Origin of the sequence: Paenibacillus sp. NPDC056722 (assembly GCF_042790635.1) — a bacterium.
GTDB classification, from domain to species: domain Bacteria; phylum Bacillota; class Bacilli; order Paenibacillales; family Paenibacillaceae; genus Paenibacillus_AQ; species Paenibacillus_AQ agri.
On sequence record NZ_JBHTYV010000002.1, the window covers coordinates 630,155 to 687,825 of the forward strand.

52 protein-coding genes and 1 riboswitch (1 of these 53 cut by a window edge) are annotated in these 57,671 nt (G+C 48.8%); of the genes, 7 read left to right on the forward strand and 45 right to left on the reverse strand.

What is annotated here, in order from left to right; translation table 11 throughout:
• Window positions 1–1,847, reverse strand: the 5' portion of a protein-coding gene (locus ACFRAM_RS07145; RefSeq protein WP_379465203.1) for a YhgE/Pip domain-containing protein. The gene continues 829 nt to the left of window position 1, outside the view; only the first 1,847 of its 2,676 coding nucleotides appear in the window; its start codon is at window positions 1,845–1,847; its stop codon lies off the left edge, out of view.
• A 221-nt stretch (window positions 1,848–2,068) separates the two neighbouring features.
• Here ACFRAM_RS07145 and ACFRAM_RS07150 point away from each other — a divergent pair, with 221 nt between their 5' ends.
• Both ACFRAM_RS07150 and ACFRAM_RS07155 read left to right on the forward strand, forming a co-directional pair.
• A complete protein-coding gene (locus ACFRAM_RS07150; RefSeq protein WP_379465205.1) occupies window positions 2,069–2,599 on the forward strand; it encodes a hypothetical protein in 531 nt (176 codons plus the stop codon).
• Window positions 2,600–2,822: 223 nt separating this feature from the next.
• Window positions 2,823–2,981 (forward strand): asparagine synthase, encoded by a 159-nt coding sequence (locus ACFRAM_RS07155; RefSeq protein ID WP_066373475.1) that lies wholly within the window; start codon window positions 2,823–2,825, stop codon window positions 2,979–2,981.
• Between the two features lie 239 nt (window positions 2,982–3,220).
• On the opposite strand, the gene ACFRAM_RS07165 is transcribed toward ACFRAM_RS07155, so the two are convergent.
• The 17 genes from ACFRAM_RS07165 to spoVAC all read right to left on the reverse strand — a co-directional run bounded on the left by ACFRAM_RS07165 (window position 3,221) and on the right by spoVAC (window position 17,934).
• On the reverse strand, window positions 3,221–4,099 hold the full coding sequence (locus ACFRAM_RS07165; RefSeq protein WP_483875007.1) for an IS3 family transposase: 879 nt from the start codon (window positions 4,097–4,099) through the stop codon (window positions 3,221–3,223).
• A gap of 11 nt (window positions 4,100–4,110) precedes the next feature.
• Window positions 4,111–4,428, reverse strand: a complete 318-nt coding sequence (locus tag ACFRAM_RS07170) for a transposase (RefSeq protein WP_379465206.1) — start codon at window positions 4,426–4,428, stop codon at window positions 4,111–4,113.
• A gap of 707 nt (window positions 4,429–5,135) precedes the next feature.
• Window positions 5,136–5,906 carry a class I SAM-dependent DNA methyltransferase gene (locus ACFRAM_RS07175; RefSeq protein WP_379465536.1) on the reverse strand — a complete coding sequence of 257 codons (771 nt, stop codon included), beginning with the start codon at window positions 5,904–5,906 and terminating at the stop codon, window positions 5,136–5,138.
• Window positions 5,907–5,935: 29 nt separating this feature from the next.
• Window positions 5,936–6,883, reverse strand: coding sequence for a CvfB family protein (locus ACFRAM_RS07180; RefSeq protein ID WP_379465207.1), 948 nt, complete (start codon window positions 6,881–6,883; stop codon window positions 5,936–5,938).
• Window positions 6,880–7,227: a ribosome silencing factor gene (rsfS, locus tag ACFRAM_RS07185; RefSeq protein ID WP_175371114.1), complete on the reverse strand. Its 348-nt coding sequence runs from the start codon at window positions 7,225–7,227 to the stop codon at window positions 6,880–6,882. The genes ACFRAM_RS07180 and rsfS overlap by 4 nt, the downstream gene beginning before the upstream one ends.
• Window positions 7,224–7,802 (reverse strand): bis(5'-nucleosyl)-tetraphosphatase (symmetrical) YqeK, encoded by a 579-nt coding sequence (yqeK, locus tag ACFRAM_RS07190; RefSeq protein ID WP_379465210.1) that lies wholly within the window; start codon window positions 7,800–7,802, stop codon window positions 7,224–7,226. Before yqeK ends, rsfS begins: the two co-directional genes overlap by 4 nt.
• Window positions 7,786–8,376, reverse strand: a complete 591-nt coding sequence (locus ACFRAM_RS07195; RefSeq protein WP_379465211.1) for a nicotinate-nucleotide adenylyltransferase — start codon at window positions 8,374–8,376, stop codon at window positions 7,786–7,788. Before ACFRAM_RS07195 ends, yqeK begins: the two co-directional genes overlap by 17 nt.
• A gap of 50 nt (window positions 8,377–8,426) precedes the next feature.
• The gene (yhbY, locus tag ACFRAM_RS07200; protein WP_066373463.1) at window positions 8,427–8,720 is read right to left on the reverse strand and encodes a ribosome assembly RNA-binding protein YhbY; all 294 of its coding nucleotides are present in this window, start codon (window positions 8,718–8,720) and stop codon (window positions 8,427–8,429) included.
• A gap of 57 nt (window positions 8,721–8,777) precedes the next feature.
• Window positions 8,778–9,647: a shikimate dehydrogenase gene (aroE, locus tag ACFRAM_RS07205; protein WP_379465213.1), complete on the reverse strand. Its 870-nt coding sequence runs from the start codon at window positions 9,645–9,647 to the stop codon at window positions 8,778–8,780.
• A 19-nt stretch (window positions 9,648–9,666) separates the two neighbouring features.
• Window positions 9,667–10,794 carry a ribosome biogenesis GTPase YqeH gene (gene yqeH / locus ACFRAM_RS07210; RefSeq protein WP_379465215.1) on the reverse strand — a complete coding sequence of 376 codons (1,128 nt, stop codon included), beginning with the start codon at window positions 10,792–10,794 and terminating at the stop codon, window positions 9,667–9,669.
• Window positions 10,791–11,318, reverse strand: a complete 528-nt coding sequence (locus ACFRAM_RS07215) for a YqeG family HAD IIIA-type phosphatase (protein ID WP_066374320.1) — start codon at window positions 11,316–11,318, stop codon at window positions 10,791–10,793. Before ACFRAM_RS07215 ends, yqeH begins: the two co-directional genes overlap by 4 nt.
• 91 nt (window positions 11,319–11,409) lie before the next feature.
• A complete protein-coding gene (locus ACFRAM_RS07220; protein WP_379465217.1) occupies window positions 11,410–13,644 on the reverse strand; it encodes a DUF4129 domain-containing transglutaminase family protein in 2,235 nt (744 codons plus the stop codon).
• Window position 13,645: 1 nt separating this feature from the next.
• Window positions 13,646–14,890 carry a DUF58 domain-containing protein gene (locus ACFRAM_RS07225; protein WP_379465219.1) on the reverse strand — a complete coding sequence of 415 codons (1,245 nt, stop codon included), beginning with the start codon at window positions 14,888–14,890 and terminating at the stop codon, window positions 13,646–13,648.
• A gap of 1 nt (window position 14,891) precedes the next feature.
• Window positions 14,892–15,848, reverse strand: a complete 957-nt coding sequence (locus ACFRAM_RS07230) for an AAA family ATPase (protein ID WP_379465220.1) — start codon at window positions 15,846–15,848, stop codon at window positions 14,892–14,894.
• A gap of 204 nt (window positions 15,849–16,052) precedes the next feature.
• Complete coding sequence (gene spoVAE / locus ACFRAM_RS07235; RefSeq protein ID WP_066373454.1) at window positions 16,053–16,403, reverse strand: stage V sporulation protein AE; 351 nt, start codon at window positions 16,401–16,403, stop codon at window positions 16,053–16,055.
• Complete coding sequence (spoVAD, locus tag ACFRAM_RS07240; RefSeq protein WP_175371122.1) at window positions 16,400–17,434, reverse strand: stage V sporulation protein AD; 1,035 nt, start codon at window positions 17,432–17,434, stop codon at window positions 16,400–16,402. The genes spoVAE and spoVAD overlap by 4 nt, the downstream gene beginning before the upstream one ends.
• A 2-nt stretch (window positions 17,435–17,436) precedes the next feature.
• The gene (spoVAC, locus tag ACFRAM_RS07245; protein ID WP_175371123.1) at window positions 17,437–17,934 is read right to left on the reverse strand and encodes a stage V sporulation protein AC; all 498 of its coding nucleotides are present in this window, start codon (window positions 17,932–17,934) and stop codon (window positions 17,437–17,439) included.
• 456 nt (window positions 17,935–18,390) lie between these two features.
• On the opposite strand from spoVAC, the gene ACFRAM_RS07250 reads away from it, so the two are divergent.
• Window positions 18,391–19,464 carry a M42 family metallopeptidase gene (locus ACFRAM_RS07250; protein WP_066373448.1) on the forward strand — a complete coding sequence of 358 codons (1,074 nt, stop codon included), beginning with the start codon at window positions 18,391–18,393 and terminating at the stop codon, window positions 19,462–19,464.
• A 102-nt stretch (window positions 19,465–19,566) separates the two neighbouring features.
• On the opposite strand, the gene ACFRAM_RS07255 is transcribed toward ACFRAM_RS07250, so the two are convergent.
• The 7 genes from ACFRAM_RS07255 to ACFRAM_RS07285 all read right to left on the reverse strand — a co-directional run bounded on the left by ACFRAM_RS07255 (window position 19,567) and on the right by ACFRAM_RS07285 (window position 26,930).
• The gene (locus ACFRAM_RS07255) at window positions 19,567–20,718 is read right to left on the reverse strand and encodes a mannitol-1-phosphate 5-dehydrogenase (protein ID WP_379465223.1); all 1,152 of its coding nucleotides are present in this window, start codon (window positions 20,716–20,718) and stop codon (window positions 19,567–19,569) included.
• On the reverse strand, window positions 20,718–21,152 hold the full coding sequence (locus ACFRAM_RS07260; RefSeq protein ID WP_066373444.1) for a PTS mannitol transporter subunit IIA: 435 nt from the start codon (window positions 21,150–21,152) through the stop codon (window positions 20,718–20,720). The genes ACFRAM_RS07255 and ACFRAM_RS07260 overlap by 1 nt, the downstream gene beginning before the upstream one ends.
• 16 nt (window positions 21,153–21,168) lie before the next feature.
• The gene (locus ACFRAM_RS07265) at window positions 21,169–23,235 is read right to left on the reverse strand and encodes a BglG family transcription antiterminator (protein WP_379465225.1); all 2,067 of its coding nucleotides are present in this window, start codon (window positions 23,233–23,235) and stop codon (window positions 21,169–21,171) included.
• 108 nt (window positions 23,236–23,343) lie between these two features.
• Window positions 23,344–24,819, reverse strand: a complete 1,476-nt coding sequence (locus ACFRAM_RS07270) for a PTS mannitol transporter subunit IIBC (protein ID WP_379465227.1) — start codon at window positions 24,817–24,819, stop codon at window positions 23,344–23,346.
• A gap of 439 nt (window positions 24,820–25,258) precedes the next feature.
• Entirely contained in the window at window positions 25,259–26,161 is a 903-nt protein-coding gene (locus ACFRAM_RS07275) for an aldo/keto reductase (protein ID WP_379465228.1), read from the reverse strand.
• A gap of 109 nt (window positions 26,162–26,270) precedes the next feature.
• A complete protein-coding gene (locus ACFRAM_RS07280) occupies window positions 26,271–26,585 on the reverse strand; it encodes a DMT family transporter (RefSeq protein WP_175371129.1) in 315 nt (104 codons plus the stop codon).
• Window positions 26,586–26,930, reverse strand: a complete 345-nt coding sequence (locus ACFRAM_RS07285; RefSeq protein ID WP_379465229.1) for a DMT family transporter — start codon at window positions 26,928–26,930, stop codon at window positions 26,586–26,588.
• Window positions 26,931–27,014: 84 nt separating this feature from the next.
• Window positions 27,015–27,122: riboswitch (guanidine-I (ykkC/yxkD leader) on the reverse strand.
• Between the two features lie 196 nt (window positions 27,123–27,318).
• Between ACFRAM_RS07285 and ACFRAM_RS07290 the strand changes: the two genes are divergently transcribed.
• Complete coding sequence (locus tag ACFRAM_RS07290; protein ID WP_379465231.1) at window positions 27,319–27,642, forward strand: hypothetical protein; 324 nt, start codon at window positions 27,319–27,321, stop codon at window positions 27,640–27,642.
• Between the two features lie 336 nt (window positions 27,643–27,978).
• On the opposite strand, the gene ACFRAM_RS07295 is transcribed toward ACFRAM_RS07290, so the two are convergent.
• The 13 genes from ACFRAM_RS07295 to ACFRAM_RS07355 all read right to left on the reverse strand — a co-directional run bounded on the left by ACFRAM_RS07295 (window position 27,979) and on the right by ACFRAM_RS07355 (window position 42,109).
• Entirely contained in the window at window positions 27,979–28,329 is a 351-nt protein-coding gene (locus ACFRAM_RS07295; protein ID WP_379465232.1) for a hypothetical protein, read from the reverse strand.
• A 132-nt stretch (window positions 28,330–28,461) separates the two neighbouring features.
• On the reverse strand, window positions 28,462–28,995 hold the full coding sequence (locus ACFRAM_RS07300) for a GNAT family N-acetyltransferase (RefSeq protein ID WP_379465234.1): 534 nt from the start codon (window positions 28,993–28,995) through the stop codon (window positions 28,462–28,464).
• Between the two features lie 15 nt (window positions 28,996–29,010).
• On the reverse strand, window positions 29,011–29,631 hold the full coding sequence (locus tag ACFRAM_RS07305; RefSeq protein ID WP_379465236.1) for a GNAT family N-acetyltransferase: 621 nt from the start codon (window positions 29,629–29,631) through the stop codon (window positions 29,011–29,013).
• Window positions 29,632–29,759: 128 nt separating this feature from the next.
• Window positions 29,760–31,532 (reverse strand): ABC transporter ATP-binding protein, encoded by a 1,773-nt coding sequence (locus ACFRAM_RS07310; protein WP_379465238.1) that lies wholly within the window; start codon window positions 31,530–31,532, stop codon window positions 29,760–29,762.
• The gene (locus ACFRAM_RS07315; RefSeq protein WP_379465239.1) at window positions 31,529–33,298 is read right to left on the reverse strand and encodes an ABC transporter ATP-binding protein; all 1,770 of its coding nucleotides are present in this window, start codon (window positions 33,296–33,298) and stop codon (window positions 31,529–31,531) included. Before ACFRAM_RS07315 ends, ACFRAM_RS07310 begins: the two co-directional genes overlap by 4 nt.
• Window positions 33,288–33,746 (reverse strand): hypothetical protein, encoded by a 459-nt coding sequence (locus ACFRAM_RS07320; RefSeq protein WP_175371136.1) that lies wholly within the window; start codon window positions 33,744–33,746, stop codon window positions 33,288–33,290. The genes ACFRAM_RS07315 and ACFRAM_RS07320 overlap by 11 nt, the downstream gene beginning before the upstream one ends.
• A 249-nt stretch (window positions 33,747–33,995) precedes the next feature.
• Entirely contained in the window at window positions 33,996–35,015 is a 1,020-nt protein-coding gene (locus tag ACFRAM_RS07325) for an ABC transporter ATP-binding protein (RefSeq protein ID WP_379465241.1), read from the reverse strand.
• Window positions 34,918–36,033 (reverse strand): ABC transporter ATP-binding protein, encoded by a 1,116-nt coding sequence (locus ACFRAM_RS07330; RefSeq protein ID WP_379465243.1) that lies wholly within the window; start codon window positions 36,031–36,033, stop codon window positions 34,918–34,920. The genes ACFRAM_RS07325 and ACFRAM_RS07330 overlap by 98 nt, the downstream gene beginning before the upstream one ends.
• Window positions 36,034–36,037: 4 nt before the next feature.
• Window positions 36,038–36,856 (reverse strand): ABC transporter permease, encoded by an 819-nt coding sequence (locus ACFRAM_RS07335; RefSeq protein ID WP_379465245.1) that lies wholly within the window; start codon window positions 36,854–36,856, stop codon window positions 36,038–36,040.
• Window positions 36,857–36,869: 13 nt separating this feature from the next.
• Window positions 36,870–37,811 carry an ABC transporter permease gene (locus tag ACFRAM_RS07340; RefSeq protein ID WP_379465247.1) on the reverse strand — a complete coding sequence of 314 codons (942 nt, stop codon included), beginning with the start codon at window positions 37,809–37,811 and terminating at the stop codon, window positions 36,870–36,872.
• A gap of 20 nt (window positions 37,812–37,831) precedes the next feature.
• Window positions 37,832–39,454 carry an ABC transporter substrate-binding protein gene (locus ACFRAM_RS07345; protein ID WP_379465248.1) on the reverse strand — a complete coding sequence of 541 codons (1,623 nt, stop codon included), beginning with the start codon at window positions 39,452–39,454 and terminating at the stop codon, window positions 37,832–37,834.
• Window positions 39,455–39,535: 81 nt separating this feature from the next.
• Window positions 39,536–40,234: an HAD family hydrolase gene (locus tag ACFRAM_RS07350; RefSeq protein ID WP_379465249.1), complete on the reverse strand. Its 699-nt coding sequence runs from the start codon at window positions 40,232–40,234 to the stop codon at window positions 39,536–39,538.
• Window positions 40,235–40,255: 21 nt separating this feature from the next.
• A complete protein-coding gene (locus ACFRAM_RS07355; RefSeq protein ID WP_379465251.1) occupies window positions 40,256–42,109 on the reverse strand; it encodes a CocE/NonD family hydrolase in 1,854 nt (617 codons plus the stop codon).
• Between the two features lie 311 nt (window positions 42,110–42,420).
• Between ACFRAM_RS07355 and ACFRAM_RS07360 the strand changes: the two genes are divergently transcribed.
• Window positions 42,421–43,767: an LLM class flavin-dependent oxidoreductase gene (locus ACFRAM_RS07360; protein ID WP_379465253.1), complete on the forward strand. Its 1,347-nt coding sequence runs from the start codon at window positions 42,421–42,423 to the stop codon at window positions 43,765–43,767.
• A 256-nt stretch (window positions 43,768–44,023) separates the two neighbouring features.
• Here ACFRAM_RS07360 and ACFRAM_RS07365 read toward each other — a convergent pair whose 3' ends face one another.
• The 4 genes from ACFRAM_RS07365 to ACFRAM_RS07380 form a co-directional block, all read right to left on the reverse strand.
• A complete protein-coding gene (locus ACFRAM_RS07365; RefSeq protein WP_379465537.1) occupies window positions 44,024–45,370 on the reverse strand; it encodes an O-acetylhomoserine aminocarboxypropyltransferase/cysteine synthase family protein in 1,347 nt (448 codons plus the stop codon).
• A gap of 189 nt (window positions 45,371–45,559) precedes the next feature.
• A complete protein-coding gene (locus ACFRAM_RS07370) occupies window positions 45,560–46,600 on the reverse strand; it encodes an NADH:flavin oxidoreductase (RefSeq protein ID WP_379465255.1) in 1,041 nt (346 codons plus the stop codon).
• Window positions 46,601–46,811: 211 nt separating this feature from the next.
• Window positions 46,812–47,387: a TetR/AcrR family transcriptional regulator gene (locus tag ACFRAM_RS07375; protein WP_175371146.1), complete on the reverse strand. Its 576-nt coding sequence runs from the start codon at window positions 47,385–47,387 to the stop codon at window positions 46,812–46,814.
• A gap of 81 nt (window positions 47,388–47,468) precedes the next feature.
• The gene (locus ACFRAM_RS07380) at window positions 47,469–47,969 is read right to left on the reverse strand and encodes a hypothetical protein (protein ID WP_379465257.1); all 501 of its coding nucleotides are present in this window, start codon (window positions 47,967–47,969) and stop codon (window positions 47,469–47,471) included.
• A gap of 438 nt (window positions 47,970–48,407) precedes the next feature.
• Here ACFRAM_RS07380 and ACFRAM_RS07385 point away from each other — a divergent pair, with 438 nt between their 5' ends.
• Together ACFRAM_RS07385 and ACFRAM_RS07390 are read left to right on the forward strand one after the other, a co-directional pair.
• Window positions 48,408–50,282: an ATP-dependent DNA helicase gene (locus tag ACFRAM_RS07385; RefSeq protein ID WP_379465259.1), complete on the forward strand. Its 1,875-nt coding sequence runs from the start codon at window positions 48,408–48,410 to the stop codon at window positions 50,280–50,282.
• A 152-nt stretch (window positions 50,283–50,434) separates the two neighbouring features.
• A complete protein-coding gene (locus ACFRAM_RS07390; protein WP_379465261.1) occupies window positions 50,435–50,761 on the forward strand; it encodes a hypothetical protein in 327 nt (108 codons plus the stop codon).
• A gap of 397 nt (window positions 50,762–51,158) precedes the next feature.
• Here ACFRAM_RS07390 and ACFRAM_RS07395 read toward each other — a convergent pair whose 3' ends face one another.
• The 3 genes from ACFRAM_RS07395 to ACFRAM_RS07405 form a co-directional block, all read right to left on the reverse strand.
• Window positions 51,159–55,223, reverse strand: a complete 4,065-nt coding sequence (locus ACFRAM_RS07395) for an S-layer homology domain-containing protein (RefSeq protein ID WP_379465262.1) — start codon at window positions 55,221–55,223, stop codon at window positions 51,159–51,161.
• Window positions 55,224–55,798: 575 nt separating this feature from the next.
• Window positions 55,799–56,320 (reverse strand): GNAT family N-acetyltransferase, encoded by a 522-nt coding sequence (locus ACFRAM_RS07400; RefSeq protein ID WP_379465263.1) that lies wholly within the window; start codon window positions 56,318–56,320, stop codon window positions 55,799–55,801.
• Window positions 56,321–56,343: 23 nt separating this feature from the next.
• Window positions 56,344–57,084 carry a class I SAM-dependent methyltransferase gene (locus tag ACFRAM_RS07405; protein ID WP_379465265.1) on the reverse strand — a complete coding sequence of 247 codons (741 nt, stop codon included), beginning with the start codon at window positions 57,082–57,084 and terminating at the stop codon, window positions 56,344–56,346.
• Window positions 57,085–57,671: the final 587 nt, after the last annotated feature.

Below are 57,671 nucleotides of genomic sequence, written 5' to 3' on the forward strand. Positions count from 1 at the left end.
GCCTTCGGCAGCCCGGTACGGATCAGGTCCGCCGCCTTGCGGACCTTCTGCTCTACCGCCGGCAGATCGTGGCGGGCAAAATCCGCCGCTTCGTGGATTCGCTGCCCGGCGGCGGGAAGCCCCTGCTGAATCCGCGGCAGGACATCGCGGACAAAAGTGCTGAAGCGCTGCATCTTGTCCGCAATCCCCGCGGCCGAGGTATGGACGGCCGCCCGGATGGCGGGCAGATCCTTCTGCAGCGCCGCCAAGCCCTCCTGCCCGTACTGTATGGCCGCCGCTGCATCCTGCAGGATGGCGGCCAGCGCGGGCAGGTGATCCGGCACCTGCTGGAGCCGGGCCGCAGCGTCCTGTGCAGCCGCAGTCAGCGGCTGCAGTGCGTTTTGAATGCCTGGCAGTGTGTGCGACTCGAAGCGGGAGATCAGCCGGCCAAGCGCCGTTGATCCCTGTCCCGCTCCAGTGCTAAGCTGCTGCATCTTGCCGGCATCTGGTTCCCCGCCGGCTTCCAAAGCTGAGGCAAGACTTCCGGCTAGCGCGGATTGATCGGCGAATTGGTCCCGGATCCCATCCAGAGCCTGTATTTCGGCCGCAAGTACGTTTCCGGACGACAACTTATCCAGTGAATTCAAGAGCGAGATCGTGCGGTCCAGTACATTTTTCCCGGCAGCAAGCCGGGTCAAATTCGCATTAAGCGCGCTCAGTGCGGCCGCTGTCTCTATCGTACCAGCCTTCAATCCCTCTGCGAGCTGAGAGACAGCATTCTCCGTCTGCTCCAGCAAGTACAGATTCTGCTTGATTACAGGGGGAATCGCAGCGAGGGCCGCGTTGTTCTTCTCGATAAATTGCTGCAGTTGCTGACCAAAGGCACTTCCGGCTGCCGCAATCTTGTCGGCCTGTGGCAGGGCCTTAATCGCTGCATCCACGATCTTCCGCCCATTTTCCATATCCACACTTGCCTTGTCTAAGACCCCGGCCACGTCATCAAAATGCTCATCGAGCCCGCTCACAAGTTTCGCTGCCCGTTCCAGCTCCGGCAGCTTGGACTCTAGCTCCGTCAAATGCCCTGCCGCTTCATTGATCTGCGGCCAATGGTCATCCACCGTTTCGATCGCTGTCCCTGCCTTTTCGACCTCTGGCAGCTTCTGCTCCAGCGTCGCCAGCCGCTCTGCCGACTGGTGAATTTGCGGCCAATCCTGATGAATTTTCAGCACTGTTTTCCCGGCAGCTTCAATCTCTGGCAGGTTATCCTCCAATAGGAACAATCCCTTCTCCACTCTGCGGATCACGGGCAGCTCAGACTGAAACTGTCGGTCGATCCTGCCGAGAGCGGTCAGCACCGTCTCACTGAGGGTAGCGGTAAAATGCTCGCTAATCTGGGCCGTGATGGATGACGCACCCTTGGCCGTAATTTTAGGTGCAATCGCATTAATCTTCTCATTCACGGTGTATTCAACTTCCGGCTTATTCAGCCGACCTTCCAGAATACCGGCCATTTTGCTGGAAAAATCCTTAGAGATGACGACACTGGCATAATAATCCCCGCGTTGTACGCCATGCCTGGCCTGCTCTGCATCCACAAAGGTCCAGCCCAGACTCTTATTATGATGCAGGCTTTCCAGTACCTCCTCGCCGATGTTGAAGCTCTTGTTATCTACGGAAGCCCCCTCATCCAGACTGGCTACCGCAATCTTGATCCCTGAGGTGTTGCTGTAAGGGTCCCACACAGCCGCCACATTCACCCAATCATAGATGGAAGGCAGCACAACCAGCGCAGCTATCAGCAGAACTGCGGTCGGGACCTTGAATACATTGCGCCAATCGTTTCGGTAGATACGGATAATTCCAGCCATTTTCCGGTCACTCCCAGCCTCAAGTTTGGATATTTTAATATGCCCGGAGCAGCCTTCGTTTACTATGAATGGCGACTATTCAGTTTTTTTGCAGTAGTCCAAAAATATCTGCAACCTTTCCACCATTTCATCGTTATTAGTAGTACAATACTCGTTTGATTAACAACCCAAGGGGTAATTAATCTTATACTGTGTATCACAATGCCAAGGGGGAGATTTCATTGTTCAAGAAAAAGTCAGCTTATGTCCTGCCCGTTGTCGTCCTGTTATTCCTGTCCCTCATTACATCGGCAAGCACAGTCGGAACCCTGGCCCGCGCGGAAGGCCGCGGTGACACCGTTCAGCATGCAACCGTGTATATTCATTCTCTTCATTCAAATCAAGGTGTCTTATCGGCAAGCACTGATGAGATCGAATGGTATCAAGGTGCCGAAGCAGACAAAATTTTTGCCCAAAGAGAGCCGGAAGCCGCAGCAGAGCTGGGCGGAACGCCTGATGGATATTATATCGTGAACGACAGTCAGACACTTACTACCTACCGGGTAGCTCCTGATGCAACCGTGACTATGCAAATTTATGATCGTACCGGCAAGCTGGAGGATATTGACATTCACTGGAACGAGAAGATAAGCCTGGAGGAATTCACACATCAGTTTGCCAAGAATAACAATCTGGATCTGAGCCAGTTCCCTTACCATCTGACGATCAAAGACGGCGTAATCACATCGATCGTTCAGCAATACATCCCTTAACTCTAAAAAATTCAAATAGGCTGTGCTTGCTTGAAAGGTTGGTTTGATCCCCTTCAAGCAGGCACAGCCTTTTTAGATCCTTCTAATCCTTCTTATCTTTCTCATCTTTCTCATCTTTCTTATCTTTCTCGCTCCATTCATCCCCAGCCGAGTGCTGTATAATTGTCACCCCTTCTACCCACACTAATCATGTCTTTCAAACCACCGAGAAGGAGTGTTTCATATGCGTGAAGGTCTGATACCAACCGTTCTTGGAACCGTAGTTACTGCTTCTAGCGCCGCTTTTCTTGGCAGCAGGTATAAGATGGCTGCAACCGGCGTACTTGGATTTGGTCTGGCGCATATCGTGCTCGGCGCCATTGATCTGTTTGAGCATCGGTAATTGGTTGAAGGATACCGGACAACTCGTGCCACAGGCACGGTTGTCCGGTTTTTTTGTGCGCCGAGGGGCTTGTGGGGCTTGTGGGGCTTGTGGTTTTTACAGTAACTCTGGTCTCTCTGATATCTCCGTTATCTTTGGTTCTTTGGGTTGTGGAGTATTATGTATTTTATGGTAATTTATACTGATAACCAGACGAACCAGGGGAGTAACTTCTAGAAACAGATTGAACTGGACCTCTGTCAAGAAAGTAGACAGTCACGCAACGGATGTTTTAGTAAATTGCTGTGCAAAGCGAGCGGGAGAAAGATACCCCAGCGCGCCATGCATTCGTTTGCGGTTGTAATAAAATTCAATGTACTGAAAAATGGCATGGTATGCCTCTTCCTGGTTTTTGAAACGGGGTTACAGTAAATGAGCTCCTTCTTTAAAATACTGTGCCAGGACTCGATGCAGGCGTTATCGTAACAGTTTCCTTTGCGACTCATACTAGATTCCATTTCGTAGCTTTTCAATTGGTCAACATAATCCTTAGAAGTATATTGAGACCCACGGTCGGAGTGGTGCAAGAGCTCCTTACCTGGCCGTTTGGCTGCGTATGCAGCCTGCAGAGCGTCCAGAACCAGACTGGTTTCCATGTGATTGTACAAACGCCAGCCTACGATTTCACGTGTACATAAATCCATGACGCTGGCCAAGTACAACCGGGCTCCCCGGCAAGGGATGTATGTGATGTCCGTGACCCATACGGTATTGGGTTTGAGCACTTTAAATGCTTGATTCAGCGTGTTGGGGGCGATAGGGTTATTATGTTTAGAGTTCGTCGTCTGTACGCGGTAAGGTTTAGACACGACGGAGCGGAGCTTCATTTGCCGCATGTACACACTCACGGTGCGTTCAGTCACGGTATAGCCTTCTTGGTGTAGCAGACGGGTGATTTTCGGACTTCCATACCGCATCTTATGATCTGTAAAATGATACTGGATTCGCTCCATGACCGCTGCTTTGCGGCGTTTCTGTACGCTGGTTTTTCCCGTCCGCCACTTGTAGTAACCGCTCCTTGACACCTGCAAGGTGTCGCACATCTTCTCCAAGCGAAACTCGGAGCGATGATTCTCCATGAACCGGAATCTTAGTTCCTTGGTTTGCTGAAGATGTGCACCGCTTTTTTTACGATCGCCAGTTCTTCTTGAGCGTCGGTGAGTTGATGATCTTTCTCCTGAAGTTGACGACGCATCTCTTTCAATTCTGCTTCGAGTTCCCGTACGCGATCCACGCTCGCTGCCGGTTCATTTTTCAGCTCTCGAAACTGGCTCATCCACTGATGCAGCGTACTTTTCGGAATGTTAAGCTCTTCTGCTAAGTCACCTAAGCTCTTCGTCTGTTCTTGAATGAACTTTACGGTTTGCTTTTTAAACTCTTCGTTATATCGTTGTCTTTGTTCTCCCAAGTGAACACACCTCCACTGTTTTCATTATCGGTCTGTCCGTTAACAAGTGTCCACTATTTATTCTAATTGCAAACTGGAAGGATAACCTCTGGCCAATACTTAAAATAACGACATTTTTGTACCTTATATCCATCATTTTAGAGAAAAAAAGGAAATTAAGAGCATTTTTGCACCTTATTTCCCCACTTTCTCCTTAAAATACGTTCCATCGAAAGAATTAACATACAAAAATGCCCTTAATCTTCTTCCCGCCTTCTTTCTGGCCAAATTAAGATACAAAAATGCACTTATTTCAGCATTAGCGAGGCAGGCGAAAAGTAAGACGGGGGGGCGATGCGGAGAGCAATATAGGAGCAACGCGGTTAAACAGAGAACCCCTTCCATGCCACTCCTAGGAGGCACCATGGAAGGGGCCACAAACGGATTCAGTCAAAAAGGCAGCCGCCTGCGAAAATCGCATAGGCTGCTGCCACCCTAAGCTCAGGCTTGAGATTAGGGGCGGTGCTTTCCGCTCGAACAAGAGCGAAGGGCCGGAGGAATTCTGGAGAAACGATAGTGTTCGCCTTTAAAGTCCGATTTCACCCTATAATCTCTTATTACAATCAGAAATCGGACTTTAACAGCGATCGGAAGAACCCTCCGGCCCGTAGCGGCTCCAGTTCAGCGCCCCCCCGCCCCTAGTCTAAATCAGTGAGCCACCCAAACCATCATTTTACACAAATATAAAACAACCGCTGGGCATCATCATCCGCCTCAACCCATTCGAAATCAGCGAACGTCTCCACGCTGGAGAAACCCGCCTTAAGCAGCTCCGCCTTTAACCATTCCGGTTCGTAAGCGCGCTGGATGTGCGTCTCCTCGAAACGACGGTACAGACCGTTGCCTCTTTCTTCACGGGCAAATATGGACAGATGATGCTCAATCTCGCGTCGTGGCACGTCCAGCTCACAAGTCCAGATATAGGATACGGATTCCTCATCCAGAATAAAAGGCTGTTCTTCCTCATAGCGGATCAGCGTATTCGGATGATGGACGTCAAACAGGAATGTTCCTCCCGGCTTCAATCCAGCATAGGTACGGGCGAAGACTGCGCGGATATCTTCCTCTTCCACGACATAGTTCAAGCAATCGCAGAATGAAATTACAGAATCCACAGGCTCGGGAAGTTCCCAGGCTTTCATATTCTGATTGACCCAACGAACGCTTCCCTCTCTAAGAAAACGCCGTCCGTGCGGATGATCCTCCATCTTGCGCTGAGCAACCGCTAGCATGTCCTCCGAGAGGTCAATGCCCGTCATCCGGTAGCCGGCTCCTGCCAGCGGAATTGTGATCGTCCCTGTTCCGCAGCCTAGCTCCGCCACCGTCAGCGGCTTCCCGTATTTGCTCCAGGCCGTCTCGGCAAATGTAATCCAGTCTGGGTAGGGCATGTCCGCCATCAGCTCATCGTATACATAAGCAAATTTCCCGTAGGAAGGCACTGCGTTCACCGCACTTTCTATAATCAGGCTTATTGTCCGTCTTGGCTGGATTCGCCCTCAGGAGTACCGTTTCCTTCAGCGGAAGCATCCTCCTGCGAACTCGCCAGGTAGGTCCAGTTTTCCTTCTGGGTAACCAGGCCTTCCTTCATGAGTTTGCCAAGCGCCCGTTTGAAGGCTGATTTGCTGATGCCAAAGCGCTGCTTGATAATATCCGGAGGCGTCGCATCCGAATAAGGCATCGAGCCGCCAGGACGGGATTTCAGGAATTCCAACAGTGTCGTGGAATCCACATCACGGCCGATTTCCTTACGCTGGCTCATCGAAAGATTCACCCGGCCATCCTCGCGAACATGCGATATCCGCGCTCCAATCTGTTCGCCCAGGCGAAGCAGTCGACTGCGTTCAGAGGAATGGACCATGCCGATGATGCCAAAGCCCAGTACACCAGCGTCCACAAGGACGAATGTCCCCATTTGCAGCGGCTTGTACACTCTGGCGGAGACGGTCTGGCCCTTCCAGGACTCAGGCGCTGCTACCGCGAGTGGAGCTAGCTCCTGCTCACCGGCCAGCTTCGCACGCAGACGGCCTTGCTTGTCGTGTTCCATAAGAACAAACACTTTATCACCAATCTGAGGCTTAAGCTCGTTCAGATCAGGCAACTCACGGATGGGAAGCAGCAGTTGACGGCCAAGTCCCATTTCCAGAAAGCAGCCCAACCGGGGATGGATGTCCGCTACTTCCAGCAGCGCCAATTCACCAAGCTGCAGGTATGGCTTATTCAAAGTAGCAGCAAGGCGGTCTTCCGTGTCAAAGAAGATGAACACTTCCAGCTTGTCGCCCGCTTTAGGTTTGCTTTTGTTAGCCAGCTCCGTATAGTGAAGCATGACCTCTTCGTCACCGTTGGTCAAAAAATAACCGTAAGGAGATACTTCACGTGCTACCGTTAAGGTAACTGTAGTTCCAGCAATCAGGTTCATACCGTCTCCACAACCTTGGCATCGGACCACAGACGCTCAATATTGTAATATTCGCGCTCATCGCGGTGGAAGACATGGACAACCACATCTCCCAGGTCCATCAGCACCCAGCGTGCAGAATCCATCCCTTCAATACCGCGGATGACACCGCCTGCTTCATGCACGACTTTACGAACCTCGGTAGCAATGGCTTGCACCTGGATATCGGAATTACCGTGACAGATGACAAAGTAATCGCTGATCGGTGAAATATTGCGCAGATCCAGCGCTACAACATTCATTGCTTTTTTATCTTCAGCAGCTTTAAGCGCCAGCTGCAATAGCTTGCTTGATGGTAGACTCATTCTTTTTCCTCCAATATTCTGACTAAATCATTTCGGGCCAATACGGTCAGCGGAAACACAATCCGGCGTTTCTCGAGCAGCAGGCTGATGGTAGAATCGAAACCGGCCACCAGTCCGTCCTCAAGACTGACTTTCGCCTGCTTGCGGATGTGATTGACACCCGGAAAGTCACGTCCCGGCTCAATGTAATCGGCGAGGCAAACGACCTTCTCCAAGATTTCCATGCCTTCACGGCCTGAGGTATGATACCTTATGGCATCCAGCACCTCGGAATCGGTAATGCCATAGTCATGTTCTGCGACAAAAGCTCCCACTTCTGCATGCCAAAGCTGCTTGTCATGCGACAGCAGTTCTTTGGACAAACCATTCTGCTCAATAATGTCCCGCATGCGCTCCACAGGCCAATATTTTGCTACATCATGCAGAATGGCTGCAGTTTCCGCGCGAACAGGGTCAGCTCCGTACGTTTCCGCCAGCTTGACGGAGGACTCCATGACGCCCAGCGTATGCTTCCATCGCTTGTCGGGCATCTGCGCAGAGACTGCCTCAATCAGCGCCTCACGACTGTATGCCATATAGTCCACCCCTTTGCACATATTCATAAACACCATCCGGTACCATATACCGGATCGACCTGCCTTCAGCCGCCCGCTGCCGAAGCATCGTCGATGATATATCCACCTGCGGCATATCCGCAAGTGTAACCCGGCCGGCAATATGATCAGGCAGAGACCCCAGATCCAGCGGCGTCCCAGGTCTGCCCACACCAATAAAGGTCAGGCGCTGCACCAGCTCATCGATTGACTGCCACTTCGGCAGATACTCCACCATGTCGGCTCCAATGATGAAATAAAACTCCGAATACGGATGCTCGGTTTGCAGTTCTCTGATCGTATCAATGGTGTAGGAGACCCCGCCTCGCAGGACCTCAAGGTCCAGTGTACGGAAAGAGGGGTGTTGCTTCACCGCCTCCTGCACCATGGCCAGTCTGTCTTCACCTGATACCCCAGCTTCGTGCTTGTGCGGGGGAATATGTGAAGGCATGAACCAGACTTCATCGAGACCGTAGGTATCTCTTGCCGATTCCGCCGCCAACATATGACCGATATGGGGAGGATCGAAAGTTCCTCCCATGATTCCAATCTTCAAGAGGATCGCCTCCCCGTTTTCTTCTCAATTCCCGTTTGATTCCTGCTATGTTAACGCGGCAGTTCAATCGTCTTGTTGTCACGGGATTCTTTGTACAGAACGATGGTCTTCCCAATAACCTGTACAAGCTCCGAACCCGATTGTTCGGCCAGTGCAGCACCGATTTCCTTTGGATCTTCAATATTGTTATTCAACACACTAATCTTCATCAGTTCCCGTTTCTCGATAGCTTCCTCGATATGACGAACCAGATGATCGTTCACGCCGCCTTTGCCGACCTGAAATACAGAATCAAGATGATGTGCCAATGAGCGCAGGTAGCGTTTTTGTTTTCCAGTTAACATAAATGAACAAAACTCCTTAATTAACATATTATTACCCTAAACCAGTAAATTCATTGCTTATGCTTCGCCGCCGAGGCTTTCCTCAATGGTTTGGCGCATAATATCCACAGGAGCAGTCTGTCCTGTCCAGTATTCAAGAGCATAAGCACCTTGATAGACGAACATCCCCAGACCTCCGTGAATGATACAGCCTCTTTCCAGGCTCTCCGTAAGCAGCCGCGTGTGCAGCGGGTTATAGATTAAGTCGCTGACCACCATCCCGGGATGCAGCAGTGCCGGATTTACCGGCAGTCCGTCGATATGGGGATACATCCCGACAGAAGTGGTGTTAATCAGCACATCGATATCCTTCAAATGCTTCCCCATGTCATCCAGGGAGATTCCGGTCAAGCTGCCCGATCCGCTCCATTCTGCCGCCAGATCCTGAGCCTTGTCCGCAGTGCGGTTGGCAATGACGATGGAAGCAGGCGCTTCCTGAAGCAGGGCAGCCACAATTCCTCTGGCTGCTCCACCTGCCCCAATCACCATGATCCGGGCACCGGACAAATCAGAGATCGCTTCTGCCTTCAAAGAACGTACATACCCGATGCCATCTGTGTTGTAGCCTGTGAGCACACCATCATCATTGACAATGGTATTCACAGCACCGATAGCAAGTGCACTCTCATCCAGCCGATCCAGATATTCCATCACTGCTACCTTGTGTGGAATCGTGACATTGACCCCGCGAAAGCCCAGCGTCCGAATCGCGTGCACGGCCTCGCCGAGATCCTCAGGCTTCACATGCAGGGGCACGTAAGCCCCAGGAATGCCCATAGCTTTCAAAGCGGCACCGTGCATCAGCGGGGACTTGGAATGTCCGATAGGGTCTCCCATTACACCCAGCAGGATATCACCGTTCTTGTACTTCACGGCAGTAGATTCCATACCGGCCGTCCCCCTCTCTCTAAATCAGCGAAGGGCGGGTAAGCACCTTCACGCCGCGCGGAACGTGAACGGCCACAACCGCACCTTCCGTTCCATTGATTTTAATCCAGCCCAGACCCGAAATATATAGATCGCTGAGGCTGTTTCGGCCAATACGGAACTCGTGACGCTGCCACTGCGGCAGCTCATCCATAATATCCGCTGCCGGAGGTGACAGCATGACACCGCGATGATTCGCGTATAGCTCGTCTGCACGTTCAAGCTTCGTGCGGTGAATTTTCAGCGTTCCACTAATGAAACAGGTAAACGACTGGCGTTCCCCCTGCACAAAATCAAATCGTCCCAGTCCGCCAAAGAAAAGCGACTGCCCTGCATTCAGCTGATACACCGCAGGTTTCAACGGATTTACAGGCATAACCGCATCCAGATCACGACGGTGCACTAATTCACTGTAGCGCCAAGGATAGACAATCCCTGGAGTATCAATAATGTAATGACCGTCGTCCAGCGGAATCTTCACTGTATCCAAGGTTGTACCCGGATAGCGTGAAGTCGTCAATTCCTGATCCAGATCGCTATAGTCTGAGATCAGACGGTTAATCAGCGTGGATTTACCCACATTGGTCGCCCCTACGACGTAGACATCGCGTTGACCACGCAGTTCAGAGACTGCTTCCAATAGCCGGTCAAAGCCTTGATTGCGCTTCGCGCTGCAGAGTACAATCTCGGCTGTACGCAATCCATGCTCTTTGCAGCGTTGTTGCACCCAGTTGCGGACTTTGTTCCAGTTCGTAACCTTCGGCAGTAAATCGCTTTTGTTCACTGCGAGAATAACAGGGTTATTGCCAACAAAGCGCTGCAGACCCGAAATTAAACTGCCTTCAAAGTCGAACAAATCGACAATATGAATGACAAGGGCATTCTTCTCGCCTACTCCGCTCAGCAGACGCAGAAACTCATCCTGATCCACCGATACGGAAGAAGCTTCATTATAGTTCTTGATACGGAAACAGCGCTGACAGATCACAGGCTCCCGATTAAAAGCCGACTCAGGGATGAAACCTGGAAGCTCTCTGTCCTCAGTCTGAAGCTTAATGCCGCAGCCGCTGCATTTAACAGGGCGCTGTGTTTCACTGTGTTGATTCATTGGGGTTTTTCCTCCTCGTGCCACAATCCTTTTTTGCGGAGCCTGCTTTGGGCAATCCGCTCTACCCGACGGTTGAACCTTGTGCCGATCCCCTCATCCTTGATGGAAATGGGTAACACAAGCACCGTGTACAAACCAAGCCGGTTGCCTCCATACACATCGGTCAGCATCTGATCTCCCACCACAATCGTTTGATTAGGTGACAGATCCATCATCTTCATGGCCTTATGAAAGGGAGCATTGATTGGCTTGCGGGCCTGATGTACAAATTCAATATTGAGCGGTGTGGCAAAACGCGAGACCCGGTCCATATTATTATTGGATACAATAATCAGCTTGAAACCCAGTTCCTTCACCTTCTGGAACCATACCAGCAGTTCAGGAGTCGCTAACGGCGCCTTCGCGCCAACCAGCGTATTATCCAGATCCGTAATGATGCCCCGGTAGCCTTGCTGATACAGCTCTTCCAGAGCGATATCGAACACCGTATTCACCCGGAGCTTCGGGACCAACTTTTCAAACAATACGTTCACCTCGATTTCATACAAAAAACTATATCATACTCTATGGTCTTCGCAAACAAAGCCAAGGCAGAATTCCATCTGCCCCGGGGCTTCATCTGCCGGCTTTCATGCTTTTCCGCAGCCGCAAAGCTTCAGTATACACTGTGCGCCAGTCTTTGTCTTCTATAACATCCGGACTGTATTTCGCCTGTTCGAACATGCCTAGCAGAACCTTCAAATTTTCAGCTGCCGCGGGCCGTTCCTTGCTCCAACGAGCCACCGATTCACGCAGCGTTTCATGGCTTTCCTTCCTCATGCCTCTGCGCCGCATATATTTGACCCAACGACCGGTCTCAATCAGCACTTTCTGATCGGGGGTCAAAGGACCGCCGCCTTTCAGGCGCTGCAGCAGAAAACGCAGCTTGAGACGGTGGTTCCAAAGCTGGAACCCACCCCACAGCAACAGTACCGCTGCAGCTAATACCACTGCCCAAGTTCCCATACGGAATCCCTTTTGGCCTGCCGCTGCAGCTTTGGCTGCTTCTTCTTGGTCCTCCTCGTTCTGCTGATCTGTTTGAGTATCACGGTCCGGGGTCTCATTCTGTACTAACAACGGAACGTTGAAGCCTGGCGTCGCCTCTACAGGAACCCAGCCATATTCCCCAAAATACACCTCGGCCCAGGAATGGGCGTCCGCATCTGTAATCGTATAATTGTTATTGGCTGCTCCACCCGGCCGCATTCCCAGATTATCCGGCATCTCGGGCTGCTCTCCCGGCGCATAGCCCTTCACCCAGCGGGCAGGAATATTCAGGGAACGGGCCATAGTGACAAGTGCGGTAGAGTAATAATCGCAGTAACCTTCCTTAATTTCAAACAAGAAGCTATCCACAAAATCAGAACTCTTGGCACGCGAGAGATCTGGCTGATTGGTGTATGGAAAGTTCAGCTGTAAATATTGTTGCAATAGCGCTGTTTTTTCATACGGAGTGCTGGCATCGGCCGTAATCTCCTTAGCCAACTCCTTTACCCGTTCCGGGAAATCCCCCGGCAGTTTCAATAGCGCCGGATCAATTTCTTTACCGCCGTACAATTGATCAAAGCTTTTCTTGCTTAGCTCTTGAACAGGAATGACCGGAACTGCCGAAGTCACTTCATAAGTCTGGGGGTAAGGGAGTTTCTTCCCGTCTGCATCCCACAAAAGCTCACTGTCCCGGTTCCGCCAGAACAGGCCATCGCTCTGAGCTTCTTCGTTAACAGAATTTACGGTTGTAATGGAGTAGCCCCCGAAGATTACGGGGTACTCATAGCTGTTTAGCATCCTTACCGTTTGCTTTAACTCACGAGTTTGTATCTTTGAAGGGATAGCGTCCAGGGTTGCACCGACCTCTGCAGGCCGAAGCGGACCTCTTGTCAGCCGATCATCATCACTCCAGCCTTTCCCCGAATATACGTTTCTGGTCTCTCCACGCATATATGTGCGCAGATCGGATATGACGCTCATTACGGGCGCATAATCAAAATTAAACCCGCCCCCCAGCTTATTGTCATCCAGGCTGTACCCGGAGGAGGTCTTATTGGCTGAACTCTTCCCCCCGCTCGTGTCTGTTGAGCTTGATAACCCGCCACCAGCACCAGGACCATCGCCACTCCATTCTTTCCAAGCCGTATAAGGGTCAGTCAATGTAGGCCGAACCTCCGGCATGTTGATTCCTGTAAGAATGACCAATGAAAATATAATGGCGATATTCACAACAGCTTTTAAGGGATAGTCCAGCAAATAGGACCAGCCGTGCGGATAACGAACCTGGAAACTCCGCAGATGCTGACTGACCAGCCAGCCCATCCCTGCGAACACTGTCCACGCAACCTCCTGCCATAACACCGATGAAGTGAAGGAATCCAGTGCCCCGAAGGCAGCAATGTTCATTCCGATAAACATCAGAATACGCGCCTTTGTATTGACCCACCAGGAGGTTAACAGCAACAGCGCCCACGCTCCAAGGACAAAGGCCAGATACGGTGTAGATTGGGCTGCGATATCCGTTAGCCATTCTCCTTTGGTCTCATAAATCATATCTGTATCATAAATTCCAAAATGCAGAAGCGTCCGGTACAGGAGATACAGCACAGCACAGGCTTCGATTAGCAGGCGATATACCCGCTGAATGGGCAATAGTATTTCTATAATTGCTACAGCAACAAGAACAATCATTACGGAGGCCGTCGTCTCTCGCAGCCAGACCGGATCAGTATAAGAAAGCCATTGCAAGGCAATGATGGTCGCCCATAACAGGCTAAACGCATAATGCCAGTTTGATTTCAGCAGATTAAGCCAGCTTTTCATCTCAGGATTCCCCTCCCAATACAGCAGGAAGTTCTTGTAGTGAATCGATGCTATAACCTGTAACCCCGCGGGCCTTCAAAATTTCCAGCCAGCTCCCGTTGCGATTCACCCCTGCCGGGTTCTGTACATGCAGATGAGAAGGCGTCATGCCACGGCTTTCAGCCCAGCGCAAGGTCTCCAGCACAGGCTGACCACTCAACGGGCTGACCAGCACGAAATAAGCCCCCTTAGGGAACATTCGGTGCGCCTTCTCCAGCCGGGCCACAATCGAGCCCCGACCCTCGGCATTGATATCTATCAGGTAATGCAGCATCTTCTGCCGCTCCGCCCCGCTCTCAGCCGGAGAGAAGACCTTGGTAGTCTTATCCAGACAGCACAGGCCTATGCCAATCCGTTCACGGATACCAAAACCAAGCAGTGAAGCCGTTATCGAGATTGCCAGTTCCAACTGTGCAGCCGTATCATATGCTCCCGAGCCGCCGTCCAGGACTATCATCGTCTTGGGAATAGATTCGTGTTCGAATTCCTTAGACTTCCACGCTCCAGTCTTGGCAGTGGCATTCCAGTGAATACGAGTCAGACGGTCACCGTATGCATAATCGCGGACACCATTGATCTGTGTGGTCTCTCGTCTGGACTGAGCCAGGGAGACCTGCGGACCGGCCAGCCTTGATTTGCGCTCATACAGCTGCCAGCGTGGAACGAATATCGCCCGGGGAAGGACCCGGAACTGGCCTCCGGCCGCAAATGAACCTTTGTGCTCCACGAGTCCGAAAATGTCCTCGCTGAGAATATCCGTCTCCCCGAAAGTATAGCTGCCGCGTTCCATTGGCGGTGTCTGAAAACGTAGTTCCCCCTGACCCTTGAGATTCGTAATCAGGCTATCTTCGAATACCCAGCTCTCGCCGTTATGTCGTTTCATAACTTCGCGCACAACAACATAGGGCAGTGGAAGAAAGCCGGGGATCGTTACGTTAAGCCGCACTCGCAGGTGTCCGCCTGCGGACAGCAGATCAGGCTTCTCCTGCTCAGAATGGAAGCTGCGGGAGCCGGTAGCCCGGCGAACACCGCCGAGCCCTCCGATAATTAGATAAAGGATGAGAACAGAAACCATAATAAACAGCATAATCGATGTTTTTCCACCTTGAAACAATACATACAGCAATGTAATACCCCAAATTGCGAGGATGCCGGCGAACTTCGCCGGCTGAATGACAGCGGCCGCCGCAGACAGATAACGTCTCATGTTATTGCCTCATTGTGACAGGCACATGGATATTTTGCAGGAGCTTCTGCAGCAGGGAATCAACACTAATATTATCCAGGCGCGATTCTGGACGCAGCAGAATCCGGTGTGACAATGCATAAGGGGTAAGAATCTTGACATCATCAGGCAGCACATAATCACGCCCCTGCAAGAAGGCAAAGGCTTTGCAGGCCATCATGAAGGACAGAGAGGCACGCGGGCTTGCACCGAGCAGCACCAGTGGATGCTCACGGGTCATCCGCACCACATCCAGCAGATAGTTCAGCACAGGTTCGCTGATGTAGACCTCACGGATCTCTTCCTGGATCATAGCAATCTGCTCCATGCTGGTGACCGGCGTAAGCTTGTCTACCGGCTGGCCGTCTTGATGCGTAAGCAGCAGCGTCTTCTCTGTCTCCGCATCAGGATAACCCAGACTGATGCGCAGCATGAACCGGTCCAGCTGGGCTTCCGGCAATGTATACGTCCCCTCAAAATCAATCGGGTTCTGGGTCGCGCAGAGCATAAACGGATGTGGAAGCGTATACGTCTCGCCGTCTACGGTGACATTACGTTCCTCCATCACTTCAAGAAGCGCTGATTGTGTCTTGGTTGTGGCGCGGTTAATTTCATCTGCGAGTAGAATATTCGTCATGACCGGTCCCGGGCGGAAATGGAACATTTCGTCCTTAGGGTGATAGACGGACACACCGGTTATATCACTCGGCAGAATGTCAGGATTGCACTGGATACGGCGGTAATCGCCGGACATGGATCTGGACAGTGCACGAATCAGTTGGGTTTTACCCGTACCCGGCACATCCTCGATGAGGACGTGACCTCCGGCGAGCATTGCTGTCAGCAGGAGCTGTATTTCGAATGATTTTCCAAGGATGCAGGATTCAAGGTTGTGGCGTACAGTGTTCATGATATGCATAGATTCTTGACGTACGGGCATGAATGGTAAACCTCCTATGTCAGAATGAAGCAGTATTAATTTTATTTTACATGATTAGGGGACCCAAAGTACATTATGGAAGCAACTGAATTATAGATAATGCTATTTCTATGTATGTAAAAAAAATCACTAGCCAATCCCAATACTTCAGCGCATAGAAAAAGCAAGCCAGGAATGTCATCCCAGCCTGCTTGTAAGTATCCCTTATCCCTTCGGTCTGACCAGAAGTGCAGCCAGAAACGAGAACACAATAGCTGATGAAATCCCGGCGCTTGTGATGTCGAAAATCCCGGTCACTACGCCGATCCATCCATCCCGCTCCAGTTCCGTCAGCGCCCCGTGCACCAGGGAATTACCAAAGCTCGTTATAGGTACAGAAGCGCCCGCACCAGCGAATTTGACTAACGGATCATACAGACCGAAGGCATCGGCAATTGCGCCCGCTACGACGAGTGTACTCATGGTATGCGCAGGTGTCAGCTTCAGCACGTCGAACATTAGCTGTCCAATAACACAGATCGCTCCGCCAACCAGAAAAGCCCACAAATAAATCATGCTTCTTCACCTCCACTCTCCAGGGACACTGCATGTGCAACACAAGGAATGCTCTCACCCTGCTGATAGGATATCGGGGATAGTAATGCACCTGTAGCAACTACTAATACTCTTTTGAGCTCACCTTTTCTCAGGCGCTTCAAGATATGCCCATAAGTTACCACTGCGGAACAGCCGCAGCCGCTTCCTCCTGCAATGACGTACTTCTGCTTCTCCAGATCATAAATGAGCAGACCGCAATCATCGAACCGGGTCTGTTCCATTGGTATCCCTTCCTTAGCCAACAGTGTCTTGGCGATCGGCAGGCCTACGGAGGCCAAATCTCCGGTTACAATAAGATCATAATGTCCAGGGGAGAGGGTCGTGTCGCGAAAATGAGCCGTAATGGTATCTGCTGCAGCCGGGGCCATGGCATTCCCCATATTAAAGGGGTCAGTAACTCCCAAATCCATTACTCGTCCAATTGTGGCATGCGTCACTACCGGCCCTTTGACAGAACCATCATTACGGCCGACAATCGCACAGCCCGAGCCTGTGACGGTATACTGCGCGGTAGGCGGCTTCTGCGATCCGTACTCTGTTGGAAAACGGAACTGTTTCTCCACCGTACAGTTGTGACTGGCAGTTCCGGCCAGCGCAAGCTTGGCACCGCCTGTATCCACAATCATTGACGCAAGGGCCAAACTCTCCATAGACGTAGAACAGGCACCGAATACCCCAAGATAAGGAACTCCAAGCTTACGGGCTGCAAAAGAGCTGCTGATAATCTGATTCATCAGGTCGCCCCCAACAAAGAAATCCAGATCCTCCTGCTTCACGCCGGCATTTATAAGTGCCAGTTGTGAGGCTTTCTCGAACAGCACCCGTTCTGCCTTTTCCCAAGTCTTCTCGCCCATCTTCAGCGAGTCATAAATAAAGTCAAAATCCGAGGCCAGCGGCCCCTCTCCTTCCTCAGGACCGACAACGGAGGAAGACCCCAAAATGACAGGTCGTGAAGTGAATTCCCAGGTCTGGCTGCCAAGCTGCTTCATATTTAATGTCCACCTCCAAAGCCCATCAAGGCATAAATTACACCAATGATGAATGCTGCAACGGTTCCAAAAACGATAACTGAACCTGCCAGCTTAAACATATTGCCACCTACACCGAGCACAAGCCCTTCGGCCCGATGCTCCAGCGCAGCGGAGCACATGCTGTTAGCAAAGCCCGTAACCGGCACCGCCGTACCGGCACCAGCCCATTGCGCCATCTTGTCGTAGACGCCGAAACAGGTCAGGATAACGGAAATGAGAATCAGTGTAGCTACGGTTGGACTGGCCGCTACCCTAGAGCTCATTCCGAAGATCGCCATATATGCTTCCTGGATACCTTGTCCAATGAGACAGATCAGACCGCCAGCCAGAAAGGCACGGATACAGTTTTTTCCGACAGGACGGGCAGGAACATAAGGCTTGGACAATTTCTCATAGGACTCCGGGGTCAAGGAATCGAGCTTCAGCTTAACCCCTGAACGCTTTGTTTTAACCGGCAATGAGCACACCTCCTATGGTTTAGCGAAGAGGAGCCTGTAGCAGTCAGGTTCCCGCTTCTACAGGCTCCAGAACTGTCTTCGCTTAGAAGTTTTTCCTTATTGTTCGCTATCTGGTCCCTCCTTATGTCCTCCTGTGCTCAGGTAAAATACAGCAGGATTACAATAAGCAGCAAAAACAGTATTAAGATGAACACCGCTTCATTCGGCGGACCATACCGCGTGCTGTATCTGCGCCGGACACCATATCCATAGACAGCCCGGGTCTGCACCCTTCCTTGGGGCCTGCTTCTCATAACCCTCATCGTTATCAATCGCTTCCTTTCTTTCAGCCCCTGCGATCAGGGCTACTACTGCATAGTATTCGTGGAGACGACGCCCGGTGTCGTTTTATCCGCGAGACGTGGACAAGTGGTTCCAAAATGTTCATACTAGACGTTAGTAAAGGAGCGATTGCATATGAATCAAGAAACACTCGATTTGTTCAAAACACTTACCGAATTCCCTTCAGCCCCGGGCTTCGAGCGTGAGCTGCGCGCCTATGTCAAAGAGGCTATGTCCCCTTATACCGACGAATTCGTCCAGGACCGCCTCGGCAGCCTGTTCGGCGTGCTGCGCGGCGAAGAGAACGGTCCTAAGATCATGGTGGCGGGACATTTCGACGAAGTCGGCTTTATGGTTACCGGCATCACTGACAATGGAATGATCAAGTTTCAGCCACTAGGCGGATGGCTCTCCTCAGCGGTGTCTTCACAGCGGCTGCACATCATTACACCGAAGGGTCCGCTGACAGGTGTTGTAGGAAGCACCCCTATCCACCTGCTGAGCAATGAAGAGCGCACCAAGACAAGTGAGATCGGCAAAATGTACATCGACATCGGTGCAGATAGCCGTGAGGAAGCTCAAAGCTTCGGCGTATCTCTAGGTCAGCAGATCGTGCCAATCTGCCCGTTCACTCCACTAGCCAATCCCAAGAAGATCCTGGCTAAAGCCTGGGATAATCGCTACGGTGTAGGTCTGGCCCTGGAGCTTGTCAAAGAGCTATCCGGCAAAAAGCTTCCTAACACCGTGTACGCTGGTGCCACCGTACAGGAAGAAGTTGGCCTGCGGGGCGCTCGTACAGCTGCCAACCTGCTCAATCCGGATATTTTCTTCGGTCTGGACGCCAGTGCAGCTGCCGACATGACCGGTGATCGTCAGGCCTTCGGCCAGCTTGGACAAGGAGCGCTTCTGCGCATCTACGACCCAACGATGATCACCCACCGCGGCCTGATCGAGTATGTACAGGATACCGCCGACACTCACCGTATCAAATATCAGTATTTTGTCTCCCAAGGCGGAACTGATGCAGGACAAGTACATGTCAGCGGTATCGGAATTCCCTCTGCAGTGATCGGAATCTGCTCCCGTTATATCCACACGGCTTCCTCAGTCATCCATAGCGATGATTACGCGGCTGCCAAGGAGCTGTTGATCAAGCTAGTAGAAGGACTTGACCGTACCACCTTGCAGACAATCCTGGAGAACAGCTAATCAGGACAAACACATATGAACGAAACAAAGACGGCCGGGAGAATATCCCGGCCGTCTTTGTTTAATTTCCTTTATTTATTCCTGCCACCGACAGGTCTAATTCTAGTTTGCCTTTAACTTGTCATATTCCGCCAAGACCGACTGATGCACCTTGTGATCGGCAGCAAGACCGGTATATTTAGCCACTGTTGCCGATAGTCCGATATCTGCAAGGGAAGCCTGAAGCTCGACTGCTTCTGGATCATCCTTAACATCAAACAACAGCGCAGCTGCCATCGAACGTGTCAGAGCTGTGAAAGCAAGTCCTGCTTCATACGCCTGAACTGCCGGAGAAACGAGACGATCGTTCGGAGACAGCTTGCGGATCGGAGAACGTCCGACACGAGAGACTTCATCCGTCAGCGCCGGATTACGGAAGCGCTCCAGAATTTTATCAATATACTTGCCATGCTCGGCTTTATCAAAACCATGCTTGTTCACCAGGACAGCCCCAGTCTCTTCAAGCACTTCGCGCACACGTGCAGTCAATGCATCGTCGGCCATTGCTTGCTGAATGGTTTCGTAGCCCTTCAAGTAGCCTAGATACGCCGCAGAACAGTGACCCGTGTTCACCGTGAACAGTTTACGTTCGATGTACGGCTCCAGGTTATCTACATAATGAACCCCGTTTACAGGCTTGTAGCCCGGAATCATTTGCGATGCATCCACAACCCATTCATAGAACGGCTCGACAACCACCTTCAGGATATCTTCATGCTGCTGCAGTGGGACAATCCGGTCCACAGCGGCATTCGGAAATGCAACCGAAGTATCTGCTTTACGTCTAGTCTCTTCATTCAGCTTGGCATACACCAGCTCCTTGAGCTGTGCACTGCCGCCGATAGCATTCTCGCAGGCGATGACATGCAGTGGGGACGAGGAACCCGCCAGCCGCCGGGTAATCCCTTCGGCAACAGCACCCGCGATATGTTTCAGAATAGATACACCTACAGCGGTAGTCACTAGATCAGCATCAGCAATAGCTGCCGCTACCTCATCACCGTGTGTGACACTGCTGAGTGCTGTGACGTTGCGAACAATCACTGTCTCTTGACCTTCGCTGGCCAAGGTAACAGGATATTCACCACGCTGCTTAAGCTGCGAGACGAACGCCTCATTCACATCGACGAAAGTAACCTCATACCCTGCTTGGGACAACAGAAGGCCGATAAACCCTCTGCCGATATTGCCTGCGCCAAAGTGTACAGCCTTCATTACTCGAGGCCTCCTTCGAAGATGGCAAGAACGTCAGCCGGTGTCGCTGCACTCATAACACGCTCGATGGCATCATCTTCGCTGAAGATCATCGCTACATTAGTCAGGATCTCCATATGTCCGTCACCAGCTGCGGCAATACCAATGACAACAAATGCTGGCTCATCGCCGCCAAAATCCACCCCATCCGGGAAGCGCAGAATCGACAGTCCAGTGGACTTGATGAATGGTCTGCCTTCTTTGGTGCCGTGAGGAATAGCCAAGCCTTCACCCATATAAGTGGAGACTACCTCTTCGCGGTCCAGCATCTTCGGAATATATTCTTCGGTTACATGACCTGCGTCTACTAATAGCTGCCCGGCCATTCGAATGGCTTCATATTTATCCTTGGCAGTGGCGTTCATCATTACTTTATTTTCAGACAGTATACTCATATGGTTTCTCTCACTTTCAAAGTTTATTTTCGAAAAAACGTAAAAGTTCGGACGACAGATACCGCCGGATTTCCGGCTCCGCCCGCTCCTCCAGCAGCTTTACCAGCTCTGTATTGAGCAGCATAGCGCTGATCTCGCTCAGGACCTCCAGGCTTTCCTTGGACAGCTTGCGCGGGGCAAGCATGAGCAGGATAACCCTGACTTCCGTCTCGCCATCCAGCTGTACAGGCTGTTCCAGCCGGTACAGCGTCAGGGAAGACTTATGAATATGGCTGCTCCGTGTATGGAACAGCGCCAGCCGGGTATCTGGAATCACCTGGCTGGCCATCCGTTCCCGCTCCAGAAGCCGGTCCAGTACCAGCCCGGTGTCACCGATCACACCGAAATCTGCAATCATGTCCAGCATGACGGCCAAAGTGGCCGGCAGGTTCATTCCGCTATTGTCGAGCGAATAGAGGCGGAAGCGTTCAATCAGACTGAGCATCTCTTCCAAAATGACGCTATAACTCTTCATTCGGTCGAAAGCGGCTTCTTCCCGAACAACAGTCCCTGATTCACCTGCAGGAGGTTCTTCACGTTCTTTCGGCACAGTATTTTGTATATAGCTCAGCAGCTTCTCTATTTCTTCCCCTGTTAGCAGGGGGCTGATCTTGATATATCGATCACCCGGCAGGGGTAAATCGATAGTGGAGATAATAAGGTCATAATCTTCTTCCGGCAGACGGGCTGCCTCATACCAAGAGACATTTCCCATGACCTCAATCTGCGGCAACTCTTTATTCAGCCTGGTAGCCAGCAGCCGTGAAGAGCTCAGTCCGCTGGCACAGACCAGTATGGCCCGAACACTGCGTCTGAGCTGATTCAGTCTTTCCATGGAGGCGCCGAAGTGCATCACCAGAAAGCCAATCTCCTCGTCGGGAATGACAAGATCCAGGTTCAGATCTTCTACAGAATCCCGGACAGTCTGAAACAAATACTCGTAATCCTTACGAATCGGACCCAGCAGCGGATTACGGATGCGGGTTCCTTCACGAATCCGCTTCAAAGCAGGGTTGATATGCTCTATCACTCCTTCCCGAAGGGAACGGTCGCGCAGGAATGGAACCCCGGTACGCTTTGCGATGCTATCCGTCAGTCTGTAGACAATCTCCACCAGTTCGATGTCCCCGTACGCAAAACCAGTCGAAGAGAATGACTCCTGCACCCGGTCGAACAGTCCTGCTATATAGAGAATTTCTGTTCTCGGAAATGTCATACCCAGGATATGGCCCAGTTGCAGGACGAATTGCTCCGAAGCAGCAATATTCCGGTGGTCGGACATTCGCGGGTACCCCACATCTTCCGTGAGATCAATTTCCCTGCCGATACAGATCCGTCGTACAGTGACAGACAACCCCAGCAGCAGCTCCATATAGACGATTTCGGGCAGCTCCGCAGTCCATTTCCATTCCATGTCCCAGAGCGTCTTCTCTACATCCATCAGTTTGTTCTTGCCCACGCTGGACAGCAGCATATTAAATACCGGGTTACCTTGTGCAGGCAGCACATGGCCGACCAGATCTGACTGGTCCAGATGCTCAGCAGCCAGCCGGCCGATGGCCCGGCGTTTATCCACTTCGGTGCCGGTAATTTCTACGCCATACCCGCGCCTTCGAACGAGCTTCAGGCCAAATTTGCGGACCCATGGCTCGAGTTCATCCAGATCATAGCTAATGGTTGCTACGGTGACTTTCAGCGAATGGGCCAGCGCAAAGAGCTTCACTGGCTCTTCAGCTTCCAGCAGGGAGCACAGTTCATAGATCTTGCGATCCTCCCCGGAATATTCCGCCGGCTTCTCTTCCCGCAAGTATACTCGCAGCGCCTCAAGGCCACCTTCCGGCCCGCTGAGCTGGATCCCTTTACCGGATTTCCGGCTCAAATCGAGGCCGAAATCCTTCAGGATGCCCTCAATATCCTCCATCTCCCGGTGAACGGTGCGTACACTGACACCAGTGTCCGCAGCGATCTCGGCAGCGGTGATCTCTTCGCTCACCCCAAGGAGAAGTCCTATCATTTGTCGCTGTCTGGCGGTCATTTTCCTCATTCCCGGAACCCTCGCCTACATGGAGACAAACGCTGGCATAAATGCCGCCAGCGTCTCCCTTATTTAATCCTAAACTACTCTTGAATGATTATCTTACACATTTATCACTTACTTCAAACGCTCGACAAGCTCATCGTACTTCGGACTCTTCAGGAAGTTGTCGATAGAGATGTGCTCTGCCTTCGGATTGCTGGCAATCGCACGTTCGGTCAGCGTTTTCTGAGTGACAACAATATCAGCGTCCGTCGGAATTTCACTGACTGCGGAGTTCACAACTGTAATGTTAACCCCTGCTGCCTGCAATTTCTTTCTTAGCACGGAGGCACCCATCGCACTGGAACCCATACCTGCATCACAAGCGAAGACGATCTTATTCACATCTTCTTTGCGGCGAACGTTTCCTGCATTAGCGGCATTTCCGTTTGCAGACGCTGTTACTGGAGCTGCTGCAGTTGGAGCTGCAATTGGAGCCGTAGTGTTTCCGGCAGCTTTCATGTCTCTCATTTTGGCTGCTGCTTCTTCAATATCAGTGTCTTCGTTGTTCTTCTTACTTGTCTTAAGAAGAACAGAAGCGATAAGGAAGGATACAACAGTTGCTACAATGACCCCGGCAAACATTGGCAGGTAACCGCCTTTAGGAGTCATGGCGATATAAGAAATGATACTACCTGGAGAAGTTGCACCAGTCAGACCCGCGCCGAGCAACTGGAATGTGAACGTACCCGTCACACCACCACCGATAACCGCCAGGATCAGACGAGGATTCATCAGAATGTACGGGAAGTAGATTTCATGAATACCACCCAGGAAATGAATGATAACTGCGCCTGGTGCGGAAGCCTTAGCGGAACCGCGTCCAACCAGCCAGTAGGCAAGCAGAACACCGAGGCCCGGACCTGGGTTGGATTCCAGCATATACAGAATGGATTTTCCAAGTCTCAAGGATTCTTCTGCAGCAATCGGTGTAAGAATACCATGGTTGATAGCGTTGTTCAGGAACAAGATTTTGGCTGGCTCGATAATAATGTTAACGAGTGGCAGCAGGTGATGATTCACCAAAAATTCTACACCTGAGGACAGTGCGTTCGTCAAGGCTTGAATGAGCGGCCCGATTCCTTTGAAGGACACGATTGCCAGAATACCACCGATAATACCAATCGAGAAGTTGTTGACCAGCATCTCAAAGCCTGCTCTGATCTTACCTTCCACAGCCTTGTCGAACTGCTTCAGTACCCAGGCTGACAAAGGTCCCACAACCATTGCTCCAAGGAACATCGGGATTGTTGCCCCTACGATGACACCCATAGTGACAATTGCGCCAATTACGCCACCGCGCTTGCCGTGAACCATCGTTCCGCCAGTGTAACCAATTAACAACGGCAGCAGATAAGTAATCATCGGGCCAACCAGGGTTGCCAGCTTCTCATTCGGCCACCAGCCGGTTGGAATGAATAAAGCCGTAATCAAGCCCCATGCAATGAATGCTCCGATATTCGGCATAACCATACCGCTAAGAGTACGGCCAAATTGTTGGACTTTCACCCGTGCACCACCGGATGAAGATTGTTTTGTTTCCGTGGCCATTGTAATAAGCCCCCTTAAAGTTATTCAAGCAGGATACCTTCACGTCTTCGGTGTAAAGGAAATCCCCTATGACCACATGGTAAATCAAAGCGCTTTCTTTGTCACCAAATTGAAAACACGGTTTCGGCATGAACATTGTTGACAACATTTAAGAGTTCCTGCCATTTGGCATCAAAGGTCCGAAAAGCCGCAGCACTACGCGAAAAATGCCGTCGCAACCTTCCAGATATTCACGGTTTCCCACTTGATCTTTCGGCTATTGACAGCACAAGATTGTCGTTAATTTCTCCAAGCACTGGGGAATTCATACACTCTGACAACAGAATGCCAACCTGAAGGAAGACTTACACAAACAAAAACCGGCCTGCAAATTTGCTACCCTGTATGGGCGGCAAATGCAAGCCGGTCGGAACTCCAATCCAGTCGTATTTGTTGATAATCAGACCATATCCAATGGCACTTTCCAGGAAGGCTGCGGGAACGCATAATCCAGCTTCAACAATTCATCATTATTGAGCTTAATCCTTACAGCTGCTGCATTCTCGATCACATGCTTCCGCGAAGACGCCTTAGGAATGGCCATGACCAGAGCCTCACGGATCGACCAAGCCAGCAGCACTTGAAGAGGTGTTGCCTGATGGTCGTCTGCAATCTCACGGACAACCTCGTTCTCTACCAGCCCCTTGCGTAGAGCCCCCGCCTGCGCCAGCGGCGAGTAGGCCATAAGCGGAATCTTATGTCCGCTCATCCAAGGCAGCAGATCATTCTCGATGCCCCTTGAACCGAGATGATACAGCACCTGGTTCACCATACAGCGGCTTCCCTTCGCAACGCGCTGGAGCTCCTGCATCTCCTCAAGATCCAGGTTGGATACACCCCATCTGGCAATCTTTCCGGCAGTCACCAATGCTTCCATGCCCTCCACCGTCTCCTCCAGCGGAATTTCTCCACGCCAATGAAGTAAGTAAAGGTCAAGGTGATCCGTGTTCAGCCGTTTCAGACTTTCTTCACAGCTCCGGGCAAGTCGTTCCTTACCGGCATTATGCGGATATACCTTCGAGACAAGAAAGACTTTATCGCGTATTCCTTTAATCGCCTCACTGATCATTTCCTCTGATCTGCCATCGCCATACATCTCGGCCGTGTCGATGAGATCCAGACCCAGCTCCACGCCAAGCCTCAGTGTGGCAATTTCTTCTTCCCTTGCGGAAGATATGTCACCCATATTCCAGGTTCCCTGACCAATTCTGGGCACCGATGCGCCATCCGGAAGCTGGATACGGTTCTTACGGTTGGCCTGCCCGATAGCTTCTAATTCTTCTTCACTGACCTGCCAGTTCATGTTTGAAGTCCCCTTAATAAGTGAGTTGTATATTTATTATACTTACCCCCTAGGAACGATCGAAACCTGGGGAACGTGTCTAAATTTATAATAATAAAAAAGAACGAGACTACGCTATCGCCTTAAGCCCTACCGCCGCACCGAGAATCATCACGATAAAAACAATCCGCTTCCAGTTTCTCGGCTCACCGTACAACAGCATGCCCAGAATGGCCCCGCCTGAAGCGCCGATTCCCGTCCAAACCGCATAGGCCGTACCCATCGGGAGGCTCTCCATCGCCAGCGCCAGAAAGATAAAACTCCCGCCAAAACCAAGCAGCAATAGACAGAAGGCCTGCCAGTTGCGGTCCTTGTTCAATTTGTTAATCATCGTTACACCGAACATTTCCAATATTCCGGCTACTACGAGAAATAACCACGCCATTTAAGCCACCTCCTTACTGGGTTCTTCCTTGGTAACGAGCTTCAGCCCCACCACACCCGCCAGCAAAATCAGCACGAGCACCAGCTTCAGCAGTTTGAACGGTTCTCCGAACCAGATCATCTCCGCCATAATCGTACCCGCTGTGCCCAGTCCGACGAATACAGAATAAACCGTACCTACAGGCAGCTTTTGACTGGCTGAGATCATCCCATAGAAGCTGACAACGATCGCAATGATCGTGACCAGCCACTCCCATGGAGCGGAGGCATGCTTCAGGCCGATAACCCAGATCACCTCAAAGCAGGCAGCGACCACAACCTTGGCCCAATCCAGATTCTTCTTCACCTGTTTCTCCCCCTTATTAGCTCTTAACCTTCTCATTGGTCACAATAAAATAAGCCCGGGAGGTATTCGTCGATAACAGACGATTCCTCCCGGGCTTTTATCCCTCCGTGTGAACACGAATCTCTTGATTCGTGCGTTTTCCCTCGGACCTGACCAGCTTGAATAAGCTGCGGAACCCTAGAAAACCAAACAATGATTAAGTTACATTACATGTTAGCAAATTGGGAGCTAGAACGCAAGCCCTTACCAATCATCTTGCACAGCACTTCCGAGTACAGATAAATATAGTACTGCATGGCCCTTTCTACACATTTCGGCTCCCACGCTTCAGGGAATGTGGTACAATTCTGAAGAAGACCTTGGAGTCCTTTTTAAAAGGAGCGATCGAATGGGCGTTGGGATTTTAGCAATTGGTGTGCTGGTGTTTATCATTATGCAAACCATTTTACGTGATAACAGCAAGAAAACCGGCAGAAAATCAACAAAATACAGCAATAATGATTCTGCAGGCTTCATAGCGGCTTCCGAGCCAAATTTATTTCAGGACTATACAAGACCACATGAGGAGGATCGTCCTGTTCATGATGACTCATCCTATCCGGGCGGTCATGAGTCGAATGCCGGGTACAACCATAGCAGCGTCGATTCCAGCGGAGCCAGTAACTCGGTGAGTGACTGCGGCGGAAGCGATTCAGGTGGCGGTGCTGATTGATGTTAGAGAAACCCTGCAGCCACAGGGATTATTGCATGCGTCCGACACAAATTGTGCCGGGCGTTTTTTTGTAAACTATTAAACATACAAATTTTTGATAAAAGTGAATATTATATTAATATATCCTATTATTTATATCAAATATTCTAATTTGCGTTATACTATTAACTGAGAGGGAAGAGTTAGTTCACACGTTAGAACATAACCTTCTCGCTCATTGAACCTTCCCCCTATTGGTTCAAGCATTTTAGGAAAAACAGCCCTGCGGGGTTCTGACCGGAATCAGATAACGCAGGGCTGTTTCTCTGTGACTATCAGACTGGCAACGCACATAGCTTAGTACTTCACCTCAGAAGATACGAGTCGATGCGCATCAACCAATTCTCCATCCGCGTTCTTACCCCATACCGAGATTTCAGTCTGCCCGGCAGTATCATCGCCGATGGTGAACAGAAATTCATACCCATCTAAATTAGCATAATTATTGTGGGTGATGACCTCATTGGGGCCTACTGGAAAAGCCTCAAGTACATATAAAGTTCTTGTTCCATTCAAATAATACCCTTCAAACTTCACTGTAGAAGTGTTCACCGGATCGTTGTTCACGATCTTGATTGTTATCGTTTGCGTTGGTCTTACTCCGTTGACGGGAGTATTCACAATCGGGCCGGTAGTTAAAATTGCCATCTCGTCTGCTCCTCCTCTCCTACACCTCAAAAGTTCTCCCTATCAATATTAGGAAGAATTTTGATATAGTGTATGCAAGATTCGGATGCATGGTTTGGATGCTTCGACCTTTTTTGTATTACAGCGCAAGGTTCATCGGTACTCAATCAACCAACAATCCTGATATTTCCCCTCGTGCAGTTCACTTTGCGGCAAGAGCTTCACTTTTCTAAACCCGCATTTTTCATAACACCGGATAGCCCTGGCGTTTCTTGTCTGTGGGTCCATAACCACCACATCTGCTTGTTTATCACCTGTTAAGTAATTAACCATAGATGTAACAAGCAGCGTTCCGATGCCTTTATTCCAATAATCGGCTTCTCCTATGAATTGATCCATACCATAGATGTTCTCATTCTCATCCGTGTAGCCATATTCCCTCTTTGATTCGTCATCTAGCGGATAGAATTGGATGTATCCTATCGCTTTAGCATCATATTCGATAATACACCTAACCTCATCGTCTTCCTGGGCGTAAAATACTGCATTCACCTTGTCCAGGTCATGAGGGTCGTCCCTTCCTGCATAAAATTCCAGAACCGCAGGGTCCGAAAGCCATTTCGATAACAAAACATTATCGTTTTGCTCTAGTTCACGTACCGCCAAGCTACCACTTTGAAAAAGCATGGTATCCCTCCGAGGTTAGACTTTTATGATAAAGCTCCAGTTGCCTACTTCCAGACCATATCTGCTAATAACAGATTCACCAAATTCCGAGAACCCGCGTTTTGTATAAAATATCCGATTGCTATCCGTATTGGTAATCAAGGTTAAGTCACCCCCTCCGTTTTTCGCGATGTAAGGGAGGATACAGTCCTCTATCATTTTGCTGCCCAAATGCTGGCTTTGATACTGTGGCGCTACAGCAAAGGACTCCAAGTACCAATAGGGCGTGTTTAAATCGGCAAATGCATGCTTGGCCTCATCCATTACTTCCAAGAGATTCCGAATCCGCGAGATCCCCGCACTCCACAATAACTTGAGGCCTCCAGAAAGTACGAAGTCCCAAAGTCCAATATCAGGCTTGTCACGATGCTTCAATAAAGCCGCAGCTACGATTTGCTCTCCATCAACCGCTACCAGACAGCAATGCTGACGATAATATGCTTTTGTATTTACAAGATGCAGCTGATAAAAGAAATCCTCATCACTCTTGTTGTTGCTTCCCATTACGCTGAAGAGTGGATATCCTTTAAAGGCTTCATCAAATAGTACCGCTATTTGTGTTAATTCATGCTCTTCTGCTAATCTATAACGAACCATCGTAAGCCCCCATTTCGTACAGCCGCATATTTATGAACACCTATCAACTAATAAACATCTGTAAACTATAATTTCCGATAATCACAATTTCAATCAACAAAGCCGTAAGTGAAAATAGAAGATTGAGCTTACCCCGCTTCACTCTCCCATCGGTTATACGTAAACAAGCTTCGATACGTCTCACTTCGTGCCCACAGTTCTTCATGACTACCTTCGTCCAGCATCAGCCCATCGTCGAGTAACACGATCCGATCCGCTTGCTTGACCGATGAGAAACGGTGGGCCACAATAACAACGGTCCGTTCGCCCGCCAATTGATCCAGGGTACGGTTAATCCCATTTTCCGATTCCTGATCCAGCTGTGAAGTGGCTTCATCCAGGACTACAATCCGGGCTTGCGATAACATCATCCGGGCCAAAGCGAGCCGCTGTTTCTGTCCTCCTGAGAGCTGAACTCCACGCTCACCGATCATCGTCTCATACTGCTGAGGCAGCTTAAGGATAAATTCATCCATCTGCGCTGCCGCACATGCTTCGGTTACCTCAAGGTCGGTAGCTGCAGGTCTGGCCAGGCGTACATTTTCCAGCACAGACATGTTGAAAACATTAGAATCCTGCATAACAACGCCGATCTCCCGGTGCAGATCAAGGTGCCGAATGGTTGAAATATCACGTTCATCCAGATCGATGCGCCCTGAATCCGGCTGATACATCCCCAACAGCAGCTTCATCAGCGTGCTTTTACCTGAGCCGCTTCGCCCAACGATAGCTACCTTCGTCCCTGCTTCAATACGGAAAGTGATCCCTTGCAGCGCCGATTTTGTGGCATTCCCATAACGAAAGCTCACATCCTCAAAGGAAATCGTTCCCGCTCCCGGCAGAAAGAATGGCTTCATGCTCAGTTCCGAACTCCTCGTATCTTCCTTTGTTTCCTCCAGCGTATTCTTTACCTTTTCAAGAGAAGGAAGATCATCCATGAACTGCATATCCAGATCCATAATTTTAGCAAGCTGTGTGAAGCACTGTTCGTAATACTTCATGAACACCAAGAGACTGCCTATCGTCATATCCCCATGAATGATAAGCAGACCGCCCACAAAGTACAGGTTCATGCGTGTAATAAAGAAATCCTTAATGGCTTGAAATGACCGATTACCGTACCAATACATATGGCGCTTGAAAAATAACCTGCTGAGCTCATGCCAATACTCGGTGAAGGCCAGCGAGCTTCTTTTCTCCATCCCATTCGTCTTGACTTCCTTCCAGGCGCGAATCGAATGCTGCAGCCATCCCTCGTATCGTCCAAACATCTCCCGGTAATTTTCCGCAGCTTCCTTCGCTCCTTTTCCCAGCCACTTGGTCATCCAGAAGGATAAAGGCACCATCAGCAGGCCAAACAATGTCAGCTTCCAGCTGAACCAAGCCATAAGAGCTGCACTCGATATCAGGAAGGCAATACTGTAACCATACTCAAGTAGATGGGACTTAAACAGGCGGTCTACAGCTTCAACATCTTGGTCGATCCGGTTCTTCAAGTCGCCTGAATTCTGTTGCTCGTAGTTCTCGAACGGCATTTGTACAAATCGGGCCCACACTTTCCTGCGGACAGCAAAGGTCAAGCGGTTGGACAGTTTATTCTGTGCGGCCAGCTGTCCGCCCGTCACTGCGCTCTCTACGATATACAGAAGTACGTATCCTATACAGATGTACAAGAGCAGCCCAAGCTCATGACCAATCATCACCCGATCCACTAAAAATTTGAATAACAGCGGAGAGGCTAGCCCCAGCAAAAGTAGCATCACACTCGCACCAATTAATCCGAGTATCAATAACCGGTGCTGTCTCCACTCCGGCTTGAATGATCGGAACCATTGCAAACGCATCGTCAGCGACCGCTTCATCCGTTTATGACCTCCCCGTATTCTGTGTACTGTTCTGCAAAAAGCTTACGGTAGGTACTGCTTCTCTGAAGCAGCTCCTCATGATGCCCATAAGCAACGATTCGTCCCTCATCCAGCACAGCCACCTGATCAGCTTCCCTAATCGTCGATAGACGGTGGGCGATGATAAGGATCGTCGTCTGAGGGCCCAGCTTGCGCCAGCTATCTCTGACCACCTGCTCCGTTTCCCCATCCAGTGCAGACGTAGCTTCGTCAAAGATAACCATTCTCGGCTTCTTCATAAACGTTCTAGCAAGTGCTATCCGTTGTTTTTGCCCTCCCGACATGGATATGCCCAGTCTTCCTCCTATCTTGGTATCCAGTCCATCCGGCAGTTCGAGAATGTAGTCATGGATCGCCGCTTGCTCACAGGCATGCCATAACATCTGATCACTCTGCTTCGCATTGCCCCAGAGCAAGTTGTCACGAATCGTGCCTTCGAACAAATATGGCTCTTGAAGCGCAACCACGATTGAAGAGCGGATAGAAGCTAACCGGCAATGCTGAATCGGCATTCCGTCAATCACAATTTCTCCTTCCTCCGGATCATATAGACGAAGAAGCAGCGAGATCAGCGTGCTTTTTCCACTCCCGCTTTTCCCTACAATCGCTACCGCCTGCCCGCCTTGAATACTCAGATTTAAATCGCGAAGGACTGGCGTTTCTTTCCGGTAACCGAACGAGACCTTCGAGAATTCTATACTGCCTTTCGTGATCAACAGGTTGGGGGAATTCACCGAGCGATCCTCTTCTTGATTGGCCAGAAGTCCCACTACGCGTTCAAGTGCTACTTTATTTTGCTGCAGTCTCGCGCCAGCCCCTGACATATTCTTGAGTAAACCGCTCGCTCTGGAAAAATATTCAATCATCGCCACGAACCCGCCTACCGTCAGCTGGCCTTTTACAATAAGGATACTTGCAGTTATGTATAGAATCAGATCAGACACCAGTGCAACCAGACTGACCGCCCGCTCGGAGAAAAAACCGATACTGCTGGTTTGATTCTTAAGCCGCATATAATCCGCAAGTTGATGGACAAATTGGCGGGTCGTGTAACGGTCAGCCCCCATCAAGCGAATATCACGCAGTCCGCCAAGCATCTCTACACACCAGCTCATCAGCTTCCCATATTGTTTGCGCTGCCGCTCCATCCGGGACTTGGTAGCCCGGTTAAACGCCAGCGTAGTAAACGCAACAGCAGGGATGACAATGATCATGAGCAGCCCCAGATATACATTCGCGTATAAGACAAAGGCTATGGCCGTCAACAACCTAAGCGCATTTGCTGTTAAATAAAAAATATTCCAATGAATAAGCTCCATGACCTCTTCCGCATCCCGGTTGAGGATCGTCATCAGGTCCCCTGTTCGACTATTATGAAAAAAGGTGGACTTGAGTGTAAGCAGCTTGTCATACAGCTTTTTGCGGATATCAAATGTGAATCGTGTGACCAGATAGGTCCACACACTGTTAAGTACCAAGTGAAGACCTTGCTCGCAGGCATAGATCAAACCATAACCTGCTACAATAAATAAGAAGAAAGACATGTTCCGATGATAGAAAACCTCATCAACCAGCAGACCAAATATGTAAGGATAGACCATGCCGACGACGGATGTGACGAGCACACACAGAAACAGATTGATTAAAGGCAGTCGATATCTGCGGATTATGGGCCACAACATGTGCAGCTGTGACCGCAGCGATTGCTGAGAATTATTCCTCATCACGCTCTCCTTTCTGGAAAAGCCGCTGCATAACTGTCTGTTTGCCAATTGGAATCTCCACGACATATGGCTTCTGCTTCCCTGAACCTTCCGCACTCGCTCGATCCCACTCCGCTGGTTCTACCTGAATACGCACAACCGTTCCTCGTTCCTCCTCATGGATACTGTCCACCTTAGCCGGGTAACGATTTCCGCTTTCTTCGGTGTACCACACAACTTCATCGTTACTCTGCAGTTCAGGGGTTCCTCTTTCTAACAAGACAGTCAAATAGGTAACCTCCGCGTGCGTACCTGCTTCAATCGTTCCCAGTGCCGAGCTGTACTGGCGAATCTCAATTCTCGTCATCAGCGCATACATTCCTGCCACCAGCAAGGCAATAATCACCAGCGCTGCTATTGGCGTCTGTATAAATGTGAAGCGATACCATTTCCAAAGCCGATCCCCCATAGGATGCACCCCGCCACTCTATGTAATATCCCAATAAATATAGCAGTATTTTCTAGGTTATGACAATAGATGAGAGGTGCTTTGCCGCCTCTCCTTTTTTTTGATTTAGGTTACTTGCGCTTGTCACCATAATAAAAACGACTGTTAGGCACACTATAGTTACATGTGCCAATCAGTCGTCGCGTCGTTTTAGACTTGTCTAAAGATATATAGATCACTCTGACAAATATAGCTTTGTTCTTTACAATTTTATAGAGAAGCGGTTCTAACCTCTCTAATCTTGTTCACGCTATAACTCTCCTCTGACCACATATGACAACTGACCGCATGCCCTTCCCTCACGTCCGCAAGCGTGGGCGCTTCCGAGAAGCATCTGTCGTGGGCGTGCATACAGCGCGTGCGAAACGCACAGCCCGATGGAATCGCAGAAGGGTCTGGCAGATCGCCCTCAAGTACGATTCGTTCCCGCTTCTGTGCTGTACGCTCTGCCGGAATGGAGGAGACCAGCGCCTGCGTATAAGGATGTAGGGGATGAGCGTACACCTCTTCCATCTCGCCAATCTCGACGATTTTGCCCAGATACATGACTGCCACTCTGTCACTCATATAATGGACGACATTCAGATCATGCGAGATGAACAGATACGTTAGCGACAGTTCCTGCTGAAGGTCTTTTAACAGATTGAGCACTTGGGCCTGGACAGAGACATCCAGCGCGGACACCGGTTCGTCGAGCACCAGAAATTCCGGGTTCAGCATAAGCGCTCGCGCAATACCGATCCGCTGACGCTGTCCACCACTTAATTCATGGGCATACCGGTTCCGATATGACTCATCCAGGCCGATGCTCTCCAGCATGTCGCTGACCTTGCTCCACCGTGCCGCAGCCTTGCCCAGGCGGTTCAACTTCAGCGGCTCCTCCAGCAACCGTCCAATCCTGAAGCGTGGATTTAAGGAAGTGAACGGATCCTGGAACACGTACTGAATCCGGCGTCGCAGATCCTGCTGCTTCCGGCGCACCGAACCGGAGATCTCCTCTCCCTTGTAGAAAAGACCACCGCTACTCGGCTCAAGCAGCCGGGCCGTTATCTGGCCTAGTGTCGACTTGCCGCAGCCACTCTCACCGACCAGCCCCAGCGTCTCTCCCTTCCGTATCGAAACAGAGACACCGTCAACGGCTCGCAGCACCTGTCCCTTCTGCGGCCACACCCGTTTCGTATAATACTTCTCCAGTTCCCTCAGCTCGATCAGCGGTATTTCGGTTGTCACCCTTCTTCACCCCCTCTTCCGCTACCAGAAAGCAGCTGGTTGTATGTCCGAATCCAACTGGCAACAGCTTAGGCCGCTCTGTTTGGCAACGTTCCATGGCATATTGGCAGCGGGGAGCGAAAGTACAGCCAACCGCGCGCTCGTGAAGACCCGGAACCGCACCCGGGATGGAGTGCAGCCTGTGGCCTTTATGAGAAGGCGACGGAATAGAATTCAGCAGCCCAATCGTATACGGATGGCGCGGCCGGTCAAATATATCCGCCACCGATCCTTCCTCCACGATCCGTCCCGCGTACATCACTGCAATCCGGTCACACATCTCAGCGATGAGACCTAGATCATGTGAGATCAGTACAATCGATGTCCCGTCCTGATCGCGGATCTGCCGCATAACCTCCAGAATTTGCGCCTGAATAGTCACGTCCAGCGCCGTTGTTGGTTCATCTGCAATCAACAGACCGGGATTGCAGGCGATCGCGATGGCGATCATCACCCGCTGCCGCATGCCGCCCGAGAGCTGATGCGGATATTCCTTCAGCAGCTTATCCGGCCGCGCCAGACCAACCTTACGGAATAGCTCAATAGCCTGTGCCTCAGCCTCCTGGCGGGAATAGCCCAGATGGAGGCGGAGTCCTTCTGTCACCTGATAGCCTATCGTCAAGCTGTTATTCAGAGAGCTCATCGGATCCTGAAAGACCATGGCTACTTCCCGGCCACGGATTTTCCGCAGTTCCTTTGGTTTCAAAAGATGTAAAGGCTGCGCCTCACCCTCCCGCTCTCCGTACCAAATCTCTCCGCCGCTGATTTCCATCGCCTTGGGCAGCAGTCCGAGCATTGAAAGTGACAACACGCTTTTGCCACAGCCCGATTCGCCGACAATCCCCAGTGTCTCTCCCCGAGATACCGACAGCGAGATTCCGTCCACTACAGTCAGCCGTTCCCGCCGCCGCCCTTTCAGTTCTATTCGTAGATTGCGGATATCCAGTATCTTCTGACGTTTCGTTTCCCTCTCAGCCACTTAGTCATCCCCCTCTGTTCACGTTGTCGCGCAAATCGCGGATACCATCCCCGAGCAGGTTGAAGCCAAGCACCGATAATGTGATCAGCAGCCCTGGTGCCAGCGCATACCAAGGTGCCTTGTTCAAATACCCTTGCGCTTCGTTCAGCATCCTGCCCCAGCTGGGATCAGGTGGCTGAACGCCAAGTCCCAGATAGCTGAGCGCCGCTTCCACCAAAATCGCCGTCGAGAAGCTCAGTGCCGCCGTTGTTATAATAGAAGAAATAATATTGGGCAGGATCTGAATAAAAATGACGTTGAAATGCCCTGCGCCTATTCCTCTCGCCGCCCGCACATAATCCGCTTCCCGGTGCTGCAGTACGCCGCTGCGAATCACCCGTGCGAAGGATGGGACGGATAACACACCTATAGCGATAATAGTCTGAAACATATTTGGCTTGAAGATAGACACTAGCAACAGCGCCAGCAGAATGCCGGGAAAGGCCAGCAATGCATCCGTAGCCCGCATCATCAACTCATCGACCCAGCCTCCCACATACCCAGCTAAGGTACCCACAATGAAACCACAAGTAAGACCAATCGCCACGGATATAGAGCCGACCAGAAAGGCTGTCTGTGCCCCGACCATAATGCGGCTAAGCACATCTCGCCCGAAGTTATCCGTTCCTAGCCAATGCGCTGAGCCCGGTGCCTGCAAGCGTTCGGTTATACTCATGACATTCTCCCCATAAGGGGTATAGAAGAGGCTGATTATCATAATGACAAGCAGCAGCCCTACGAACAGACTGCCGAGCACCAGACTGAAGCTTTTATTTATCCTCATCCTTAAGAGCCCTCTACTTTAGACGAATTTTCGGGTCCAACCAGCGGTAAGACAGATCGACAATAAAATTAATGATAATGACAGAGACAGCGATTAGCAGCACCAGACCCTGCACCAGCGGATAATCACGATTACCGATGGCGGTAATCAATAGACTGCCGAAGCCCGGCAGTGTGAAGACCTGTTCAATGACCAGGCTGCCGGCCAGCAGCTCACCAAAATTAATTCCGACAATAGTGATAACCGGCAACAACGCATTTTTGAGCACATGAATATATTGAATCGACCGTTCAGACAACCCTTTGCTTCTGGCAGTACGCACATAATCCAGATTTAGCTGCTCCAGCATCGTGGTGCGCAAATACCGGACGATCACCGCGATCTGTGGAATCGCCAGCGCAACCGCGGGCAATACAATCGACTTTAGTGCCAGAATTGGACTTTCTGACCACGGCACATAGCTACTGACCGAGAACCACCTCAGCGTCAGCCCGAACACAAGGATCAGGATAATCCCCATCCAGAAAGAAGGAATGGCTAATCCGAATTGTGTGCCAATCGAGATGAGGGCATCCCATTTCTTGCCGTGCGATTTGGCAGCTAAAATACCAAGCGGCACCGCCGTGCACACGGAAATCACTAGCGCAAGCAGCGCCAGTGATAACGTGACCGGAACACGGCTGGCGATCAGCTTCAGCACTGGCTCCGAGAATCGTAGCGATTCTCCAAAATCCAGCAAAGCCGCGTTGCCAAGCCAATGACCGAATTGGACCAAGAGGGGACGGTCGGTGCCGAGCTTCGCTTCAAGCAGGGCAATCTGCTCATTCGACGCCTCCGTTCCCAGAATGGCCAACGCCGGATTACCAGGGATGATGCGAAAGGCAGTGAACGTCAACACTACGACGAACAATACCGTCAAGAAGAGCGTGACTAACCGGCGTGCGTAATAGTTCATGCCTTGAATCCTCCCGCAGGTTACTCCGTAAAGTGCACGGTCGACAGATCCTGTACATAGATCGGATACTGCTTGTATCCGGTAAGCTTTTTGCTGATAGCTACGTTCAGATTAGGGTCCATAATATACACAGCCGCGGCATCATCAGCCAGAATGGTCTGTGCTTTTTTATACAACTCTACCCGCTTGGCATCATCCACTTCCTTGACAGCAGCTTTCAGAGTTTCATCAAACTCCGGATTTTTATAGTTGAAAAAGTTGTTCGGTGAATCCGACAAATACTTGTTCAGAATGGAGTAAGGGTCCAGCTTGCCATCCAGCCCGATAATCGTCAGATCATAATCGCGCCCTTTATAAATCCGTTCCAGCCAGACTGCCCATTCCACAGGTTCGATCTTGACTTTAATGCCAATTTGCGCAAGCTGCTGAGCGAAGACCTGTGCCGTGTCAACATGGAATTGATAGTTGGACGGCACCGACAAGGTAGTTTCAAAACCATTCGGATAACCAGCCTCGGCGAGCAGACTCTTGGCTTTTTCAATATCCGTGGCGTATTTATCCTCCAGACCTTCCTGATAATACTTGGCGAGTACAGGGCTTAGATTGGAACCTAGCTTGGTTCCCTTACCCAGTGCAACCCCGGCAATAATCTCGTCTTTGTTGACGGCATAGTTGATCGCCTGACGCACCTTGATATCATTGAATGGTTTCTTGGCAATGTTAAAGGTCACGAGCTGCACCAGATTTTGCGGAGCGCTGACGGCATTGAACTTATCAGCCACTTCTTCAAGCCGCTCTGTTCCGATCCGCGGATAAATATCCGCCTCTTCTGACTTCAGAGCCAGCAGCGCAGCCTCGCTGTCGGTAATAATCCGGAATTCCACCTGATCCAGCGAAGGGATATCCTTCACGTAATAATCGGAATTCTTTTCAACGACAAGTCGTTGTCCGGGCAGATACTCCTTAAACTTGAACGGACCTGTGCCGATAGGCGTTTTGTTGCTGTCCTCATAGCCGTCCGGAATGATCGCTCCGCTCGCCGCTGTCAAGGAGGTCAGAAACGAAGAGTTATTCTCCTTCAGCTTGAAAACAACCGTTGAAGCATCTGGCGCCTCAATCGAGGCTACACTTTCGTACGCTGTGGACAATGGCTTGCCTGTGGCGGTACCTGCCAGTCGGTCATAAGAATACTTCACATCTGCAGAGGTCACGGTTTTGCCGTTATGGAACTTTACGCCGCTGCGGATTTTGAAGGTATAGGTCAAACCATCCGGGGATACCTCATAGGATTCAGCAACTGCCGGATACAGCTCGCCTTTATCATTCGGTTTCAGAAGACCTTCAAACACGTTGAACAGCACTTCGGCCGTTCCAGCCGCTACCGCCAGATGAGGGTCCAGATAATCCAGATCCTGCGGGATAATGACGACGACCTTGCCTCCGCTTTTCGGTTCAGCACTCGGTGCTTCTGTACTTTCAGGGGCTTGCGTTGCTTCTGTACTACTGGTGGGCTGTGACTGTGAAGCGTTCGTTTTCGCTGTATCTTTGCCGCAAGCAGATAACACCAGCACCATGAGTACAGCCGTAATCAACGAGAGGACATATAAGGATTTCTTTGTGTTCGTTAGCTTTTTGTTCGTCATCTTCTTTCCCACCTTTATCTTAGTAATGTGCAATCGTTAATCCCTTACGATAATGTAGATTCACTAGCCCCTTAATATCTTCTACGATGATGCGCCAAGCAGTTGCGGAAGTTCCTTAATGGATGAAAGCGTCGGCACTGACCCAATCTCCTCAATCCCAAGCTTACCAAACCGGTTGATAAGACAGCTCTCCATTCCCACGCGCTGGCTGCCAATGACATCGTCATAATAGTTGTCGCCCACATACAGACTCTGCCCGGCACTTACTCCCGCCAACTTCAGCGCTTTCTGAAAAATGACCTCATCCGGCTTCACCGCGCCCACCTCCGAGGAAATGATAATCTGATCAAAGAAGGGCAGCAGCCCGTTCTCCTCCAGCACCGACCTCGCCGTAAGATCCCAGTTGCTGATCAGGCCAATCCCGTAGGATTGCTCTTTAAGGGTCCCCAGCACTTCCAGTGTCTCCGGGAACGCCCTCCAGCCGCTCTTCTGCTGGGCCTCAATTTCCCGCAGCCGCCTACATTGACGGACCAGATCGAAATGTACGTTCAGAGAGTAATTCAATATACCGATGTACCACGGATAGAAGGTATCCGTATCCTTGCCTAACGCCCCTTTATATTGACGCATGAACAGCTTGTCGGTCTGATGATAGGCTTTTTCAATGGCCTGCAGAGACCTCTCAATGCCTTGTTCGAGCAGAAATTCACGGTACGCCGCCTCCCTTTCCAAATAAACCAGAGTGTATCCAAGATCGAACCAGATATAAGCTACTGTCATCCCCTGCACCTCTTTTGTTCTTCATTCTCCGATGATAGGCAACTTGAGCCTTGATGGATAATTGTTATCGTGAAAAAGTGTCTGTGTCGCTGTAACGAAGTCCCCTTCTGTCACCTCTCCGGGATTCAGCAACCGGTTCGGATTCCGGTCAAAGGTAGGGAACAGCGAACTGGTCACGTCCAGCCTGATCGCATGACCCGGCAAAAATACGATCGCCGTTGGCCCAAGCGAGAGATGAAGCTCCATCACTTCACCCGGCACAATCGGATCGCGCCGCTCCAGCCCGTTCCGGTAGCTAACCCTCAGAATTCCTTCTGCAACGTTGAATGCCCGGCCATCCGGGTAAACATCAACCAGCTTGGCGACAATATCGGTATCCTCAGCACTGGAGGAAACAAAGAGCACGGCGACAATCTCTCCGATGACGGTCAATTCCCGGGTCAGCGGCTCTGAGGTATAAACAAGCACATCGTTCCTCAATTCCACAGGGATTTGATTCTTCGGCCCCATCGGCGTAAGATCCGGTACGGCACCTGACCTCCCGCCAAGCGCAGGCACCGGAATGGAAGGATGGTAGACATACACATCCGGGTATTCATCCGTTGGATATACGGTATCCAGCCGCCCATCTCCATTAATGGAGTTGGCTTTATGCGTGTTATGTAGGTAGTAATCCGTGATTCGTGCCCCAGGCAACGGCCACTCTTCCGCCTGCCGCCAGCTGTTGCTTCCCATTAGGAAGAACTGGATGGGGGCTTGGGATAGCTCGGGTGCTACGTGCGACTTATGCTCTTCAAAAGATTCATGCGCGTTGGTTGTTACATGCAACTTAATCGCTTTAGATCTCCCATGCACCGCGTATGCTTCAGATGCCGCGAGTACTTCGGCTGTTTCACGCTCCTGCGGCACCTTCCCCTTCAGCCATCTGTCGAACCACTGTAGTTGCAACGCATCAACCCGGTTAGCCGCTTCCGGGCCAAAGTCCAAATCACCTACATATCTGGACCATGGCATATGAAACCACGGCTCAATGTATAACTGCTGGTTCTCTCTGGCCACCTGAGTGGCTCCATGCTGCCGGACACCATTATAGTTCTCAATCGTTCCGTCGATGAACAGGTCGTACCAGCCGCCGATATGCAGAGCAGGCACCGCAATCTTCTGATACTGCTCCTTTAGTGACGAGGGAAGCCAGTATTCCTCTCTTTCCGGATGCTCCAGCCATTCTTTATAAAAGGGAACCAGCGCCTCCAGCGGCCCCGGCAGATTCTTCAGCGGTAGCTTGCCATATAACGAATGGATTCCCGCATACAGTCCGGGGATATCACCCGCCCAATCACTCCGCCCCCGGTCCAGCGCTGTATCCTGAGCCACGAACAGCGCCCAAGACAGCAGGCTTGCCAGTGCAAAAGCGCCGTTGCGATACGTCTTCCCCTGATAGGTATCCGAGCCGATCATTCCCGGAGCAATACATATCAGTGCAGGCGGCCGGGCCAATGCGGCTTGCCATTGCACTGCCCCGCAGTAGGAGAACCCGTACATGCCAACCTTGGGCAGGGCGCCGGAAAGCGCAGATGCCCATTGAACCGTGTCGTACCCATCCTCCTCTTCATGGCTATTAGGATGAAACTCACCTTCCGAAGCCCACCGCCCTCTGACATCCTGTACCACAACAATATATCCCTGCCGCGCATACCAGGACGGATGGGCATAATTCATCGTTTGGGCATCTTCCTTGTTATATGCCGTTCTGAGCAACAGTACCGGATAAAGACCTTCGGATTCCGGGCGGTATACATCCGCATACAACAGGGTTCCATCCCTCATCGGTACTGGCACATTTCGTTCTACGACTGCCGCGCCTATCCTTGCCACATCCTCACCTCATCTCATAAAAAAAGATGCAGCTCTAAATGGTTGATTTAGAAGCGGCATCTCCAGTTGACTGGTCGCGCATTTATTTCCTAGTAATTCAATCGGTTATATTGAGGTCATAGTATCGCAAATTTTAACGATCGTCAACAACCTATTTTTTTGCTAATAATTTGAAAATTTAATAGTTGACAAACCTAGTTCATCTATTTAAAATCTTCTGCATAATACCTATTAATCAAACCTACATACTTATTCATTACATGAGTTTCGACCAGTCAACTGGAGACCCTCATTTAGGAGGAATGCCCCAAATGACACGCAAAAGAGAAATTAAATTATCCGCCTATCTCGTCGGAACAGGTATGCACGCTTCATCGTGGAGACTGGAGTCTGCACATCCCGGTGCCAGCATAGATATTGATTATTACCGTGAGCTTGTACGAACCGCTGAACGCGGGAAGTTCGATGTGGCTTTTCTCGCAGACAGTCTGGCGATTAATGAACAATCCCACCCCAATATCCTCAACCGCTTCGAGCCTATTACGCTAATTGCCGCGCTGGCAGGCTCTTCTTCAAAGATTGGTTTGGTAGCCACCGCTTCCACTTCTTACATTGAACCCTTCAATTTGGCTCGTTTATTCCTGTCCGTGGATCAGATCAGTAAAGGGAGAGCAGGCTGGAATATCGTCACCACCCGGGACTTGTCCGGGAATACAGCCCGGAACTTCGGAGCAGAGTCTCACTTCGAGATCAACCATCGCTACAAAAGAGCCGAAGAGTTCGTAGATGTCGTGCGCGGCCTGTGGGATTCTTGGGAGGACGATGCTTTTCTGTATGATAAAAAGTCTGGACAGTTCTTCGATCAAGATAAGCTGCACCGGCTCCATCATAAAGAGGAGTTTTTTGCCGTGGAAGGACCACTAAATATTGCGCGTTCACCACAAGGTCATCCCGTACTGGTTCAAGCAGGTAATTCGGAGGCTGGACGGAAGTTCTCAGCACGAGTCGGAGAAGTTGTTTTCGCCATTAAATATAATTTTGAGGATGCCAAAGCGTATTATCAGGAGTTTAAGCAAGAGGTAGCCTCTTATGGCCGGAATCCGGACGACGTCTTTATTCTGCAAGGAATCTCTCCAGTCATAGCTGCCACGGAAGAAGAAGCCTATGCCAAGCTGAAACGCTTGGAAGATTTGCTACCGGATAGCGATATTCTTGGTTTCCTGGCCGATTATTTTAAGGAGATTGATTTCAGCGGATTTACGACACAGACCACCGCCGCGCAGGCAGGACTGATCCACTTGGAGGCCCGGAATCCTGACTATGTCAAGCACCAGCCTGTCATTGCCCGGGAGAATCCTACACTCAGAGAAGTCTATTCCCTCATTATCGGCTCCTTCAGCCAGGACCATCTGGTAGGCACACCGGAGAAGATTGCGGATACTCTGGAAAAATGGTTCGTAGAAGGCGCAGCCGACGGTTTTATGCTAATGGCCCCTTCACTGCCAGACGGACTTGAGGAATTCGTGGATCAGGTCGTGCCGATTCTGCAGCAGCGCGGGTTGTTTCGGAAGGAATATGAAGGCAGCACTTTGAGGGAACATCTGGGGCTGGAAGTCACGTCGAATCGTTATGCAGCTAAGGAACCGGCTTCTCTGTAGTGAGGAACATAGCAACAAAGTAGCCGGCAGCCGAAAAAAACTAAAGCAGCGACTCTCTAAAATACTGGAGAATGGCTGCTTTTTGCATGCATAAGTTTTAAGTGCAAGAGATCGATATCACTTTTTAAATAAATCGCATCGGTAGTAGCCATGTATGTCATCAGCTTGTATGTTCACAAAATAATAAAACGGCCTTATCGCAAGTAAATGCGAAACAAGGCCGTTTTGTGCATTATTCTATCCTGGCTAAACGTTGCTAACCAGTTACTTGCTCCGTCTCCGGGGTTTCTCTTCCCTCAGTTGCATCCGTAACAGCCAGCTGTGCCTTCTGAATCGCCTGTTCCAGATCCTCCTTCAGATCCTCGGGATCTTCAATGCCGATCGACAGTCGAATCAAGTCGGGAGTAATTCCTCCGGCGAGCTGCTGCTCCGGTGAGAGCTGGGCATGTGTCGTACTGGCCGGATGGATCACCAGCGACTTGGCGTCCGCTACATTGGCCAGGTGTGAGAATAGTTCCAAGCTATTGATAAAGACATTAGCAGCCTTATAGCCCCCTTTTAAACCAAACGTAAAGATCGACCCCGGCCCTTTCGGAAAATACCGCACAGCCAACGAATAATAGGGGCTGCTGGGCAAGCCCGGATAATTGACCCAAGCCACATCTGGATGACTCTCCAAATACTCAACAATAACCCGTGTGTTCGCAAGATGCTTTTCCAGTCTCAAAGATAAGGTCTCCAAACCTTGCAGCAGTAAAAAAGAATTAAACGGGCTGATCGCCGCCCCCATATCTCGCAGTATCTGCACCCTGACTTTAGTGATATACGCGAGTTCCCCGAACTTCTCGACATAACGGAGATTATTGTAGCTGCGGTCTGGCTCCGTAAAACCCGGAAATCTGCCGCTAGTCCAATCAAATGTGCCCCCATCCACAATCAGGCCGCCGATGGAGGTGCCATGTCCGCCAATATATTTCGTCGCCGAATGCACTACAATATCCGCACCGTGCTCAAACGGACGCACAAGGTAAGGACTGCCGAACGTATTATCTACGATTAATGGAATGTGATGCTCATGAGCAATATCCGCTATAGCTTGAATATCCGCGACATTCAAACCTGGATTGCCAATGGATTCAATGAACAGCGCTTTAGTACGATCCGTGATAGCACGACGAAAATTGTCCGGATCATCCGGTGAGACAAATACGGTGTTGATGCCGAGCTTTGGCAGACTGACCTCCAGCAGATTGAACGTACCGCCGTACAAGGTGTTGGCCGCAACAATCTCATCTCCGGCTCCGGCCAGATTGAAAATCGCATACGTTACCGCTGTCGAGCCCGAAGCTACAGCCAGCGCCCCCACACCACCTTCCAGTGCGGCGATCCGCTGCTCCAGCACAGCATTCGTCGGGTTGCTGATCCGTGTGTAGATGTTGCCCTCTTCTTCAAAATTAATCACTGCGCTGGCATGATCCGTACTTTTGAACACAAATGAGCTGCTCTGATAAATCGGCACCGCCCGTGCCCCAGTAGTCTGATCCGGTTCTTGCCCAGCATGCACCTGCAACGTATCGAATCTCCACTTCTTGCTTCCGTTCAGCCTTTCGCTCATCCGCTCTCTCTCCTTTGGCGATAAACGCAAATAAGAGACTGGGCGGGTCACATGTCGTGAACTCCGCTTCAGTCTCCAGTCGAACTGGTCAACCACACCAATATATTATTATGTCGATGAGATAAGTATGATTTAAATTTTACATATAATAGTGTGTTCTGTCAATTGAGAGAGGTATTAATGAAGTGTTTTTAATGCTTCTGCTGTAAAAGGAACCAGCTCATCGGTCCGGCCATCACGGATTTTGGCTACCCACTCAGGATCAGCTAGCAGGGCACGGCCTATAGCCACCAAGTCAAACTCTTCACGTTCGATTTTTTGGATTAACTCATCAACCCCAACTTGATTTGCCCCTTTTCCTTCAGTGAAAAGACTCGTGAAATCACCATCAAGACCAACGGATCCAACCGTAATGGTCGGTTTGCCTGTCAGCTTCTTGGTCCAGCCGGCAAAGTTCAGCTCAGAACCCTCGAACTCAGGCTCCCAGAAACGGCGAGTGGAACAGTGGAAAATATCCACACCAGCATCAACCAGTTGCGCCAGGAACTGTTCCAGCAGTTCCGGTGTTTCAGCCAATTTAGCTGTGTATTCAGTGGATTTCCATTGCGACAAACGCAAGACGATCGGGAACTCTGGTCCTACGGCCTGACGGCAGGCCTCGATAACCTCCACAGCAAAGCGAGTGCGTGCAAGCATGCTACCACCATAACGGTCGGTACGCTGATTGGTTTTTTCCCAGAAAAATTGATCGATCAAATATCCATGCGCACCATGCAGCTCAATACCATCAAATCCAAGCCGCTTAGCTTCGGCTGCTGCCTGTGCGAAAGCTTGAACGATATCAGCAATTTCCGCTTCCGAATAATCATTCACTTGGCCTTTTGCTCCCATATGCCAGATCTGTGGGATGATCTTGCCGCCTGCTGCATGCACCTCAGACACCACATTGGCCCAGCCGTTTAGTGCAGCTTCACTATAAAAGAACGGAACGTTAGCTTGATTGGACGCATCTGGATGATTGATTACTGTTCCTTCGGTGACAATAAGTCCCACACCATTCTCAGCTCTGCGGCGATAGTAGGCAGCTACATTAGCTCCAGGCACGCCGTCCGGAGAAAATTGACGGGTCATCGGTGCCATTACGATGCGATTGGATAATTTCAAGTTGCCTAATTCAATAGATGTAAACAGGGATTCTACGGATTGAGTATTGTTCATAATAGCCTCCAAATTTAATATATATTTTTCGAAAAATTTAAGTATTATCACAGACCCATCGCCTGCGCTTAAGATCAACTTTACTTCGATTCAAATTTAGCCTAAAGGCACATACCGAAACGCATCACCTCCTTTAATGGAATAATAGTGTTCTACTCAATAGCAACGACTTTTACTTGACTACAGAGTCAACAACTTGGCAAAAAAAAGATCAAGGCGAAATTAATGAAAAAGACACTCGCAAAACGGCCTCGATCTGTTCCCGGGATGCACCCGATTTCTCCATTATTCTCGCGCCGATAATAGCGTTGTGCAGATAAGATGCCAACTCTTTACTGGAATAACGGGTCGTAATCAATTGCTGTTCCTGCCCGCTGATAATAATCTTCTCTAATACATGCTCGGCTTCAGCGAACATCAGCTCTATTTCACCAGTAACCTGATCGTCTTCTGTTCCGAACTCCATTGCGGAATTTACCATCAGGCATCCGCGACACGAGACTTCCTCGTCAAGAAGAGATTCGCGTAAAGACTCCAACTTGTCCAGTGGAGACATCTTCTGCGCTTCTAACTTTTCGAGTATTGCTATGCTGTGTTCACGATAGCGTACCAACGCCTTTAAGAATAACGTCCGTTTATCGTTAAAGACGCAATAAAAACTTTGCTTCTTAACCCCCGTCGTACGGGTTAAATCCTCATAGGAGGTTGCCTTGAATCCTTTATTCCAGAATACTTCCATAGACTGGTGCAACACACGATCGACATCAAACTCTCTTGGTCTGCTCATGGGAGTTACTTTATCACTTCTTGACTACAGAGTCAACAATTTATCATTAAGGACATTCCACATACTAAGATGGTGAAGATGTTACTTGAAAAATTCATCTCCCTCAAACAGATCCTTCTGAGAGGCTACTCTCATCTCTGAGTTTGTTTCTAGTTGCATCACCACCTTGCCCGAGGCGTGTTTGCCAGCCCATTTAATTGAACTGCTTCCTTTAGGTATAGATACTGTAAGCTCAGTTGCTCCTTCCCCTTTCCAAAGAGTTATCAGTTCTTTATTTTCATTAACCTGGATAATTTTAAATTTATCGTTTTTAGCATTTCCACTAATGTTAATCTTTGTGGTCACGTCAGCATCTGAAATTATGCTCCATACAGTATAGACCCCTGAAAAGCCCGAGAATTTGATCTCTGCATGGTCCTTTGTAATCTTGCCTGTCTTACTCCCAAATGTGTAGCTATCCCCTGAATCCATTAAACGCTGGTTATCATTGAAGATTGTTTCTTGGGTATTTGATCCGATCCCGCATCCCCCGACAATAAAAATAAGCAATATAATGGAAAATGATTTTAACAGTTTATTCAAAAGATTGTCTCCTTTAAATAGAGTTTATATCCTTCATTTACAAGAAGTATTTTACTACAATCGAATTGGAATTAATGCTAAAAATATCATGATCTACAACAAAAATTCCATCAACGTCCGCTTCGCTATCCACTCATCCTTCCGGCTGATGCCAAGCGCCTTGATAATTGCCCACTATGTACTCCCTCTCCGCTTTATGTTCTCACACTTGACTGGAAGAGTAGTTTAGAAGATAATTACAACCTCACCAAAAAACTATAGCAGGAAGAACATTGATTATGAAAAGGGGCGGTCGTTATTAGCTGGTTAAGTGATCTCTATAAATTACAGAAGCGGGAGCTAAAAAAAGACATCGAGCCCTCTTTAGTCAATGCCATCTTCCGGATGTACGATAGATTTCCCCGGATTGGACTTAAAGAGCGGCTCGGGCAGCAAGATATGTCTCTCGATATCGCGGATGCTTACATTAATGGCCGTAACGCAATGATTGAAGCCGGAGTTGGCATCGGTAAGTCCTTTGCATACCTCATTCCCAGCCTGCTCATTAACCAGATCTCACAGCAACCTGTCATTATTGCCACATCCTCCATACAGCTTTCAGAACAGATACATAAGGATCTGAGGTTCATCGGAAGCCGGCTCGGATTTACAAGGGTTCGCTCTGTAGTCGGAAAAGGCATGGGACAGTACGCTTGCCGTTACAGAGCAGCAGACCTGTTACAGACGGATGATTCAAATTCCCCGCTATCCACACTTGCCCGGCAGATTGTGAATTATGAAATTGATGAGCGAGCTGATATTAAGGGCGGTATTAGTGATGCTGTATGGTCCAACGTGTGTGTCAATGATTGCAAATTTGAACGTTGCCAATATAAAAGTACATGTTCTTTTTACGAGATGAGGGCTAAAATTAATGCAAACGCCAGCGATATGGATTTTATCATCGTCAACCAGGACCTGCTCATCCGTGATTTGATCAAGAAAAAAGAAGGAACGAAGGGACTAATCACTGAACGGCCCGCTCTGATCGTAATAGATGAAGCTCATAATTTGGAGTCAAAGGTTAGAGATGCCGGGACGCTCGAGTTTACATTCCGCAGAACCGGCCGTATTCTGGATGACGCTCTACAGATTCTCTTCAAGCAATCCGCAGATAGGGAGCTTATGGCGCAATTCAAATTTTTAAAAAGATGCGTTAGCCATATTTTCAAACAAGTCGAGACGGATTTGCTCCAAACAGCCAAGCAGGACAATGACCGTATAAAAGTATCGGAGATAACAGGAGTTCCCTTAAAACGGGGGTCACAGATTTTAAAAGCGTGTAGTCTCAGCCTTTCCGTCTTAACTTCCAAGCATGAGCGGGAGATCGATAATCTTTTTGAGGATATCAACGGACTTATTGAACTCTTTGATGTACTCGCCGGAGTGAAGGATAATTATCTGATCTGGGCAAGCAACACCCAGCGGGAGAGCACCATCAGCATCTGTCCTAAAGGCATAAGCCAATTTTTAAAATATACGTTATTTAACGGGAAGACCTCTGTTATTTTAACATCAGCTACCATGTGCCAAAGCGGGGAGACGCTGGAGGAACAATACGCATATCTCACGCAATCCCTTGGATACAGGGGAGATTATATGGAGCGCCAGGCCTCACCATTTGATTATGACAACCACTCCATGATGTATATTGCCAAGGACATCCCCTACTATAACCATCAGAACCGGGAAGCTTATCTTGAAGCGGCATACAAGGAAATGATGCGGCTCTGCAACTTAACGGATGGGCGGACATTAGTTCTTTTTTCAGCTAAAGAGGATATGAAGTACATTCATAAGAAGTTAAACTCCGAGAAGCTGGCATGGGCGGTGCATGTGCAAAGAGAAGGCTCGTCCCAGGACGGGGTAATCGCTGACTTCCGCAGTAGTAAAGGTGTCCTGCTTAGTACCGGTGTATTCTGGGAAGGCGTGAATATCGAAGGTTCCGATTTGTCGCAGTTAATTATTTTCCGTCTGCCCTTCCCTGTCCCTTCCGATCCTGTCTATGAATATAAAGCGTCTATGGCAGACAATCCTTTGAAGGATGTTTTTGTACCGGACATGCTGCTCCGCTTACGGCAAGGAACCGGGCGTCTGATCCGCAGCGAAACTGACCTTGGTGTACTCAGCATACTTGATTCCCGTCTGTCCAATGGAGCCAGGAAGGATTACCGGGATAAGGTACTGGGAGCTTTACCTTTTAAGAGGGTTACCGAGGATTTTAGAGATCTGGAGAGGTTTGTGGAGGAGAAGGGGATACAGCGTACCGTTTAAAAGTGAATCAAGCCCATTACATTTAAAAGCGACTTATCCCACAGATAAGTCGTTTTTAAACAACCTTTGCAGTTTGAGAAAACATTAAGGAATCAGGAGTGTTCACTATAATAAGCTTTTACCAGAGTCTCCCGTTGCCGGTGTATTTATTGATGTCTATCGGATTAGCTATCCCTTTGATTTTTCATGTCATAAAGAATCGGCATAAATATGATCTGTTTCTGTCTCTGGGTATGATTCTACTTGCTTGCATGTCTATTATACTTAGTCTGGTTAAGTTTTTTGAAAGTTATTCTCTATTTAGTCAGCAAAGAGAAACAATTGGAAATTGGGCTATGCTTGGTTTCTTAGGATTGCCGCTAATATGTGTCAGTGCCTATAAGAATACAGCAAATGACCCCCAAAAAAGAAGATTAGTGGTGGTTGCGGGGAGTATACTCTTTATTACTGCATTGTTGGTCGGGGGATTGGTATTTTAGCGTAAGCGAGAAAAATCCTCCGCTACGTTCGAAGCATCTGCCGTGATATGATCATAAATACAATGTGGATTTCAGAACGATTAGCTCAGAAAGGAATCGACACCGTGATTCCGGGCGGAAAAGCTCCCGCACAAGTGGTCGAAAATATAAAAGCAAGCGAGATCACGCTGTCAGTTGATGATTTAGCTACCATCGACGGGATTTTCAGTTAAGCATATCTAATACTATCCCTTTTATTTTTCATGCGTAAAAATCGTACGTACCGTCCGGTATACGGAAGTTCCACCGCATAAGTGCAATTTACGTAGATGCTCGTATTAAGTAGGAAAGTCATAATATCCTGCCTTTACGTTTTGTTATAGAACAAGCCTGATGCGGTTTCGCATCAGGCTTGTGTTTAATTGATAAACAAAGAGTTATCAATCATATAATAAAGATTTCCCTTATCATCATAGAATATGCTGGTCGCACCAGCTAAATCAATAGATTGGACCTTCTGGAAGGTTGTAAGATCATAAATCCCTTGTTTCCCCAATGCCGTATTATTCACTACATCCACAGCATAGATCGATTCCGGGAATGACCCTTTAACTTCTTGCAGGTTGTCCTTATTAAAGGCTTTGTTCTTTACAATGACCATTCCCAGACTTTCTACTAATAAAGCCGGCGCATCCATCGGTTCTCTGGTTAGGCCCGGATATTCCAGAACGGACTCGTCAACCTTGTTGATGCTGCCATCTTCATGAATAGAATAAGTGTAGACCGTAGATTTAGCTGAGCCGGCATCCCATCCAAATTGGCTCCAGTAATAGAACTTGCTGTTATCACTGGAGAATACCATATCCCCAATACCATCATCAATTATTGTGTTGGGCTGGCTTAGCTGGAAAGTCACTTCATTAAAAATCAACAGCGTTGGAGACCAGTCACCTAAAACGACGTACAAACGGCCTGACTTGTTGTAAATATGGCGATGGGAAAAGTCCCGGGAATCCTCCGGATTCGAATACGTCAAACTCCGGGTAACAGAATAATCACTTAAACTTACCTCAGTCACCAAATTGTACGCGTCCTTATTCACAATATACAATTTTGTTCTATCTTCTGATAAAGTCAGTGCTGACGGTTTATAAGGCAGAGGTACTTTTTTAATAACAGACTTGCTTGCGGTATCAACTACGATTAGATTTTTGAACGCTTGATCAATAGCATAAACCTTATTGTCAGCAGAGTCATATACAGCGCCTACAACCGTTCCACCCAAATAAATCCCCGGGACATCTACCGGCGGTACTTCCTCCGCAAAAGGTTTATCAACAAACTCAAGAATCGTCTTCCCTTCTAAGCTGGTAAATGCAAGTAATTGATTAGTTCCATCAAAAACTCGTTGGCCGGCTCCATCTAAGGTAATAGTATCAACTTTGCTGAAATTACTGTAGTCGTAAGAGTTGATCAGACGATCTTTAATGGTATAGAACCTTCCATGCTTCAAATCAAACGCCATATCATCGTAAGCTCTTTCCATCTTATATACAAAACTCATATCACCAATTCTGTCATACTTAGTTGAAAATACTGTTCCTGCACCATTGAAAAGATATTTTCCGTCCGGAGATAAATTAATCTTTGTCGTCATTGGGTAATCTCCGTGATAAGGAGAATCGTAACTGCTTAGGAGTTCGCCATTCTTAATAACAAATGTTCCAATATCTCTTGGAATCGAATTCGTGTTAACGGTATATATCTTATTCATAGTCGGATGCATAAGAGTATGCGTTGCGTGACTGATTGTATAAGATCCGATGGGTGTAAAGGAATCACCAGAATAAGACCGGATTTTCGTCCATTGGCCTGAACCGGATGAAATATACACATAGCCTTCGCGGTCTACTGAAATGCTATAAGGATCGAGATTAATATCATAAATATGACTGATGGTAAGAGTTGCAGCATCCACAACAGCTACAGCACCTTTTTGCTGATCATCAAAAATATAAGGCGAATGCTCCGCTTTCAGGAGAGCAACATACAATTTCCCATCCGCGTAAGCTAAGCTTTCCGGAGGTAGTTCAAACGAAACTTCAGTAGTCTGCCGGGTCTCATAGTTAACCGCAACGAGTTTCTTTTTTTGCTTGTCTGTTGCATAAATAATGGGCTTGCTTGGATCTTGAACGCTGTCAGTAACATTGAAATCTAATAGCATTCGCTCATTAATAAACGTAGTGGCTGAAGCATAATTGCTTAATGCCGACCCGGTGCCGTTAACCACTGCAATCACTTTATAGTAGACCGTTGTATGCGGCGCATGCCCGCTATCCGTATAAACGTTTTCTTTTACTTTCAAAGGTGCTCCCGAACTATCTTTAACAGGAGTATAAGGTCCTTCCGGTGAGCTGCTTGTAAGAATATGATAGTACTCTGCTTTAGGAATCGCTTCCCACTTAATGTTAATATCCGTTCTGGAGGAAGGGGTTGCCGAAACATGAACCGGAGCCGGTACAATGTTCACAAGGCCCTGATATACCCACCTCTTGCCCGCACCATCCCACTTCGCTTTCAAAACCAGATAATCCCCGTAGAATACAGAAATCAGATCACCATCCACTAAAGGGGCGGTATCAGCAGCTGAAGTCTGATCGGAATGCAGGATAATACCGTTCTGATTGACTTGGAAATGGATGTCGAGCATACCTGTGTAATAAACAGCAGGATAATAGGAGCCATTGATAACCGCTTTACTGAGCAAGAGACTTGGCAAAAGATCATAATACTTTTCATTGGAAATGGCAGCAATATATTCGTCCGGAGGAAGAGCACCTTCTTTTACCGTATAAATCCCAACCTGTCCCGCTGTATTCTTATACGCTGTCTCGTAACTTGTTTTATTGCTTTCATTATAAAGTTCCCACTGTATTTTACTATAATTCCCAGGTTCTTCGAACCAGGCGTACAGTTGATCCTCAACCATAAACACTCCTAGAACTTCCGGAAGTTCACCCTGTTCAGGTTGTGGCTCCGGCTGAGGAGAAGGTCCCGGGTTTGATCCACCTCCGCCGCCACCGCTTCCGCCACCTGCAGCTGGAGCGGCTGGCAACTGTACACCTGGGGCTAACTGCTGCGCCGGATTCGGCTCCGCACCAATTTCTTTGCCGTTAATAACAACTGTCATGCCTTTGGTCAATGTATAATCTTTAATTTCCTGTTCAAATGTAGAGCCACTGGCATTAATGAATGTCTTTGTAATCGTGCCTTTTCCTTTGACTATGGCAGCCGACTTCAAAGTTAATTGTCTAAGTACGCTGTTATCAGCTAAATTCACTATGCTGGCCGTTGCCTCTTTGCCTACCTCAAGCGCGCCAATCTCAGACTTCTCAAGAACATTAACTATCGTTTTATTCTTTATTGTTATAGTCCTGAAGAAACCATTTAAATCAACAGATTCATCGGCCTTCGAAAGATCAAGTTCAATAGAGTCAAAGCCCGATTCTTTATTAGTTCCCTCTAGTTTTACTCCTGTTTTTACAGTTGTTTCCTTAATCCGGGTACTGCCTTGAGCTACTATGCGGACTCTCCCCGGCTGCTTATTTACAAGCATTTTATTCAATTGGGAGTCCAACAGATGAATACTATTCTCCCCGCCGCCTGCGACAATCGTTCTTCCCGACACAGTCACCTGATCGAGGTGTACTTCACTTGCACCAATACCCGCAGTTAACAGCAAATCCCCTTCAATTATAGTATTCTTCAGCGTAACCCCTGGCGTGTTAATTGTTACATTTCCCGATATCGTTGTTAATTCCGTCCCGCCAACGGTTCCCTTGTCCATAACAAGCATACCCATTGCTTTATCCAGTATAACAACAGCTTCTGCTCTCGTAATCGTCTGGAGAGGTCTTAACGTACGATCGGGATAACCATTTATGTACCCTTTACTTACAATTTCATTTAAGTAGGTTTTGCTCCAAGCCGGCACTCCGCTGTAATCCTTAAACGCCTTTATTGCTGAATCATCATTAGAACCATTCAGTTGCAACAGCATGTACAAAATTTTCGCGACTTCCTGCCTGCTTATTGCTGCCTCAGGCCGGAACGTATTATCCCCAGATCCGGAAATATATCCGGCTGACTTCGCTTTTCCAATCTCGGAATAATACCATTTATCTGAACTCACATCTGTAAAATCATTCTGGGACTGTTCCTTAAAACCAAAAACTTTGTTAACAATTGAAGCAAACTCAGCCCGTGAAATGTTCGCATTCGGTTTAAAAGTATGATCTGCATAGCCTGAAATCAAACCCTTATCTAACCATTTAGAAATTTGGCTGCTTGCCCAGCTGCTATGAATGTCAGTCATGTTACCAGTTGGCTGTGCTGAAGCTGCCAGGGTGATTCCTTGACCTCCAAAAATTAAATTCACTAGCACGATCATACCTAATAAAATGCTCAAAATTCTTTTCCTCATAATTCCCCCCTGTGATTACGACAGACTAGCTAGTCTTAAATTAGGTCTATCGATCCAAATAGAATCATATAACAAACAAATATCCAAGTCTATACAATAATTCCATACCAAATGATAGATATTTTAATGATCAGTAAAGAATAAATACAGCTGAAAAAGAGGAGAAAAAATGCGGTCTCCCTTTGATTTAATCCTCTAAGTTGGAGGCTATACGTTTCATACAGGTGGCAAGCTCTTGGATTTTGGATAGATCAACTTTCTACTGCATAAATCGCCTTCCTTTGTATTAGGATTAGGCAAAATAACATCTTTAGATTCACAATAGTTCCATATATATAGTAATAATATTAAATCCCGTATGCAAGATATGAGGTAAACACTGTTATTTTAAAAAGCAACTCTCCTGTAGAAGAGTCGCTTTTCATTCACTTTTATTCTTCTCATATAGACTTTACCACTTCGCCTTATAAAACTCATGATAGAGCTTCATCAGCGCCCTCTCTTCTCCACCTGTATCACCCAAACGGAAGCGATCGAGAGAGACGTTGGCCTTGCGATTCTTTCAAGCTTATAATCTACTTTTCAAAAAATTCTTTAGCATATTCTACAACACCATGGACATCTGAAAGACCACCATCAATAAGCTCAACTGCCATAAAAATATCGTCAGAAACTTCGAATGGTGCTTCTATACCATATTGACTGGCTTTTTTATAACCAAACTTCGGATAATACTTATCATGACCCAAAACGACGGAACCCTTATATCCAAGCTGCTTGGCGATTTTGTGGCCTTCCATGATCAACAGCTTCCCTATGCCCTTGTTTTGTATATCTGGTAATACAGCAACAGGTGCAAGGGCAATCAAAGTTTGATCACCCACTTTTATTTCTGTAAAAAGAACATGACCCACGATTTTGTCCCCATATTCAGCAACAAAAGATAACTCCGGAATATACTTCGTAGAATTCCTAAGCCTGTTTACCAATTTATGCTCATCATGGTCTGAATAGTCAGCATCTTCAAATGCTTTTTGTACTACATGGTAGACTTCATTAACGTCTTCAATTTTTTCTTGTCTAATTATAATATTCATTGGTTTAACCTCCTGATAGTGGATTATGCCCGCTCCATAGCGTAAAAAACATAGCTATAATCTTGTTTGTTTCTATGGTACACATCAATCTCTGTTTGCAACATTTCGACAACCTGCATTGCCGCAACATTATCTGCGTAATATTCTCTCATGCTTTTGAGATTGTTCTGTATTAGATCATAATAGTGAGTAGTCCAATCGGTACTTGGTAAAACAAAATTCTCTTTTATGGTATACCCTGCTTGCTCTATCTTGATTAGGTTGTTCGAAACGGTATCCATGTCTGGATAATTGTTGTACCAAAATTGGTGACTTTCGACTGACGGAGTATCAGTCAACCAGCTTATCTCACTGCAAATGAAATATCCGTTAGGCTTAAGCAACCTTTTCCAATTATTAATACCTTTCTCGAATCCTGTAATATAAATCGCACCCTCAACCCAAATCAAATCAAAGCATTCATCAGGAAAAATGATTTCAAACATCGACATACATGTTGCGGTTACTCGGTTTGAAACGGACTTGAGCTTTGCTGTTTCGTTCAAATGCTCAATATAAGGCTCATGGTTGTCTATGGCTGTAATGATGGCGTTAGGAAAGTACTCCGCCAATAATAAGGTGTGTGCTCCACGGCCACAACCTATATCCAATATTCTGAGATCTGCATCTCTATTGGGGTAGAGCTCCATAGCCCTTGTGGTAGATTCATCACTACCAGGACCTAATCTATCCATCCTATCAAAAGCTTCAAAAAAGACCTCCACGTTTTCATCATTCCCCTTCGTAAAGCAAATCAATAAACGTTTTAAAAATGCTTTACAAAGAAAAAGTGAGTACAGTCAATAGACTATACCCACTTTTATGCACGATAAGGCATCTGTTTGGCATACTCTGTAAAGCATTTTATGGACGACAAAAATAGCAATAAGTAATTGCCAAAATGTCACCTACAAAATAAAAATGCTTTTTACAGAGCAATTAACAAACAGACACCACCTTTTAGATTAGATACATACAGCATACTTTAACACAAGGTATATATCAAGCCACTAAACAAGCTGAGCCAGTAATGGCCGGCAGGTTCCATGCCAACGGTGACTTTGTTAAGTTTGTAAGACTCTAGAAGATAATGAACAATCTTGTGGGCTTGTTTTAATCTTTGAAACAAAGGCATCAAACTTGCCAAGCACACCATTTTCTGAAAAGTCAAAGTTCTTATCAAGACCTGATAATACTGCCTTAAACGGCGGCAATCGCCCAATATCTGTAAAGCAAAACTTTGCTCATAAAATTATGATCATACACTTTCAATATTTTTACACAAAAAACCTTCTTTTTGTATAATTATTTT

Coding starts and splice junctions, on each gene's coding strand:
- rsfS (WP_175371114.1), bottom strand. CDS start 7,227: ATGAGTCTACCATCAAGCAAGCTATTGCAGCTGGCGCTTAAAGCTGCT.
- spoVAD (WP_175371122.1), bottom strand. CDS start 17,434: ATGAAGCAGCTTGGCAGCCAGACCTGGGAATTCACTTCACGACCTGTC.
- ACFRAM_RS07385 (WP_379465259.1), top strand. CDS start 48,408: ATGTCTCTCGATATCGCGGATGCTTACATTAATGGCCGTAACGCAATG.
- ACFRAM_RS07270 (WP_379465227.1), bottom strand. CDS start 24,819: ATGGCCACGGAAACAAAACAATCTTCATCCGGTGGTGCACGGGTGAAA.
- spoVAE (WP_066373454.1), bottom strand. CDS start 16,403: ATGATTTATTTGTGGGCTTTTCTGGTTGGCGGAGCGATCTGTGTTATT.
- ACFRAM_RS07275 (WP_379465228.1), bottom strand. CDS start 26,161: ATGAACTGGCAGGTCAGTGAAGAAGAATTAGAAGCTATCGGGCAGGCC.
- ACFRAM_RS07260 (WP_066373444.1), bottom strand. CDS start 21,152: ATGAGTATACTGTCTGAAAATAAAGTAATGATGAACGCCACTGCCAAG.
- ACFRAM_RS07305 (WP_379465236.1), bottom strand. CDS start 29,631: ATGGTTCGTTATAGATTAGCAGAAGAGCATGAATTAACACAAATAGCG.
- ACFRAM_RS07335 (WP_379465245.1), bottom strand. CDS start 36,856: ATGAGGATAAATAAAAGCTTCAGTCTGGTGCTCGGCAGTCTGTTCGTA.
- ACFRAM_RS07375 (WP_175371146.1), bottom strand. CDS start 47,387: ATGAGCAGACCAAGAGAGTTTGATGTCGATCGTGTGTTGCACCAGTCT.
- ACFRAM_RS07360 (WP_379465253.1), top strand. CDS start 42,421: ATGACACGCAAAAGAGAAATTAAATTATCCGCCTATCTCGTCGGAACA.
- yqeK (WP_379465210.1), bottom strand. CDS start 7,802: ATGGCATACAGTCGTGAGGCGCTGATTGAGGCAGTCTCTGCGCAGATG.
- ACFRAM_RS07180 (WP_379465207.1), bottom strand. CDS start 6,883: ATGAACCTGATTGCTGGAACTACAGTTACCTTAACGGTAGCACGTGAA.
- ACFRAM_RS07350 (WP_379465249.1), bottom strand. CDS start 40,234: ATGACAGTAGCTTATATCTGGTTCGATCTTGGATACACTCTGGTTTAT.
- ACFRAM_RS07220 (WP_379465217.1), bottom strand. CDS start 13,644: ATGAAAAGCTGGCTTAATCTGCTGAAATCAAACTGGCATTATGCGTTT.
- ACFRAM_RS07395 (WP_379465262.1), bottom strand. CDS start 55,223: ATGAGGAAAAGAATTTTGAGCATTTTATTAGGTATGATCGTGCTAGTG.
- ACFRAM_RS07155 (WP_066373475.1), top strand. CDS start 2,823: ATGCGTGAAGGTCTGATACCAACCGTTCTTGGAACCGTAGTTACTGCT.
- ACFRAM_RS07280 (WP_175371129.1), bottom strand. CDS start 26,585: ATGGCGTGGTTATTTCTCGTAGTAGCCGGAATATTGGAAATGTTCGGT.
- ACFRAM_RS07250 (WP_066373448.1), top strand. CDS start 18,391: ATGAATCAAGAAACACTCGATTTGTTCAAAACACTTACCGAATTCCCT.
- ACFRAM_RS07370 (WP_379465255.1), bottom strand. CDS start 46,600: ATGAACAATACTCAATCCGTAGAATCCCTGTTTACATCTATTGAATTA.
- ACFRAM_RS07345 (WP_379465248.1), bottom strand. CDS start 39,454: ATGACGAACAAAAAGCTAACGAACACAAAGAAATCCTTATATGTCCTC.
- ACFRAM_RS07255 (WP_379465223.1), bottom strand. CDS start 20,718: ATGAAGGCTGTACACTTTGGCGCAGGCAATATCGGCAGAGGGTTTATC.
- ACFRAM_RS07225 (WP_379465219.1), bottom strand. CDS start 14,890: ATGAGACGTTATCTGTCTGCGGCGGCCGCTGTCATTCAGCCGGCGAAG.
- yqeH (WP_379465215.1), bottom strand. CDS start 10,794: ATGAATCAACACAGTGAAACACAGCGCCCTGTTAAATGCAGCGGCTGC.
- ACFRAM_RS07390 (WP_379465261.1), top strand. CDS start 50,435: ATGTCTATCGGATTAGCTATCCCTTTGATTTTTCATGTCATAAAGAAT.
- ACFRAM_RS07315 (WP_379465239.1), bottom strand. CDS start 33,298: ATGAGGAATAATTCTCAGCAATCGCTGCGGTCACAGCTGCACATGTTG.
- ACFRAM_RS07165 (WP_483875007.1), bottom strand. CDS start 4,099: ATGGAGAATCATCGCTCCGAGTTTCGCTTGGAGAAGATGTGCGACACC.
- ACFRAM_RS07300 (WP_379465234.1), bottom strand. CDS start 28,995: ATGCTTTTTCAAAGTGGTAGCTTGGCGGTACGTGAACTAGAGCAAAAC.
- aroE (WP_379465213.1), bottom strand. CDS start 9,647: ATGGAATCTACTGCCGTGAAGTACAAGAACGGTGATATCCTGCTGGGT.
- ACFRAM_RS07295 (WP_379465232.1), bottom strand. CDS start 28,329: ATGGCAATTTTAACTACCGGCCCGATTGTGAATACTCCCGTCAACGGA.
- ACFRAM_RS07290 (WP_379465231.1), top strand. CDS start 27,319: ATGGGCGTTGGGATTTTAGCAATTGGTGTGCTGGTGTTTATCATTATG.
- ACFRAM_RS07400 (WP_379465263.1), bottom strand. CDS start 56,320: ATGAATATTATAATTAGACAAGAAAAAATTGAAGACGTTAATGAAGTC.
- ACFRAM_RS07320 (WP_175371136.1), bottom strand. CDS start 33,746: ATGGGGGATCGGCTTTGGAAATGGTATCGCTTCACATTTATACAGACG.
- ACFRAM_RS07230 (WP_379465220.1), bottom strand. CDS start 15,848: ATGCCCGTACGTCAAGAATCTATGCATATCATGAACACTGTACGCCAC.
- ACFRAM_RS07265 (WP_379465225.1), bottom strand. CDS start 23,235: ATGAGGAAAATGACCGCCAGACAGCGACAAATGATAGGACTTCTCCTT.
- yhbY (WP_066373463.1), bottom strand. CDS start 8,720: ATGTTAACTGGAAAACAAAAACGCTACCTGCGCTCATTGGCACATCAT.
- ACFRAM_RS07340 (WP_379465247.1), bottom strand. CDS start 37,811: ATGAACTATTACGCACGCCGGTTAGTCACGCTCTTCTTGACGGTATTG.
- ACFRAM_RS07310 (WP_379465238.1), bottom strand. CDS start 31,532: ATGAAGCGGTCGCTGACGATGCGTTTGCAATGGTTCCGATCATTCAAG.